Here is a 53980-nt window from a genome sequence, read left to right on the forward strand (position 1 = left end):
CGGAGAACTTCTCGTCGCCGACCTCCTGGCGGATCCGGTGCAGCACCATCGCGCCGCGGTAGTACACCGGGTTCCCGGAGATGTCCTCGGGACCGGGTGGGTCGGCGGGCGGGAAGGCGTCCCAGTCGGAGCCGGCGGCCTCGTCGACCCCGGTGTCGCCGGCCAGGAACGCGTCGAACTGCTGCTGCGCCGTGGTCCCGCCGTGGTCCTCGGCCCACAGCCACTCCGCGTACGTCGCGAAGCCCTCGTTGAGCCACATGTCCTTCCAGGACTTCGGCGACACCGAGTTGCCGAACCACTGGTGGGCGAGCTCGTGCAGCACGAGATCCTCGCTGCCGGGCGCGCCGGGGAACACCGGCTTGGTCTGCGTCTCCAGGGCGTACTCGAGGGTCCCGGCGGGCAGCACGATCGCCCCGGCGGTGGTGAAGGGGTACGGACCGAACCGGCCGACCCCCCACTCGACCATCTCCGGCAGCCGCGCGAGGTACTTGGCGCTCGCCGCCGCCTCGGCGGGCGTCACCGCGTTGTACAGGGCCACACCGGAGGGGGTCCGCCCGGTCTCCACCCGGTACCTGCCGACGACGGCGGTCGCCAGATAGCTCGCCATCGGCTCCGCGCTGCGCCAGGCGAACGCGGTGCTCCCGTCGGCCTGCGGGGTCCGGGCGCGCAACTCGCCGTTCGACACGGCCTCGTAGCCCTTCGGCACCGTGATCGTGATGTCGTACGCGGCCTTGTCGCTGGGGTGGTGGTTGCCCGGGAACCAGGTCATCGACCCCACGGGCTCGCCGACGCCCACCGCGGCGCCCTCGGTGGCGATCCAGCCCTCTTTGGCACCGTCCGCGTCCGTGAGCGCCTTCGGCCGGCCGGAGTAGTCGATCTCCGTACGGAAGACCTCGCCCCGCTCCAGGTCCTCGGCCGGGCGCACGGTCAGCTCGTTGCCGGTCCGGTTGTACCGGGCCCGCTCGCCCTGGACGGTGACGCCCTCGACCTTCAGGCCGCTGAGGTCGAGGTTGAAGGAGCTGAGGCCCTGCCCGGCGCGGGCGGTGATCACCGCGGTGCCGTGCAGCTGCCCGTCCGCGGGGTCGTAGTCGAGGTCCAGCTCGTAGTGGTCGACCTGGTAGCCGCCGTTGCCCGCTTTGGGGAAGTACGGATCGCGCAGCCCCGACGCACCCGGCCGCCCCTGCACCGTGTCGCCCGTACACGCCGTGGTGAGGGCGAGCAGGGCGGCAGCGGCGGGGGCGGCCAGGCGGGTGAGCGCACGGTGTTCCACGCGGTCGATCCTAGGCGGGCCGGGCACGCGGACCGCGGATCGCGGACCGCGGATCGCGTGAGGGGCTCGACTACTTGGCGAGGGCGTCGACTCCGGCCTTGGCGTACTTCTCGTCCAGGTCGCCGCTCGGGGCGCCGGCCACGCCGATGCCGGCGATCGGGGCGCCGTTCGCCTGGACCGGGGTGCCGCCGCCGAGGAAGAGGGTGCCGGGGATGTCCTTCAGGTTCGGGGCCTGGGCGAGGCGGCCCACGAGCACCGAGGTCGGGGCGTTCCAGGACACGGCGGTGAAGGCCTTGCGCTCGGCCGACTCGTAGGACTGCGGGCCCGCGCCGTCGCCGCGCAGGGTGACGATGGTGTTGCCGTTGCGGTCCACGACCGCGACCGTCACCTTCTGGTTCTCGGCCTGCGCGGCCTGCAGCGCGGCCTGGGCGGCGCGGGTGGCGGCGTCGACGGTGAGGTGGGTCGTGGTGGTGAAGTTCTTGTCGCTCACCTCGGCCTTCTTCGCGGCGACCGCGGCCGGGGCGGAGGTGGCGGCGGGGCTGGCGCTGGCGCTGACGGCACCGAAGGCTCCGGCGCCCAGGGCGACGGCGAGGGCGGTACCGGTGAGGACGCGGGTGCGGGTGTTCATCTCTGCTCCTGGGAACGGTGACACGGTGACGGCATCGGGGCGATCGGCCCCTGCAACAAGCCTGAGCCCGAACCCGGCACCACCCCGTCCCCGTACCGGCTCTCCCCGGCCCACCGCACCGGTTGACCCGCGGGTCATCCGATCGGTCGATGCGGTACCGCTCCACGGCGGTATTGGCTGACCAGACCCCGGCCGCCCCGCCTGCACCGCCCACCTCCGAGCCGGGCGCCCTCCGGCGCGGGCGGGCTCCTCCGACCTGGCCGGGGCCCGGTTCAGCCCCGCCGGCGTTTGAGGCGCGGGGTCCGGGGCGGAGCCCCGCGGCGGCGCCGCACCCGCCCGGCACACCGCACCGCACCGCACCGCACCGCACCGCAGGAAACCTACGCCGACAATGGACCTACGTCCCCGACCCAGGAGCGCACTCCGTGAGCCCGACCCCGCGGAACAAAGACACCCGCACCCTGGCCACGGTCGCCCACACCGCGTTCTTCCTCCTGCTCGGCGCCTCCGTGGCCCGCTTCCTCCTCCGCCACCCGGGTGAGCCCCGCACCCCGTGGGTCATCGCCCTCAGCATCACCCTGGCCCTGCTGTACGTACTGGGCCCCGCCCTGGGAGGCGGAACCCCCCAGCCGCCGGGCCCCGGCACCGGCACCGGCCCCGGCACCGGCCCCGGCACCGGCACCGGAACCCCCGCCCAGCCCCCCGGCCGGCTGCTCTGGCTCGGCCTCGTCGTGTCCACCTGGGTGGTCCTCGTCGTCCTCGCGCCGAGCTTCGCCTGGTGCGCCGTACCGCTGTTCTTCACCGCCCTGCGCACCCTGCCCCCGCGCGCCGCGATCGTCCTCGTCGCCCTCCTCACCGTCTTCGTCGTCATCGCCCAGCTCAAGCTGGCCGGGTCCTTCGACCCGAACCTCCTCCTCGCCCCGCCCGCCGTGGCCGCCCTCGCCACGGCCGTCTTCGTCCACATGGAGCGCCAGGCCCAGGCCCAGCGCGCCCTGATCGACGACCTGATCCGCACCCGCCGGGAACTGGCCGCCACCGAACGCCGCGAAGGCACCCTCGCCGAACGCCAGCGCCTGTCCATGGAGATCCACGACACCCTCGCGCAGAACCTCTCCAGCCAGCAGATGCTGCTCCAGGCCGCCGACCGCACCTGGGACACCGATCCCGGCACCGCCCGCGCGCACGTCCGTACCGCCACCGGCATCGCCGCGCACGGCCTCGCCGAGGCCCGCCGCCTCGTCCACGACCTCGCCCCGGCCGAGCTCGCCGACGGCGCCGGCCTCGCCGACGCGCTGCGCGCCCTGGACGCCGGCCCGGACATCGAGGTCCGCTTCCACCTCGAGGGCACCCCGGCCCCGCTCCCCGACCGCGTCCAGTCGGCCCTGCTGCGCATCGCGCAAGGAGCCCTGGCCAACATCCGCGAGCACTCCGGAGCCCGTACGGCCGCCCTCACGCTCAGCTTCCTCGGCGACCAGGTCGTCCTGGACATCGCCGACGACGGCCACGGCTTCACCGAGCCGCGTACCGCCGCCGCGGAACGCGGCCACGGCCTGCCCGCCATGCGGGCCCGCGTCCGCCAGCTCGGCGGCGCCCTGACCATCGAATCCGCGCCGGGCGAGGGCACCGTCCTCTCCGCGGCCATCCCCCTGGAGCCGGCCCCATGACGACGATCCTGCTCTGTGACGACCACGTCGTGGTCCGCGCCGGGCTGCTGGCCCTGCTCGGCAGCGAACCCGACATCGAGGTGCTCGGCGAGGCGGGCAGCGGCGAGGAAGCCGTCGCCCTGGCCGCGAAGCTCCGCCCCGACGTGGTCCTGATGGACCTCCAGCTGGGCGAGGGCATCGACGGCGTGGAGGCGACCCGCCGCATCACTGCGACCCCCGGCCACCCGCACGTCCTCGTCCTCACCACGTACGACACGGACGCGGACATCACCCGCGCCATCGGCGCGGGCGCGACCGGCTACCTCCTCAAGGCCGAACGCCCCGAGGAGCTCTTCGCCGCGATCCACTCGGCCGCGCAGGGCCGCACCACGCTGTCCCCGCCGGTGGCCAGCCGCGTCATGGCCCACATGCGGGGCACCCGCCCCACGCTGACCGACCGCGAGCTGGACATCCTCGGCCAGCTGGCCCGCGGCCTCGGCAACCGCGACATCGCCCGCGCACTGTTCATCAGCGAGGCCACCGTCAAAACCCACCTGGGCCGCATCTACGACAAACTCGGCGTCGACACCCGCGCGGGCGCCGTCTCGGTGGCCAAGGAACAGCGCCTCCTGCCGTCCTGACCCGCCCCGGCCTGCTCCCCGACCCCTCTCCGCGGCCCGCTCCCGGCCCGTCCCCCGCCCGTCCGGCCCCGGACGATGGGTGGGAGGGGCCCCGGACCCGTGACACCATCGGATACGTGCTCGACATCGGCTACTCCCTCTCCCGGCGCTTCCCGGACCCCCCGCAGACCGACTACCGCTCGGCGGACGTCCACACCCTGCGCCACGACCTGTTCTGCGGGGACGTCTACCTCGCGGACACCGACAAGGACCGGGAAGTGTCCACAGCCTGGGGATGGGTGCCGGTACTGGACTTCGCCTGGGCCCTGTGCGACATCGTCGAGCAGCTGGACCAGGACCCGCGCGGCAACCGCTCCGCCCAGCGCCAGTACGCCGAGATCGACTTCACCGAGTCCACGGACCGGATGCTCTTCGAACGCCGCTTCGGCTGGGTCGACATCGAGGCCGACTGGATGCCCGGCGACGAGGACCCGCTGACCTTCAGCCACCGGCTGCTGCGCCGCGAGGCCCGCGACTTCCTCCACGACCTCATCGCCGACCTCGTCGACATGCACGAGGGCCTCGCCGACAACCCGGCCGTCTGGATGCTCCAGTCCCGCTTCCCCCGCGTCCCGGCATAGCCCCGCTCCCCCGGGCGGCCGCCGGCTACGGCAGGACCCGTACCCCCAGCTGCGCGGCCATCGCCGGTGCCAGATCGAACAGCTGGGCCGGGCTGATCACCGCCCCCGCCAAGCCCTCCACTCCGCGGGCCGGCGACAGCTCCACCGCGGCCCGCAGATCCACGTCCGTCATCCGCGTCCCGGAGAAGTCCGCCCCGCGCAGCACGCAGTCCCGGAACTCCACACGCTCCAGCACCGCCCCCGCGAAATCCGGCTCCACCAGGACGCACCCCTCGAAGACCACGTCCCGCAGCCGGGCCCCGCGCAGGTTCAAGTAGTCGATCTTCCCCCCGCGCACCAGCACCCGCTCCAGCACGGCCCCGTGCATCCGCACTCCGCCCAGCCGGGCGTCCACAAGTTCCACGTCCCTCAGTGACACCTCCGACAGGTCGGTGCCCACCCCCCGGACGCCCTCCAGCACCGAGTCCAGGATCCGCGCCTTCGCCAGCCCCGCCTCGTCCAGCGAGCACCGCCGCAGCGCGCAGTCCATGAACCGGGCCCCGGCGCCGTCCTGACCCCCCAGGTCCAGGTCCGCGAACTCCACCCCGTCGTAATCCCCGTCCGGTTCCAGCCCGCCCCCGTCCCACACCACCGGCTCCGGCAGCCGCACCTCCGGCCGCCGCGCCGCCTTCACCGTCTCCCGCTGCCCTCGCCGGCCGTGCTGCCCCTGCTGCCCTTGCTGCCCTTGCTGCCCTGTGCGCGCCATCGCCCCATCGTGGCGCACCCCACCGACAATCCCTTGACCTCAACCATGCTCGAGGTCAGAGGCTTACCCCATGCCTGCTGACTCGACCGCACACATGAACGCCGTCCGCCTGCACGCCTTCGGCCCCGCCGACCACCTCACCTACGAAACCGTCCCCATCCCCGTACCGGCCCCCGGCCAGGTCCGCATCGCCGTGGCCGCCGCCGGCGTCCACCTCCTCGACACCGTCCTGCGCCAAGGCATCCAGGGCCCGGCCCCCGCCCTCCCCCGCCTGCCGACGATCCCCGGCCGCGAGGTCGCCGGCACCGTCGACGCCCTCGGCCCCGGCACCGACCCCACCTGGCTCGGCCGCCAGGTCGTCGTCCACCTCGGCTTCACGCCCGGCGGCTACGCCCAGTACGCCGTCGCCGACGCCGAGCGCCTGCACACCATCCCCGAGGCACTCGACCCCGCCCAGGCCGTAGCCATGATCGGCACCGGACGCACCACACTCGGCATCCTCCAGTTCGCCGATCTCGGCCCCGGCTCCACCGCCCTGATCCCCGCCGCCGCCGGCGGCATCGGCACCCTGCTCGTCCAGTACGCCAGGAACGCCGGCGCCACCGTCGTCGCCCTGGCCGGCGGCCCGGCCAAAACCGCCCTCGCCACCGCCAACGGCGCCCACCTCGCCCTCGACTACACCGCCCCCGGCTGGGCGGACGCCGTACGCGCCCGGTACCCCGGCGGCGCGACCGTCCTCTTCGACTCCGTCGGCGGCACCACCGCCCGCACCGCCCTCGGCCTGCTCGCCCCCGGCGCCCGCCACCTCGTCTTCGGCTGGTCCCAGGGCCCGCTCACCCTCACCGACGCCGAACGCGCCGACCTCACCGCCCGCTCCATCACCACCCGCAACGTCCTCGGCCCCGCCATGCTCGAAGCCGTCGGCGCCCCCGACCCCCTCCGCGTCCTGGAAACCCGCGCCCTCACCGAAGCCGCCACCGGCCGCCTGCGCCCGGCCCTCCACCGCCTCCCCCTCGCCGAGGCCGCAGCCGCCCACCACGCCCTGGAAACCCGAGCCACCACCGGCAAGGTCGTACTAGAACCCCGCACCACCCGGCCCTAGGCCTAGGGGCTCATGTCACGTTTCCGGCGGCTGCCCTGTCCTCCCTCCAGAGACGCCCACCCGCATCCCGGAGGCCCGACATGACCGCCGCCCGCATCTCCCTCACCCCGCCCCGCACCCTGCTCAACCGCATCGGCGCCTGGTACTCCCGGCGGATCTACGGCGACGTACTCGAGCCCGCCCTCGCGATCGGCCACAACCGCAAGGTCCTGCTCACCTACGTCACACTGGAACGCTCCGTCGCCAAGTGGAACGCCCTCGAACCGGCGCTGAAGCACCTCGCCGTGATGGCCTCCGCGGCCCGCATCAACTGCTCGTGGTGCATGGACTTCGGCCACTGGGAAGGCAGCGAACTCGGCCTGCCCCTCGACAAGATCTCCCAGGTGCCGCAGTGGCGGGAACACCCCGAGGCCTTCACCGAACTCGAACAGCAGGTCATGCAGTACGCCGAGGCGATGACCGACACCGAACCCCGCGTCACCGACGAACTCGCCGGAGCGCTGCTCCGGCACCTGGGCGAGCCCGCCTTCGTCGAACTCACCGCGATCGTCGCCCTGGAGAACTGGCGCTCGCGGATGAACAGCGCCTTCGGACTGACCAGCCAGGGCTTCTCCGAAGCCTGCACGGTACCGTCGCGTACGTGATCGACGTCGCCGTCTTCGAACAGCACCGACCGATGCTCTTCGGCATCGCCTACCGGATGCTCGGCAGTGCCGCCGACGCCGAGGACCTGGTCCAGGACACCTGGCTCCGCACCAGCCAGGCGTCCGGCCGGATCACCCACCCGCGCGCCTACCTCGCCCGCACCATCACCAACCTCACCCTCAACCGCCTCAACTCGGCAGCCGTCAAACGCGAGCAGTACGTCGGCCCCTGGCTCCCCGAACCCCTCGTCACCATCCCCGACGCCACCGGAGACACCGAGCAGGCCGAGTCGGTCTCACTCGCCATGCTGGTCGTCCTCGAGAGCCTCTCACCGCTGGAGCGCGCGGTGTTCGTACTCAAAGAGGCCTTCGGCTTCTCCTACCGCGAGATCGCCGAAGCCCTCGACCGCACCGAGACCTCCGTACGCCAGGTCGGCTCCCGCGCCGCGTCCCACGTCCAGGCCCGCCGACCCCGCTACACCACGCCGGCCGACGTCAGGCGCCGGGTCACCGACGAGTTCCTCGCCGCATGCCTCGGCGGCGACCTCAACCGCATGCTGGAGCTGCTCGCCCCCGACGTCACCGCCTGGAACGACGGCGGCGGAAAGGTCAAGGCAGCCCTGCGCCCGCTCCACGGCGCCGACAACGTGGCCCGGTTCTTCGCAGGCGTACTCGCCCGGCCGATGCAGGCCCCCGACCTCCTGGCCGTCGACGTCAACGGCTGCCCCGGCCTCCTGTTCACCACGGCCGGCCGACCGGACACCGTCGCCTGCGCAGAGGTGGAAAACGACCGGATCACCGAAATCCGGGTCATCCGCAACCCCGACAAACTCCGCCACCTCGCCTGACACCGCTCCCCGCGGAGCCGCCGCCCGCTCACCCCGGACCCGGTGAACCCATCCGCCCACCGCATCAGCCCACGCCGCGCGCGCCCAGCAACTCCTCCGCCACCGCGACCTGCTCCGCCTCCAACCGGACCTCCCCGTCCTCCAGGTCCCACAGACAGTTCTGCAGCACCCGCCCCAGCGTCCACGCCCGCGCCCGGTCCCGGTCCAGCCCCATCACCTCGGTCAACAGATCGAACCGCCACCGCACCTCCTCCACCCGGAAGTGGTTGACGATCGCCGGCAACAGCTCGAACCCCGGATCACCGGACAGCGGCTTCGGATCGATCGCCAACCATTCCTCCCGGCCCCCCGCCAGCACGTTGTCGTAGTGCAGGTCCCAGTGCAGCAGCCGGTCCCCCGCCTCCCCCGCGACCTCGCCCACGGCCCCCGCGCAGACCTCCAGCAACCGCCGCTCCCGCGCATCCGCCACCTGCCCCAGCACACCCGGCACCTCCTCCAGCATCCCGGCGGCCAACGCGTCCAGCCCGCGCATCCCGGCCGGCGCCGCGACCGCCGTCAGCCGTGCCAGCAACTCACCGACGACCTGCACGGCACCCCGCGCATCCCGCTCCGCCAACGCCGACAAATGCCGTCCCTCATCGAGCCGTTCCAGCAGCAGCGAGCCGGTTTCCGCGTCGTGCTCCAGCAGCCGTACGGCGCCCTCTCCCGCCCAGGCACGCAGCGCAGCCGGCTCCCCCGCGCTCTCCTCGTCCACCTGCGGCAGCTTCAGCACCGCCGCGCTCCCGTCGGCCCGCACCACCGGCACCACCAGCGCCGTCACCCCGTGCATCACCGGCCCCGTACGCCGCAACTCCCACTGCTCCAGGAAACGCGCCGCACGCCCCGGCAGGGCGGCGATGAACTTCCGCCCCGCATCACCGTTCCAGTCGATCTGCGCCCGGACGAAACCCTCCGGAACCTCCACGATGTCCACCACGCCCCCGACCCTACGACCGGCCCGGCTGCCCGCACCCCCTACGGCCCCGCCACCCCTCCCACACCCACCATCCGGCCTCGAATCCCTCCCCGAACCACGACAACCAGTCCCTGGACGCGCCACCGGAACGGCGTGTACCAACTGCCCCATGACGATCAACGGCGGCATCTCCTTCTGGCACGCGACCGCCCCCACCGCCCCCACCACCCCGCCCCGCACACCCCTCACCGCCGACGCCACGGCCGACGTCGTCATCGTGGGCGGGGGCTACACCGGCCTGTGGACCGCCTACTACCTGAAGACCGCCGCCCCCGACCTCCGCATCACCGTCCTGGAACAGAAGTCCTGCGGCTACGGAGCCTCCGGCCGCAACGGCGGCTGGCTCTACCACGGCATCGCCGGCCGCGACCGCTACGCCGCACTCCACGGCCACCAGGCCGCCCAACGCCTCCAGCACGCCATGAACGACACGGTCACCGAGGTCATCGACGTAGCGGCCAAGGAAGGCATCGACGCCGACATCCACCGCGGCGGAGTCCTCGAAGTGGCCCGCACGCCCGCCCAACTCACCCGCCTGAAGGCCTTCCACGCCGCCGAACTCGCCTTCGGCGAGACCGACCGCCAATTCCACGACGCCACCGCCACCCGCGCCCGCATCGACATCGCCGACGCCGTCGGATCCAGCTGGAGCCCGCACGGCGCCCGGATCCACCCGCTGAAGCTGGCCAGGGGCCTGGCCGCGGCCTGCGAACGACTGGGCGTCGTGATCCACGAATCCACCCCCGTCACCGAGGTCACCCCCCGCACGGCCGCCACCCCCTACGGCACCGTCCGCGCCCCGTACGTACTGCGCTGCACGGAGGGCTTCACCGCCGCCCTCAAGGGCCACAAGCGCGCGTGGCTCCCCATGAACTCCTCGATGATCGTCACCGCCCCGCTCCCGGATGCGACGTGGGACCGGCTGGGCTGGTCCGACTCCGCCGTGCTCGGGGACATGGCCCACGCCTACATGTACGCCCAGCGCACCGCGGACGGCCGCATCGCGATCGGCGGCCGCGGGGTCCCGTACCGCTTCGGCTCGCGTGCGGCCGCCGCCGAGAACACCGGACGCACCGAGCCGGCCACCATCGACTCCCTGCGCGACCTGCTCGTCTCCTTCTTCCCGATCCTCACCGGTACGGAGATCACCCACGCCTGGTCGGGCGTCCTCGGCGTGCCGCGCGACTGGTGCGCCACCGTCACCCTGGACGCGGCCACGGGCCTGGGCTGGGCGGGCGGCTACGTCGGCTCCGGCGTCGCGACCGCCAACCTCGCGGGCCGCACCCTGCGCGACCTGGTCCTCGGTGACACCACGGCGCTGACCGCGCTGCCCTGGGTCAACCACCGCGTGCGCCGCTGGGAGCCGGAACCCTTCCGCTGGCTCGGCGTCCAGGCCCTGTACGCCGCCTACCGCCGGGCCGACCGCCACGAGACGACCAGCCACACCCCGACGACGACCCCCCTGGCCCGCCTGGCCGACCGCATCTCGGGCCGCCACTGACCTACGCCGGAAGGCCCCGGGTGATCACCCGGGGCCTTCCGTTCCTGTCCGCATTCCCTTGACCAGAAGACCTCTGACCTGGGATGGAGCCGCCTGTCGGAATCGAACCGACGACCTTTGTATTACAAGTACAGTGCTCTACCAACTGAGCTAAGGCGGCACGACACCCACCCGCAAACGCACCGCGCGTGGAGCCGCCATCACTCTACACAGCGCCCGATTCCCCGAGCCATCACATGGGCCGGCCCCCGGTCCGGCCGGCTTCGGCAATCGTTGCCCACCGGGTACTGACAGGAGCCGCCGCGGCCGGTAGCGTCGGGCGGAGTCCGTTCCCTGGACTAGACCTTCCACTCGGATCGTCCGGCACGTTCCTGCCGGTAGAAGGGATTCATCACCCATGGCTTCTGTCACTTTCGACAAGGCGACCCGTCTGTACCCCGGCGGCGACAAGCCCGCCGTCGACCAGCTGGAGCTGGAGATCGAGGACGGCGAGTTCCTCGTCCTCGTCGGCCCCTCCGGCTGCGGCAAGTCCACCTCCCTGCGCATGCTCGCGGGACTGGAGGACGTCAACGGCGGTGCCATCCGCATCGGTGACCGCGACGTCACGCACCTGCCGCCCAAGGACCGGGACATCGCGATGGTGTTCCAGAACTACGCGCTCTACCCGCACATGTCCGTCGCCGACAACATGGGCTTCGCGCTCAAGATCGCCGGCGAGGACAAGGCCACCATCCGCAAGAAGGTGGAGGACGCGGCGAAGATGCTGGACCTGACCCAGTACCTCGACCGCAAGCCGAAGGCGCTCTCCGGCGGTCAGCGCCAGCGCGTGGCCATGGGCCGGGCCATCGTGCGCAAGCCGCAGGTGTTCCTCATGGACGAGCCGCTGTCGAACCTCGACGCCAAGCTCCGCGTGTCCACCCGTACGCAGATCGCGGCGCTCCAGCGCGACCTGGGCATCACGACCGTCTACGTCACGCACGACCAGGTCGAGGCGATGACCATGGGCGACCGGGTGGCCGTGCTCAAGGACGGGCTGCTGCAGCAGGTCGACACCCCGCGCAACATGTACGACCGCCCGGCGAACCTGTTCGTCGCGGGCTTCATCGGCTCCCCGGCCATGAACCTGGTCGAGGTCCCGATCGCCGACGGCGGGGTGAAGTTCGGCGACAGCGTGGTGCCGGTTTCGCGCGAGGCGCTGTCGGCCGCGGCCGACGCGGGTGACCGCACCGTCACGGTGGGCGTGCGTCCGGAGCACTTCGACATCGCCGAGAGCGGCGGTCTGACGATCGTCGTGAACGTGGTCGAGGAGCTCGGTGCGGACGGGTACGTGTACGGGTCGGCCTCGTCGGCCGAGGGTTCGCAGGACCTCGTGGTCCGGGTGAACGGCCGCCAGGTGCCGGAGAAGGGCTCGAGCATGCACGTCGTGCCGCGGGCCGGCGAGATCCACGTGTTCTCGACATCCTCCGGTGCGCGGCTCTCCGACTAGTCGGCGGCGGCAGGGTGTTGGAGGGGCGTCCCCGTGGGGGGGCGCCCCTTCGTCGTGCAAGAACCCCGGCAGAGCGGGCCATTCGGCCCCACTCGTCAACCTCTGATTCGAAAAGCCACGTCGAACCATCCCCCGACCGGGTGACTAAATGTCTCCAAATCTTCACCGAGCGCTACTCTCGCCCTCGTGACCCACACTGCCCGCCGTATCGGCCGTTCCCTCGCCCTGGTCCTGCCCGTCGTCCTGGTCCTGTCCGGGACCCTCGCGGTCACCATGGTCCCTTGGGCGGACACGTCCTCCTCCCAGATCCTGACCGCGTCCGCCGAGGACGTCTCCGTCGCCGCCAAGCCGCGGCCCGCGCCGCACGAAGTGCTGCGGGACACGCTCGTCGGCGAGATCCAGCAGGGCAAGGAACCGGGAGACGTGCTCACGCACCTCCAGCAGGAGGTGGACAAGCGGCCCTCGCTGGCGGCCCACTGCGTGGGGATCGCCCGGGCGCTGGGCCGGGCGGCGGTGGACGCGTACGGTCCGACGAAGGCGCAGTCCTTCGCCCGCCCGGTGTGCGACACCTCGTACGCGTCGGGTGTCGCCTCCATGGGTTGAGGCGCGCAGCGTCCCTACCCTGGCCGCATGACCGACACCCCCCGATCCGACTCCGCCGCCCCTCCCGCTCCTTCCGCTTCTCCCGTCCCTCCCGCAGCCGCGTTCCCCGCCGCCCCCACCCAGGCCGTCGTCCTGGCGGGTGGCCAGGGCTCGCGGCTGCGTCCGTATACGGACGACCGTCCGAAGCCGATGGTGGAGATCCCGGGAACGGGTGTGCCGATCATCGGGCACCAGTTGGCCTGGCTGGCGTCGGAGGGGGTGACGGATGCCGTGGTGTCGTGCGGGCATCTGGCAGGGGTGCTCCAGGAGTGGCTGGAGAAGGCGGAGTTGCCGCTGCGGGTGACGACGGTGGTGGAGGAAGTGCCGCTGGGGCGGGGCGGTGGTCTGAAGTACGCGGCGCGTCATCTGCCGAGCCCCGAGGGGTCCTGGTACGCGACGAACGGTGACATCTGGACGCGGTTCTCGCTGCGGGAGATGGCGGCGTTCCACGCGGAGCGGGGTGCGGTGGCGACACTGGCGCTGGCCCGTCCGCGGATTCCGTGGGGGGTGGTGGAGACGAACGAGTTCGGGCAGGTGCTGGACTTCATCGAGGCTCCGCCGTCGCCGTATCCGGTCAATGCGGGTGTCTACGTGTTCGGGCCCGAATTCGTGTCGCTGCTGCCGGATTTGGGGGATCACGAGCGGACGACGTTCCCCCGGCTGGCGCGGGAGCGGCGGCTGGCGGGCTTTCCGCTGCCTCAGGGGGCCTACTGGCGGGCGATCGACACGGCCAAGGACCTGACCGAGGCGGCAAGGGAGTTGGCGGCGCAGACGGCGTCCTGAGCCTTTTCGTACACCTGTTGCGGCCCGGCGCCCCCGGCTGTCGGCGAGCACCCTGCCCGACGCCGCGGTGCAGGGCCTGGCCCTCTGGGGCCGGCCCCCGATCGGACAAACGCTCCTCGAAGGAGACCTCGGCCCCGCCGCCTGACCGGCCGGCGGACGGGCCCACCACCCGCCCGGTCACAGCGGGAGCGCCCGGGGCGCGCGGAGGGCCCGGCACGCGGTGCGTGCCGGGCCCTCCGTTGTCGGCCGGTTCAGCCGAGGAGGCCTCCGACGAGGCCGGGCTGCCTGGTCGGCGCGGTGCTGCCTCCGGTGGTGGTCCCGGAGGAGGTCGGGGACTTCTGCGGGGCGGACTGGCGGGGGGTGCTGCGGGGGGTCTGCTTGCTGGTGGTGCCCTTGGTGGCGGTGGGTGATTCGGAGCCGGTGCCGGCGGTTTCGCGGGCGGGGCCGCCGGAGGCGCCCTTGCCGGACTTCGCGGCGGGCTCGGAGGCGCTCGCCGAGGGCTGGGCGGACGTGGCGGGCTGCTGTGCGGGCTGCTGCTGCCTGGCCGGTTCCTTGGGGAGGGGGCGGCCGGGGAGGTAGTTGCTCGGGGCCTGTCCCGGCCCGGGGACGGTGACGACGGTGGTGGAGCGGACGGCGCCGCCGAGGAGGGAGCCGACGAGCAGGGTGAGGCCGCAGATGACGCCGGCCATGAGGGCTCCGCGGCGCAGGACGCGCCGACGCAGGCGCCAGATCTCGGAGCGGGGTCCGAGGGTGCGCCAGGCTTCGCCGGCGAGGCGTCCGTCGAGGGAGTAGACGGGGGCGCCGGCGATGATCAGCGGGCTCCAGGCGGCGAGGTAGATGATGTCGGGCGCGTCGTAGGCGGGGACCGTCTTCCAGCTGACCGTCATCAGGAGCGCTGCGGAGAGCAGGGCTCCGAAGCAGGCGGCGAACCGCTGCCAGAGGCCGAAGACGGTCAGGACGCCGACGATGACCTGGAGGAAGGCGACGCTGAGGCCCGCGCCGACGGGGTGGGCCAGGGCGAAGTCGCGCAGTGGTTCGGCGAGGGCCCAGGGGTGGAGGGTGTGCAGCCAGGTGACCATGGAGCCGCGTTCGCCGCCGTCGAAGTAGACGGGGTCGCACAGCTTGCCCATGCCGGCGTAGATGGAGATGAAGCCGAGGAAGACGCGGAGCGGGAGGAGGACGACCCCGAGGTTCATCCGGCGGCCGGGGTAGTAGGAGGCCTGTCCGCGGGTGTCGGTGCCGTTGCGCCGGGAGTCGGCGCCGGAGTCGGGCGAACCGCCGCCGTGGGCGGGGCCGTGGGGCAGGTCGCGTACGGCGGCGAGGGGGCGGGTCTCGTCCGGGTCGCCGTAGGTGCGCTGGCCGATGACGGTGGGGGTGGCGAGGGTGTCGTCGGCGAGGTCGTGGGCCAGGTCGATGCGCGGGATGACCTGGGTGGCGCCGCCGTCGTATGCGTCGTTGCCGCGGCCGGCCTCGCGCACGGCCTGGAGGAGTCCGCCCATGGCCGCTCCGTCGCCGGGGGCGGACTTGCCGCTCCAGACGACGGGGGCTCTGCGGCGGGTGGCTCCGGCCGCGGCGACCACGGCGCCGCCGAGGACGGGGGCGCGGCCGGGGGCGTTCGCGGGCTTGGAACGCGCGCTCGGGCTCGGTGCGAGCCGCACGCGGAAGCTGGCGTGGTTGACGATGACCTGTGCGGGGTCGCACGGCACCTTGACCATGCTCAGCGCGGGCTGGTCGTCGAACCCTGACGTTCTGGTGTCCACACTCATCTAACCGAGTGATCAGTGTTTAGGACACTGCCTTGACAGCAGGGATCTGTCCGAGACCCGTCAAGATCAAGCCACCCCGCCCGAAACGGGCGGGGTGACAGCCTCACGTGTCACGTTCCGTGAGCCAAGTGGATCAAGCGGACCGTGCGGACGGTGGGAACCGCGCGGTCCGTGCGGATCCCGTGGGATCAGATGCGGCCGCGGTCCGCGCGGCGGCGCGCGGCCTCGTAGAGCACGACGCCGGCGGCGACACCGGCGTTGAGGGATTCGGCGCCGCCCGGCATGGGGATGCGGACGAGGTAGTCGCAGTTCTCGCCGACGAGGCGGCCGAGGCCCTTGCCCTCGGAGCCGACGACGATGACGACCGGACCGGCGAGCGCGTCGAGGTCGCTGACCGTGTGCTGGCCCTCGGCGGCGAGGCCGACGATGGCGATGCCGGCCTTCTTGTACTCCTGCAGGGCGCGGGTCAGGTTGGTGACGCGGGAGACCGGGGTGCGGGCGGCGGTGCCGGCCGAGGTCTTCCAGGCACCGGCGGTCATGCCGGCGGCGCGGCGCTCGGGAATGACCACGCCGTGGCCGCCGAAGGCGGAGACGGAGCGGACGATCGCGCCGAGGTTGCGCGGGTCGGTGACTCCGTCGAGGGCGACGATCAGCGGGTCGTCGCCGTTGTCGTACGCGGCGGCGGTGAGGTCCTCGGGGTGCGCGTACTCGTACGGCGGGACCTGGAGGACCAGGCCCTGGTGGTTGAGCCCGTTGGTCATGCGGTCGAGCTCGGGGCGCGGGGCTTCCATCAGGTTGATGTTGCCGCGCTCGGACGCGAGCTGGAGGGCCTCGCGGACGCGCTCGTCGTTGTCGATGAACTGCTGGACGTACAGGGTGGTGGCGGGTACGCCGTCACGCAGCGCCTCGAAGACCGGGTTGCGCCCGACGACCATCTCGCTGGTGCCCTTGGGGCCGCCGCGGCGGGGGGCCGGGCGGCGCTTGGCGGCCTGCCGGGCCATGGCGTTGGCGATGCGGTTCGCCTTGTGCTTCTTGCGGTCCTCGGCCTTGGGCGTGGGGCCCTTGCCCTCCAGGCCCTTGCGCCGCTGGCCACCGCTGCCGACCGTCGCGCCCTTCTTGTTGGACGTGCGGCGGTTCCTGCGCTGGCTGTTCCCGGCCATGACTTCTACCTGTTTTCGTTGATGCTGCGGTATGTACGTATGAAGAGTGTGCCGCCCGGGGCGCCGGGCGGCACACCAAGCTCTGCTGCGCGGGCGGCGGGGCTCAGCGGGGGCCGAGCGTCCAGCGCGGGCCCGTCGGGCTGTCCTCGATGACCAGGCCGGACTGCTGGAGCTGGTCGCGGATGGCGTCGGCGGTCGCCCAGTCCTTGCGGGCCCGGGCGGACTCGCGCTGTTCCAGGACGAGCCGGACGAGGGTGTCGACGGCGCCGTGCAGGTCTTCGCCGCGGTCCGTCTCCTGCGCCCAGTGCGGGTCGAGCGGGTCCAGGCCGAGGACGCCGAGCATGGCCCGTACCTCCGACAGGCGCGCGATGGCCGCGTCCTTGTCGTCGGCGGCGAGCGCGCTGTTGCCCTGGCGGACGGTGGTGTGGACGATGGCGAGCGCCTGCGGGACCCCGAGGTCGTCGTCCATGGCCTCGGCGAAGGCGGGCGGGACCTCGGCGGCCGGTTCGACGGGCGAGCCGGCCTTCTCGATGACGCGCTGGTAGAAGCCCTCGATGCGCGCGAAGGCGGACTCCGCCTCGCGCAGCGCCTCCTCGCTGTACTCGATCATCGACCGGTAGTGCGGGGTGCCGAGGTAGTAGCGCAGGACGATCGGGCGCCACTGCTTGACCATCTCGGAGACGAGGACCGAGTTCCCGAGGGACTTGGACATCTTCTCGCCGGACATGGTGACCCAGGCGTTGTGGACCCAGAAGTTCGCGAACTCGTCGCCGAAGGCCTTGGCCTGGGCGATCTCGTTCTCGTGGTGCGGGAAGATCAGGTCCAGGCCGCCGCCGTGGATGTCGAAGGCCTCGCCGAGGTACTTGTGCGCCATGGCGGAGCACTCCAGGTGCCAGCCGGGGCGGCCGCGGCCCCAGGGGGTCTCCCAGGAGGGCTCGCCGGGCTTGGCCGACTTCCACATGGCGAAGTCGCGGGGGTCGCGCTTGCCGGTCTCGCCGGTGGACTCGGGCTGGCGGATGTTGTCGAGTTCCTGGCGGGACAGCGAGAGGTAGCCCGGGTAGGACTTCACGTCGAAGTAGACGTTGCCCTCGGACTCGTAGGCGTGGCCCCGCTCGATGAGGCCGCGCATCATCTCGACCATCTCGGTGACGTGGCCGGTGGCGCGGGGCTCGTAGGTGGGCGGCAGGCAGCCGAGCGCGGTGTAGCCGTCGTTGAAGGCGCGCTCGTTCTCGTAGCCGATGGACCACCAGGGGCGGCGCTGTTCGGCGGACTTCGAGATGATCTTGTCGTCGATGTCCGTGACGTTGCGGATGAAGGTGACCTCGTAGCCCCGGTACGCGAACCAGCGGCGCATCATGTCGAAGTTGAGACCCGACCGGATGTGCCCGATGTGCGGGGCCGCCTGCACCGTGGCGCCACAGAGGTAGATCGAGACGCAGCCCGCGGTGAGCGGGGTGAAGTCACGGATCTGCCGGGCGCTGGTGTCGTACAGGCGAATAGTCACGGCATCCAGGGTAGTGCGCCTGTAGCAGTGCCCCGCGACCCTTTGGGGACGCGGGGGCCTCTTTGTTGCGGAAGAAGTGCCTTCGTACGTCGCACTAGGCGGGATTCGTCCGGTACACGAGGGCCGTCGCGATGGCGGCGAGCCCTTCGGCGCGGCCGGTGAGACCCAGTCCGTCGGTGGTGGTGCCGGAGACGGAGACGGGGGCGCCCGCTGCGGCGGCGAGCGCCTTCTGCGCCTCTTCGCGCCGCTTGCCGATCTTGGGGCGTACGCCGATCACCTGGATGGCGATGTTGCCGATCTCGTAGCCCTCGGCGCGGACGATCCGGGCGGCCTCCGCCAGGAGGGTGACGCCGGCGGCTCCGGACCACTCGGGGCGGGAGGTGCCGAAGTGCGCGCCGAGGTCGCCGGCGCCGGCGGCGGAGAACAGCGCGTCGCAGGCGGCGTGCGCGGCGACGTCGCCGTCGGAGTGTCCGGCGAGGCCGTCCTCGCCCTCCCACAGCAGGCCGGCGCACCACAGCTCGCGTCCGGCCTCGAAGGCGTGCACGTCGGTGCCGATGCCGACGAGCGGGACGAGGGGCGCCGGGCGGGGACTAGTAGGCATCGGTGGCCCTCCTGCGGGCGAGTACGGCCTCGGCCAGGACCAGGTCGAGGGGGCGGGTGACCTTGAAGGCCTCTTCGTGGCCGGGGACCACGACGACGGTGACGCCGAGGCGCTCGACCATGCCGGCGTCGTCGGTGGCTCCCTCGCCGGCCACGGCGATCTCCTCGTGGGCGCGCACGAGGGTGGCGCGGTCGAAGCCCTGGGGGGTCTGCACGGCGCGCAGCCGGGCCCGCTCGGGGGTGGCCACGACGGGCTCGGGCTCGCCGGGCCTGCCGGGCTCGACCTCCTTGACGGTGTCGGCCAGCGGCAGGGCGGGCACGACGGCCGCGGCGCCGTCGCGGACGGCTTCGACGACGGAGTCGACGGTGTCGACGGGGACCAGCGGGCGGGCCGCGTCGTGGATGAGGACGGAGGTGATGTCCTGCGGCAGCGCCTGGAGGCCGGCGCGTACGGATTCCTGGCGGGTCCGGCCGCCGGGCACGACCACGATCTCGGTGCGGTCGGGCAGCGCGTGCTCGTTCAGGAGGAGGCGTACGCCGTCGGCTCCGTCGGGCGGGGCGACGACGACCACGAGGGAGACCGCGCGGGAGCGGGCCATGGCGCGGACGGCGTGGATGAGCATCGGGGTGCCGCCGAGGGCCCGCAGGGCCTTGGGGGCGCCGGGCCCGAGGCGTACGCCGCGGCCGGCTGCCGGGATCACCGCGGCGGTGCGGTGGGGGCGCGTTTCGTCAGACATCAGTAGGTAGCTCCGAGCCAGGTTTGTGACTTCGGCCGACATGGGTATGGCCTGAAGCGTGCCGGGTGCGACGCCCTCGCCCCTTCCGTGACGACCGGTCGAGCAGGCTGCCCGGACCCGGCACGCCAGTGAGGATCACAAGGTATGGGTACAGACATGCCGCAGCGCCCGGCAACAGGCCCCTCGTGGAGGAGAGGCCTTGTCAGCGGGCACCGCGGCACAACTGTGTACACATTGTTCAGATGAACACTGTTTGCTGTACGGGGTCTCGCGTCAGGACGCGAGCACCTCGTCGAGGAGGGCCTCGGCCTTGTCCTCGTTCGTGTTCTCGGCGAGCGCGAGTTCGCTCACCAGAATCTGGCGCGCCTTGGCGAGCATGCGCTTCTCACCCGCGGAAAGCCCGCGCTCACGCTCACGACGCCACAGGTCACGCACCACTTCGGCGACCTTGATGACATCGCCAGAAGCGAGCTTCTCCAGATTTGCCTTGTAGCGCCGGGACCAGTTCGTCGGCTCTTCTGCATACGGTGCGCGGAGCACCTCGAAGACCCGGTCCAGCCCGTCCTGGCCGACTACGTCGCGAACACCGACGAACTCCGCATTGTCCGCAGGCACACGAACCGTCAGGTCGCCCTGGGCGACCTTGAGCACCAAGTAGGTCTTGTCCACGCCTTTGATCTGACGAGTCTCAATGGCCTCGATCAGCGCGGCCCCGTGATGGGGATAGACCACGGTGTCGCCAACCTTGAACGTCATGTGACAGGTACCCCTTCCGTGGCTATCCAGGGTAACACGAGAACTGACTGTTATGAATGGCGTTTTCGCAGGTCAGGGCACATCTCGGGGCTTGACAACAGCGACAGGAACGTGCTGCGGAGGGCTTCCGGAAGGGGGTATTCGCAGGTCGGGGGCGCTGTGCGGACCGGGCGAAAGGGCCACGCTACACCTGTCCGGCACCCCCGTCAGCGTGACGTACGTCCCGTTTTGCCGGTTTCGGTGTCGTGAAACCGAACTACTCCGTTCGACTGGCGGCCGCCCCGCGCGGAGCGGTTCCGGCCCAATCCCGAATTGATCACGCGGTGGTGTTCCCGGGAATCCCGGAATTGATCACGGGACCCCGGCCAGGCGATATGCGGGCGCCGCATGATCGGGACGCGGAATACAAGATCGCGGGAGATGGGGGCGGCGCCCGGCAGGGCGGCCGCCGCCGTGCGGAGGGTCGGGTGCGGGGGCAGGGCGGCGGCTCGGTAACCTAAGGCCCGCTGACACACCCTTAGAGCGGCTTTCCCTCGGCCGTTCCCAAGGGAGCCCACCCTCCCGTTCCGTACGTCCAAGGAGTTGCCGCCGCCGTGAGCCGCAGCCTTCGACGCGGCGCCCTCGCCGCCACTGCCGTCGTGTTCTCGATCGCCTCGCTGGCCGCATGCGGTGCGGGCAACGACGCGCAGACCCTCCAGATCAAGCCGGACAACGCCGCCGTCACCAAGGGCGAGATCAAGATCCAGAACGCACTGGTGATCAGCCAGGGCACGAAGGAGAAGAAGGGCCCCGCCGCCGTGTCGGCGACGGTCTTCAACGCGGGCACCAAGGACCAGACGCTTGACGGCATCACCCTCCCGGGTGGCAAGGGCAAGGTCGTGCTGAAGGCGGCCACCGGGACGGGCAAGGTCATCGTGCCGGCCGGCGGCTCCGTGGTGCTCGGCGGCAAGGGCAACCCGTCCGCCGTGATCGAGAACGGCGCCGAGGCGGGCAAGGACGGCGACGCCCAGAAGGTCGTCTTCCAGCTGAGCAGCACCGGCGACGTCGCGCTGGAGGCCTTCGTGGTCCCGGCCACCGGCATGTACGCGGGCTTCGGCCCGAGCGCGGCCCCGGCCGCCGGCCCCGTCCCGTCGGGCAGCCCGGCCGGTACCCCGTCCGGTACCCCCTCGGGCACGCCGTCGGGCACCGCTTCGGGCGCCCCGGCCGGCACCCCCTCGGGCACGCCGTCCGGCACCGCGTCGGGTTCCGCCTCGCACAGCGCGGGCCACTGAGCGCGTAGCGCACGTACGGGAAGGGCCCCGGTCGCACCTGCGGCCGGGGCCCTTCCCGTACATCCGTTCACATCCGTGTGCGCCCGTTCGGTCTACGGCTCGAACTTGTAGCCGAGGCCGCGCACCGTGACCAGGTAGCGCGGCGCGCCCGGGTCCGGCTCGATCTTGGCGCGCAGGCGCTTGACGTGGACGTCAAGAGTCTTGGTGTCACCGACGTAGTCGGCGCCCCAGACGCGGTCGATCAGCTGCATGCGGGTCAGGACGCGGCCCGCGTTGCGCAGCAGCATCTCGAGCAGGTCGAACTCCTTCAGCGGGAGGTCCACCTTCCCGCCGGCGACGGTGACCACGTGGCGGTCGACGTCCATCCGTACGGGGCCCGCCTCCAGGGCCGCCGGGGTGACCTCTTCCGGCTCGCCGCGGCGGCGCAGGACCGCGCGGATGCGGGCGACCAGCTCCCGCGAGGAGAAGGGCTTCGTGACGTAGTCATCGGCTCCTATCTCCAGCCCGACGACCTTGTCGATCTCGCTGTCCTTGGCCGTCACCATGATCACGGGGACGTTGGAGCGGCCGCGCAGCTGCCTGCAGACCTCCGTGCCGGGCAGGCCGGGGAGCATCAGGTCGAGCAGGACGAGGTCGGCGCCGTTGCGCTCGAACTCGTCCAGCCCGTCGGGTCCGGTCGCCGCGATGGCGACCTCGAAACCCTCCTTGCGCAGCATGTAGGACAGGGCGTCGCTGAATGATTCCTCATCCTCGACGACGAGCACTCGGGTCACGGAAGGACCTCCGGGGCAGGAATGGCTGTTGCTGAGTCAGGCAGGGGTGGGGCGTGTGCGGGGGTCTTCGCGGGGCCCGGCGCGGCTGCTTCGGGGAGTCGCAGGGTGAACGTGGAGCCCTGGCCCTCCGAGCTCCACACCGACACCTCCCCGCCGTGCGAGGCGGCCACGTGCTTCACGATCGCAAGGCCCAGGCCCGTGCCTCCCGTGGCGCGGGAGCGGGCCGGGTCCACGCGGTAGAAGCGCTCGAAAATGCGCTCGCGGTCCTTCTCCGGGATGCCGATGCCCTGGTCGGTCACGGCGATCTCGATCAAGTCTCCCCCGGGTGCCGCGACCCTGCGCCCGGCTATGCCGACGCGGGTGCGGGCGGGGCTGTAGTTGACGGCGTTCTCGACCAGGTTCCCGAGGGCTGCCGCGAGCTGTCCGCGGTGGCCCCAGACGCGCAGGTCGGCGGTGCCGCCCGCGGCCATGGTGATCTGCTTGGAGGAGGCCGTGTGGCGGCAGCGGTCGATCGCCTCGGCGACCAGGGTGTCCACGCGGACGGGCTCGGCGTCCTCGAGCGGGTCGTCGTTCTGCACCCGGGAGAGGTCGATGAGCTCCTGCACGAGGTTGATCAGGCGGGTGGCCTCGATCTGCATGCGGCCGGCGAAGCGGCTGACCGCCTCGGGGTCGTCCGAGGCGTCCATGACGGCCTCCGACAGCAGGGAGATCGCGCCGACGGGGGTCTTCAGCTCGTGGGACACGTTGGCGACGAAGTCGCGGCGTACGGCCTCGATGCGGCGGGCCTCGGTGAGGTCCTCGACCAGGAGGAGCACCAGGCGGGAGCCGAGCGGGGCGACGCGCGCGGAGACGGCGAGGGCCTCGCCGCGGCCGGTGCCGCGCCGGGGCAGGTCCAGCTCGACCTGGCGTATCTCCCCGTCGCGGCGGGTGTCGCGCGCCATGTGGAGCATCGGTTCGACGGCGAGTTTGCCGCCGCGGACCAGTCCGAGGGCGTACGCCGCCGAGCTGGCCTTGACCACCGCGTCGCCCTCGTCGAGTACGACGGCGGAGGAGCGGAGCACGGAGAGGACGGTGTCCACGCCGGGCGGGAGCACCGCATTGATGTCGGGGCGCATGGAGCTCCGGGTGGGGCGGGCCTGGTCGCGCTCGCTCCAGCGGAACGCCAGCATCGCGATCACACCGGTGCAAAGACCGGCGATCGCTGCAGCTGCGGCGACCGCCGCGTTCACGTCCATGCGTCCAGGTTAAGCAGGCACGACGACACTTCCACAGCCGTTCGGGTGCCACCTCGAACAGTCGTCGCCCAGAGTTCACCCTGGGGACGGGGTTGATTCATTTGTGATGCCGGAGTCGGACGCGTTGGCGGCTCACCGTGTCAACGTGGGGCCAGTGGCCGCCCTGGCCGGCCCCCGCAGTAGTGCAGTAGGTCAAGAGAGGGACACCAGACATGCGTGACGCGTACCACGAGGAACTGGACTCGATCGGAGAGGGCCTGGTCGAGATGGCCCGGCTCGTCGGTTCCGCGATCGGGCGGGCCACGACGTCCATGCTCGACGCCGACCTGAAGCTCGCCGAGAGTGTCATCGCCGCCGACCAGAAGGTCGACGACCTCCAGCACGACCTTGAGGCGCGGGCGATCGCGCTGCTGGCCCGGCAGCAGCCGGTCGCCACCGACCTGCGCATCGTCGTCACCTCGCTGCGGATGAGCGCGGACCTGGAGCGCAGCGGCGACCTGGCCCAGCACGTGGCGAAGCTCGCCCGGCTGCGGTTCCCGGACACCGCCGTGCCGCGGGACCTGCACGCCACCATCCTGGAGATGGGGCAGCTGGCGCAGCGCCTGATGGCGAAGGCCGCCGAGGTCATCATCACCAAGGACGTCGACCTGGCCCTGCAGCTGGAGCACGACGACGACGAAATGGACCAGCTGCACCGCACGCTGTTCCAGCACCTGATGGACGACCGCTGGAAGCACGGCATCGAGACGGCCGTGGACGTGACGCTGCTGGGTCGCTACTACGAGCGCTTCGCGGACCACGCGGTGTCGGTGGCCAAGCGCGTGGTGTACCTGGTGACGGGCGAGCACGCGGACGAGCTCCAGCCGCCGACCCCGGTCGAGGGCGTCTGAACCCGGGCGCGAGCCCCCATGCGCCGTTGACGCGCCGGTGTGGCTGGGCATGAATGGGGCGAAGGCGGTCCGTCGTACGGCGGCCCGTACGCCGCCTGCGCGAGGAGGAACCATGCCCGATTCCCCCGTTCCCATCACTCCGGATCAGGAGCAGCCGCCCCGGCCGGAGCCGCTGCGCCTCCCGCTGCTCGCAGCCTGCGGCTGCGGCTCTGGCTGCGGCTGCGGCTGCCAGTCCGGCGCCCCGTGCCAGTGCGGCGGCTGACCCGGCCGACCCGGCACACCGCACGCCAGGAAGAGCCCCGTCCGTTTTCCGGACGGGGCTCTTCTGGCTTCGCGCCTCTGGCTTCGCGCCTCTGGCTTCGCGCCTCTGGCTTCGCACCTCTGGCTTCTCGCCCCGGCCTCTGTACGGGTTGCCCGCCCGGCAAGTCCGTGACGTGCGGGCCGCTGCCGATCAGTTGGAGGTCGCCGGGCCAGGTCAGTCCTCGAGGAAGTAGCCGCTCACATCGGCGATCACGTCCACAGTGCCCGAGTGGTTGTAGATGGTCACCGCGTCGGCCCACTTGTTCAGGCCGCAGTAGTTCAGCGAGGGCAGCCCGCTGGTCACCGCGTTCGGGACAGTCTGCCCGGCGGTGAAGTTGAGGTTCGAATACTCCGGCCACATGCCCTGGTAGCGGTCGCAGCCCGAGGTGGGGTACGCCGACAGGTGGCTGGCGGCCGTGCCACCGGTCGCGGTGACGTTCATGGTCACGCCGGTAACCCCGAACGGCGGGATGCCGAACTTCCACGAGTTGGGCTGGATGTCCAGCTCCTTGTGCTCGCCGAGCCGCGTGCCCGGCGCCGTCCGGGTGTCCAGTACCCGGGTGGGGCCGGTCGGGACGAACTTCGAGCCGGTGGCGGAGTAGTAGCCGCTGATGTCGGCGATCAGGTCGACCGACCCGGCGTTGTTGTAGAGCTCGACCTTGCCGTCTGCCCCGACCGGGACGGTGACCTGGTTGGGGACCGTCTGCCCGGCGGTGAAGTTCAGGTTGGAGACGGTCGGCCGCGCGATGCCGTGCGGGTACGCGATGACGTGGCTGTCAGTCGTCGGTTTGGTGGCCGTCACGTTCAGGGTCACCGCCTTGGCGCCGGGGTGGGTCTTGGCGACGTCCAGGGTGATCGTCCCGCCCGTGCCGACCGGTCCGAACGGCCTGGTCGGGGTGCTCGGGTTGAGCCAGGGGTTACGGGTGTCCATCAGCCGCTTCGGGCTGACGGCCGTGAAGCGCTGCCCGGTGTCCCCGGCCAGGTAGTAGCCGCTGATGTCGGCGATCAGGTCGACCGACCCGGCGTTGTTGTACAGGTCGACCGTGCCGTCTGCCCCGACCGGGACGGTGACCTGGTTGGGGACCGTCTGCCCGGCGGTGAAGTTCAGGTTCGAGGCGGTCGGCCGCGCGATGCCGTGCGGGTACGCGATGACGTGACTGTCAGTCGTCGGATTGGTGGCCGTCACGTTCAAGACGACTGCGGTGACCCCCTGGGCCGGCACGCCGGCCCGTCCCGCGATCCTGACGTTGGCCGACTGGCCGCCACCGACCTTGGCGGCCGGGGCGCCGGTGCCGTTACGGGTGTCCAGCAGCCGCGTGGGCATCACGGGCACGAAGGTGCCGGGGGTGCCGACGGTGACCGGCTGGGTGCCCGAGCGGCCGAAGTAGTCGAAGGACATCGGCAGCGGGGTGGGGTCGTAGCCGGGGCTGGTGGCCTTCAGCTCGGCCTTCAGTACGGTTTCCCGCTCCCGGGGCGCGCCGGACAGCTGCAGGAACACACCGGTGCAGTTGGTGGTGCAGGCCGGGATCGCCAGCGTCAGCGCGCCGTCCGGGGTGACCGTCCAGTGGCGTACGGTCCAGTCCCTGCCCACCTCGGTGGCTTCGTAGTTGGTGCGGACCAACAGCATCCGGGCCAGCTGCTGCGGGGAGTACCCCGAGGCCGCCACCGACTCGGCGGCGAGTGTCAGCTGCAAGTCCGTACCGATCCAGGTCTTGCCGCTGTCGGAGCTCTTGAAGTTGATCCAGCAGGCCGGGCCGGCGTCCTCACCGCCCGGCACCATCACCGGCTTCTCCTTCGGATCGAACAGCGAGCTGCCGAAACCCCAGCCGTTCGTACAGAAGGTCCAGAGCTTGGTCGGACCGTCGTCGGCCAGTGCGCTCTGGAGCGGCAGCAGGCCGGCGAGCAGCAGCGCCCCGGCCGTCGCGGCCAGGGCGTGGCTGGTCTTGCGCATGTGAATTCCCCCCGGAAAAACAGGATCGGCACCATGACTCCGATCCAGAGAACCCTGACCTGCGCCATGCGCACAGGTCAGGGCTTGATCGCTCTTCTTACTTCTTCTTGCCCTGGTTCTTGACGGCCTCGATGGCGGCCGCGGCCGCGTCCGGGTCGAGGTAGGTGCCGCCCGGCTTGACCGGCTTGAAGTCGGCGTCGAGCTCGTAGGCGAGCGGGATGCCGGTCGGGATGTTCAGGCCCGCGATGTCGGCGTCGGAGATGCCGTCCAGGTGCTTGACCAGGGCGCGCAGGGAGTTGCCGTGCGCGGCGACCAGCACCGTGTGCCCGTCCAGCAGGTCCGGGACGATCGAGTCGTACCAGTACGGGAGCATGCGGACGACGACGTCCTTGAGGCACTCCGTGCGCGGCCGCAGCTCCGGCGGGATCGAGGCGTAGCGCGGGTCCTCGGACTGGGAGAACTCCGTACCGTCCTCGAGGGCCGGCGGCGGGGTGTCGTACGAGCGGCGCCACAGCATGAACTGCTCCTCGCCGAACTCGGCGAGGGTCTGGGCCTTGTCCTTGCCCTGGAGGGCGCCGTAGTGGCGCTCGTTCAGGCGCCAGGAGCGGTGCACGGGGATCCAGTGACGGTCGGCGGCCTCGAGCGCCAGCTGCGCGGTGCGGATCGCGCGCTTCTGGAGCGAGGTGTGCACGACGTCGGGGAGCAGGCCGGCGTCCTTGAGCAGCTCACCGCCGCGGACCGCCTCCTTCTCGCCCTTCTCGTTGAGATTGACGTCCACCCAGCCGGTGAACAGGTTCTTCGCGTTCCACTCGCTCTCGCCGTGGCGGAGGAGGATCAGCTTGTACGGTGCGTCGGCCATGCGTACGAGCCTAATGGACGGCCCGGGGCGCTCGCGCGCGGTGTCCACGGCCGCCGATTGACGCCGGACGTCAATTGGGTGGCGCGGGCGGACCCCCCACTCGTAATGTGCGGCGAGCCATAGAGACGCTTACGCTTCCGGGGGGATTCCTCATGTCCGCTGCCAGGTTGAGACGGGCCGCCCGGGAGAGCGTGTCGGGGCTGCCGCCCGCGTTCTGGTGGCTGTGGACGAGCACGCTGGTGAACCGGCTCGGGGCCTTCGTCGCGACGTTCATGACCTTGTACCTGACCCTGGACCGGGGCTACTCGGCCTCCTTCGCGGGACTTGTGGTCGCCCTGCACGGGCTCGGCGGGGTGGTCTCCTCGCTGGCCGCCGGGGTGATGACCGACCGGCTCGGGCGCCGGCCCACGCTGATGGCGGCGAACCTCGCGACCGCGTTCTCGGTCGCGCTCCTCGGCTTCATGGAGCATCCGGCGGCGATCGCGGCCGTCGCGATGCTGGTGGGCGTGGCCTCCAACGCCTCACGGCCCGCCGTGCAGGCGATGATGGCCGACATCGTCCGCCCCGAGGACCGGGTACGGGCCTTCGCGCTGAACTACTGGGCCATCAACCTCGGCTTCGCGATCTCCTCGACGGCCGCCGGTTTCATCGCCGAGCACAGCTACCTGGCCGGATTCCTCGGCGAGGCGGCGCTGACGCTGGTGTGCGCGCTGCTCGTCTTCGTGAAGCTGCCCGAGTCCCGGCCCGAGAAGGGCGACGCGGCCGCGGCGGCGGACGAGGCGGAGGTCGGGCTCGGCACGGTGCTGCGCGACGGGCGCTTCATGGCGGTGGTCGGGCTGTCGTTCCTGATCTCGCTGATCTTCATGCAGGGGTCGTTCGGGCTGCCGCTCGCGATGGGGACCGCGGGCTTCTCCACCGGGGACTACGGACTGGTCGTCGCCGTGAACGGCGTGATGATCGTGGTGCTGCAGATCCCGGTCACGCGGTTCATCGAGCACCGCGACCCGCAGAAGCTGCTCATCGTCTCGGCGCTGCTGGCCGGGTACGGGTTCGGGCTGACGGCGTTCGGCGGCTCGATCGGGGTCCTGGCGCTGACGGTCTGCGTGTGGACCCTCGGCGAGATCGTCAACTCGCCGACCCAGATGAGCCTGGTCGCGCGGCTCTCCCCGCTGCACGCGCGCGGCCGCTACCAGGGCATGTACACGATGTCCTGGGCGGTGGCCTCGCTGATCGCGCCGCTGCTGGCGGGCGGGGTGATCGACCGGTTCGGCGCGGGCTGGCTGTGGGCGGCGACGGCTGCCCTGGGGACCGTCGCCGGCCTCGGGTACTGGCTGCTGATGCGCACCCTTCCGGCGGAGGCCGGGACGGTGGCCGAACCGGTGGCAGGGACGGGGGCCGGGACGGGGGCCGAGCCGGTGGCCGGGACGGGGGCCGTTGCCGCCGAGGTCAGGCCGACGGCTGCGTCAGGTGCTTGAACGCGTCCAGGTTGCGGGTCGGTTCGCCGCGGGAGACGCGCCATTCGTACTCGCGGCGGATCGCCCCGGCGAAACCGAGCTCCAGCAGCGTGTTGAAGGCCCCGTCCGCCGCCTCGAGCACCGTGCCGAGCAGCCGGTCCAGCTCCTCCGGTTCGACCACCGAGAGCGGTAGCCGGCCGGTCAGGTAGATGTCGCCGAGGCGGTCCACCGCGTAGCTCAGCCCGTACAGCTTGAGGTTGCGCTCCAGCAGCCAGCGGTGGACGCCGGCCTCGTTCTCGTCGGGGTGGCGGATCACGAAGGCGTTGACCGACAGCGCATGCCGGCCGAGCCGGAACGAGCAGGTGGTGCTCAGCTTGCGGGTGCCGGGGAGCTGGACGACGTACGAGCCCGGCTCGGGGCTCTCCCAGCTCAGCCCGGCGCCGGTGAGCGCGGCCTCGATGATCTCGGCGGTGTCAGCCATGGTGGGAGCGTACGCGACGGCGGTGATCATGCATGGCCGCGGTGTACACGTCCGCCGTGCCGCTCGCGGCCGTGTCCCATCCGAAGAACTGCGCGTGCCGGGCCGCCTCGGCGCCCATCCGTTCCGCGAGCCAGGGGTCGTCCACGAAACGCCGCAGCTCACGCGCGTAGTCCACCGGATCGTGGCCGGGTACGAGGATGCCGGTGGTCCCGTCGTTGACGGCGACGGGCAGGCCGCCGACTTCGGCGGCGAGCACGGGCGTGCCGGTGGCCTGCGCCTCTATGGCGACGAGCCCGAAGGACTCGCTGTACGAGGGCATGACCAGGACGGACGCGGCGCGGAACCAGTCGGCGAGGCTGTCCTGCCCGACCGGCGGGTGGAAGTGCACGAGATCGGCGATGCCGAGCTTCGCGGCGAGCTTCTGCAGGCCCTCCGGCTTGGCGAGGCCGCTGCCGCTGGGACCGCCGACGACGGGCACGAAGAGGCGGCGGCGCAGCGAAGGGTCCCGGTCGACGAGCTCGGCGACGGCGCGCAGCAGGATGTCGGGGGCCTTCAGCGGCTGGATCCGGCCGGCGAAGAGCGGGATGACGGCGTCCTGCGGCAGGCCGAGGCGGGCGCGGGCGGCGGCCCGGCCGTCGCCGACGGTGAAGCGTTCGAGGTTCACGCCGGGGTGGACGACGGCGACCTTGCCGGCGTCGGCCTCGTAGTGGCGGACGAGTTCGTCGGCTTCCTCGGCGGTGTTCGCGATGAGCCGGTCCGCGGCGGCCACGATCTGGGTCTCGCCGATGACGCGGGCGGCGGGCTCGGGCGTGTCGCCCTCGGCCAGCGCGGCGTTCTTGACCTTGGCCATGGTGTGCATGGCGTGCACGAGCGGGACGCCCCAGCGTTCGGCGGCGAGCCAGCCGACGTGGCCGGAGAGCCAGTAGTGGGAGTGGACGAGGTCGTAGTAGCCGGGGCGGTGGCCCGCCCAGGCCTGCATCACGCCGTGGGTGAAGGCGCACAGCTGGGCCGGGAGCTCTTCCTTGGCGAGGCCTTCGTACGGGCCCGCGTCCACGTGGCGTACGAGGACCCCGGGGGCCAGCTCGACCACGGGCGGCAGGCCGCCGGCGGTGGCCCGGGTGAAGATCTCCACCTCGATGTTGATCGCGGCGAGGCGTTTGGCCAGCTCCACGATGTAGACGTTCATGCCGCCGGCGTCGCCGGTGCCGGGCTGGTGCAGCGGCGACGTGTGCACGCTGAGCATGGCCACGCGGCGGGGCTTGCGGTGGTGGCCGACGGCCGGCAGGCGCAGTCGCGGCGGCTCGTGCCGGGTGGCGCGGGCGGCGGCGAGGCGGCCGCTGAGGCTGCCGCCGAGGCGGGACACGTACTGGCTCAAGGGAGCAGTTCCTCTCGCTCGACGACACTCGGACCGGACGGCACGGGGACACGGGGACGGCGGCACGGCGGCGGCGGGCGGCCGCCGGGCATGCCGACAGGGGCGCGCCGGGCGCCCTGCAAGGAGTGCAACCCGGATGGCCGCCCCCCGCATTCCGGGGTGGCCGGATTTCCGCGACTTTTCTCGGCCGGGGCGCGGCCGGATCCGCGCGGGGACCGGGCGGGGACCCCGGCGGGTCCCGGTGTGGACTCGGGCGGGATCCCGGCGGAGGGACTCGGCGGAGGCCGGTTTTTCATCCGGCGAGGGGGCTCCGCTTACTCTCGGCTCATGGCCTCCCGCACCACTCCGACCCCGAGCCGCGCCCCCGGCCGCCCCGTGGGCTCGGTGACGCGCGGGACGACCAACCCGAACCGGTTGCGCCGGATGGACCGCTGGATCGCCGCCGCGCACGGAGCGGCCCTGCGGCGCGCCGAGGCTCCGGTGGCGGTGGACCTCGGGTACGGGGCCGCGCCCTGGACGGCGGTCGAGCTGCTGGCGCGGCTGCGCGAGGCGGCTCCCCGGGTGCGGGTGGTCGGCATCGAGATCGAGCCCGCGCGGGTGGCGGGGGCGAAGCCGTACGAGCGCGAGGGGCTCGGCTTCCGGCACGGCGGCTTCGAGGTGCCGCTCGACGGCGGGGACCGCCCGGCGCTGATCCGGGCGGCGAACGTCCTGCGCCAGTACGACGAGGAGCAGGTCGCGGCAGTGTGGGAGCGGCTGTGCGCACGGCTGGCCCCGGGCGGGCTGCTGGTGGAGGGGACCTGCGACGAGATCGGGCGGCGGCACGTGTGGGTGGCGCTGGGGCCGGAGGGGCCGCGCACGGTGACCTTCGCGACCCGGCTGGGCTCCCTGGAGCGCCCCTCGGACCTGGCGGAGCGGCTGCCGAAGGCGCTGATCCACCGCAACGTGCCGGGCGAGCCCGTGCACGCGTTCCTGCGCGACTTCGACCGGGCGTGGGCGGCAGCGGCCCCGTACGCCTCGTACGGGGCGCGGCAGCGCTGGATCCGGACGGCGCGGGCGCTGTCGGGCGACTGGCCGCTGGCGGACGGGCCGGTGCGGTGGCGGCAGGGGGAACTCACCGTGCGCTGGGAGGCGTTGCGCCCGACGGGGTGAAAGCGGTGCGCGGGGGAACCGGTGATACGGATCGCCCGTTGAGCCGTCAGGGGTGGGGTCCGTTGGGGCGGACAAGATCGGGGCGGCATCCACAAGGGTGTCGGAATTCACCGGCTCGTGGCACCATCCCGAAAGCAGAGACAAGTTACTGATGAATAGTCAGATCTGATGCAGGATGATGCGGGGTCTGACTCTGGGTGCCTGGGGGGACCATGGGGGCCGAACGGCGACGGCGACGGCGGGGCGTGAGCGGGCTCGGGCTGCTGTGCGCGATGGCGATACTGACGGCGCCGGGGCTGGCGACGGGTATGGCGTACGCGGCGCCCGTCGCCCCTGCGACGCCCGCGGCTCCTGGGGCTCCCGCGACTCCCGCGACTCCTTCTCCTGCGCCGGGTGCGAAGTCCCTGGAGCAGGTCCGCAAGGACATCGAAGAGCTCTACCGGCAGGCGGGCACCGCCACGGACGCGTACAACCAGGCCGAGGCCGAGGCCAAGGCCCAGTCGGACAAGATCGTCGAGATCGCGAACCTGGTCGTCGCGGGCCAGGAGCGGATTTCCGCCCTGAAGAGCCGGGCGGGCGCCGCCGCCCGCGCCCAGTACCGCTCGGGCGGGCTGCCGCCGAGCGCGAAGCTGGCGCTGAGCGAGGATCCGAACCAGTTCCTGGACGGGGCGAACCGGCTGCGCCAGGGCGAGAAGGCCGCCTCGGACATGCTGACCGAACTGGACCGCACCCAGAACGACTTGAAGCGGTACGCGCAGGAGGCGAGCGACCAGTGGGCGTTGCTCGAGGCCAACCGGATCAAGCAGGAGAACGCGAAGAAGCAGATCGAGGAGAAGATCAAGGCGGCGGAGGAGCTGGAAAACAAGCTGGAGGCCGAGGAGAAGGCCCGGCTGATCCAGCTGGAGCAGGAAGCCCAGTACAAGGCGCAGACGGCGTGGCTGTCCACGGGCGCGATGAAGGACGTCAACGGCGTGGCGACGGACGCCGGGAAGCGGGCCGTGCAGTACGCCACGGCCCAGATGGGCAAGCCCTACGTCTGGGGCGCCGAGGGCCCGGGCGCCTTCGACTGCTCCGGCCTGACCTCCCAGGCCTGGCTGTCGGCGGGTCTGCGGATCCCGCGCACCTCGCAGGAGCAGCTGCGGCTGCCGAAGGTCGCGCTCAAGGACATGCGCCCGGGCGACCTGATCATCTACTTCGACGACGCGAGCCACGTCGGCATGTACGTCGGCGACGGCGCGATGGTCCACGCCCCCCGCCCGGGCCGCAACGTCACGATCGCGGGCGCCGGCTCCATGCCGATCAAGGCAGTGGTCCGCCCCGACGCATAGCCCCTGCGGGGGGGGCGGGGCCGGAAACCGGAGGGAGCGGGAAAGGGCGCCGCAGGCAACCCGAAGGGGGCCTCCGACGTCTCGAAGGGCGGGACGGAACGCGGCCCCGCGTGACCTTTGTCATCCAGTGAGGCCGATTTTCCCCCGCGATAACGGCATATGACGGAGGCCCTGGCCCACCTCGGCATTCCGCCCGCCGTGCCGGGCCGCTAGGGTCGGCGCACGAGCGCACCCTCGGGGGGAGGGAAGGAACCGGAGACGATGCCCGTACCCGTACCGCGGCAGAGGGACACCCCGGCCACGGAGAACGGTCAGGCTGTTCTGACCGCCACTGCCCCACCCCTGGCGTCGGCGACGCCGCAGGCGACCACGCAGGCGACCACGCAGGCGACCACGCACACGACCCCGCTGACCCTCCTGGTCATCGAGGACGACCCGGCAGGCGGCCTCACCGTCCCGGAGATCCTCGACACCGACGGCCACCGCATCCGGCTCCGCACCGCCCGCAACCTCACCGAGGCCGAACGGCTGCTCACCCCCGACGTCCACTGCATCCTGCTCGACCTGGCCCTCCCCGACTCGGGCCCCCGCACCGCGGCCGCCGCCACCACCGCCGTGGACCAGCTGGCCAACCTGCGCCAGGTACTGCGCATCGCCCCCCGCCACGCCGTCCTCGTCCTCACCGCCGAGGCGGACGCCGAGCGCGCCGCCGAGGCCGTCCGCGTCGGCGCCCAGGACTTCCTCTTCCGCGACGAGCTGGACGGCCGGCTGCTGAGCCGCGCCATCCGGTACGCGGTGGAGAGAAAACGGGCCGACATCGCCCAGTACAAGCTTGCAGAATCGAAACTGCGCGCCCAGGAGAACGCCCGCCTCGAACGCGGACTGCTCCCCAACCCCCTCCTGGAGGGTTCCGACCTCCGCTTCGCCGCCCGCTACCGCCCCGGCCGCAGCCGGGCCCTGCTCGGCGGCGATTTCTACGACACCGTCCGCACCCCCGACGGCACCGTCCACGCCATGATCGGCGACGTCTGCGGCCACGGCCCCGACGAAGCGGCCCTCGGCGTGGAGCTCCGCATCGCCTGGCGCGCCCTGACCCTGGCCGGCCTGTGTGGCGACGACCTGCTGTCCACGCTCCAGCAGGTCCTGGAGGTGGAACGTCCCTGCGAGGAGATCTTCGCGACGCTCTGCACGGTGGACATCGCCCCGGACGGCCGCCGCGCCGGCCTGTGCCTGGCCGGCCACCCCGCACCGCTGATCTCCAGGCCGGGCCGCGCCGCGCGACTGCTCCCGTACGAGAACAGCGGCCCGGCGCTCGGACTGCTGCCCAAGGCCCGCTGGCCCCGGCGCCAGGTCGAGCTGGGCGGCACCTGGAGCCTGATGCTCTACACCGACGGGCTGATCGAGGGCCGGATCGGCGAGGGCAAGGAGCGCCTGGGGCAGGACGGCATGGTCGAGATGATCAACCGCCACCTGGCCGAAGGCCTGACCGGCGAAAACCTGCTGGAAGCCTCCGTCACCGAAGCCCGCCGCCTCAACGGCGGCGAGCTCACGGACGACGTGGCCGTGGTCCTGCTCTCCCGCGGCGCCCCCTGACGGGCTACCGCCGACCGCCTACCGCCTACCACCTACCACCTGCTGCGCCCGGCTAGCGTCCGCCGTTGTACGGGCCGTACGGCCCGTCGCTGCTGCTGCCGCCCCTGCGCCGCCCGCCGCCCGAGACCTGCTTGAGCGCGGGGCGCACGTCGACGAAGAACACGATGGTGGCGACCAGCCCGGCGATCTGCAGGAACAGCATCCCGAGGAAGAAGTCCACGAGGACGGTAATCCCGAGGATGACCAGCCAGAACGTCTTGGTCTGCTTGTCGGCCGCCCGGTACGCGTCCTCGCGCGCGAGCAGCGCGAACACGAAGGCCACGACGGCGAGCACCAGCATGGCGAGCCCCAGCATCGGGAGCACGCCTTGATTGAACTCGTCCATCAACATCGCTTCGACCGCCTTCTCACGCTCTTGCCCCGCACGGCTGACGAGTTGCCGCCCGCTTCCACGCTACCGGCACCGCCGCTCTCACGAATGACAACGGGCCGGACACCCTCAAGGTGCCCGGCCCGCCCGCGCTCATGCGCTTCAGCCTTCGTCGCCCACCGTGGCGGGGGCCTTCTTGGCCGTGCTCTTGCGCGCGGTGGTCTTCTTCGCCGCGGGCTTCTCCCCGGAGTCGGACGCCTCGGCGGCGGCCGGCTCGGCGGCGGCCGGCTCGGCCTCGGGCTTCGGCTCGACGGCCACGGCGATCTCGACGATCTCCTCGGAGACCTCGCCCCGCCACGCCCGGACGGCCTGCTCGCCGTGCTCGGCGACCTTGTCGTACGTCTCCTTGGCGCGGACCGCGTACTCCGCGGCCACGCCGACGCCGCGCAGCGCCAGGTCCTGCGCGGTCTCCCCGAGCTTCTTCGGGTCGATCGCGCCGAGCACCTCGGCGACCTTGGCGGTGACCGCCTCCTGCGCCTCCTTGGCCGCCGCAGCGGCCTTCTCCTGCACGACCTTGGGGTCGGTGTTCTTCACGGCCTCGATGCGCGCCGGGGCTTCGGCACGCAGCTGCTCGATGATCCCCGGCACCTTCTTGGCCTGCTGAACGGCCAGGTCGGCGGTGCCGGCGGCGAAGTAGAGGGGGGTCGGGTCGGTGAGGGTCTTCTTCAGGTCATCGGCGATGGCCATGTGCTGGTCCTCCCGGATCAAGTTCAGTTCGTTGACGACGGCTTCTCGCCGGCGGGCGCGTCGGGTGCACCGGTTACGTCCGGTCCACCGGCTGCATCGGGCACGTCGGGCGCATCGAGCGCGTTCTCCTTGCGGAACGACTCGTAGATCTGGAGCAGCACCTGCTTCTGCCGCTCGTTGATGGACGGGTCGGCGAGGATGACGGCCCGCGTCTCCACCTCGTCCCGGTCCCGCTCATCCAGGATTCCGGCCTGCACGTACAGCGTCTCCGCGGAGATCCGCAGCGCCTTGGCCAGCTGCTGGAGGATGTCCGCGCTCGGCTTGCGCAGCCCGCGCTCGATCTGGCTCAGGTACGGATTCGACACCCCCGCCGCCTCGGCCAGCTGCCGCAGCGAAAGCTGGGCCTGCCGACGCTGCTCACGGAGGTACTCGCCGAGGTTTCCGACGTTGAGCGATGCCATGCCCCGATCCTGCCCCACTCTGCTAACTATTGCAAGCGCCTGCTTGCAACATCTCCCACCGATGACCTTCGGCTCCCTCGTCGAAGCGGAGCCCGGGGCGGGTCCAGAGGGTGAGGTCGCTGCTGGTGGCGACCGCCAGGGTCAGCCCGGAGGGAGAGAAACCGGCTGCGCGGAGTTCTGAGTACTCGGAGTGGAAGATGTGCCACCACGTTTCTCCCGCCGGGCCTTTGCGGGATCCGCCGTCCGCCGAGAGGATGACCCGGTCGTGGGGCCACTCGGGGCTGACGACATCCAGGGTCCAGCCGTCCGGAGTGGTGCTGTGCAGGCCGCCGCCGAAGAGCCCCGCGATGCGCACCGGCGTGCCCTCGATGGGGCCGAGGCCGGGGCAGGTGAGCTCCGGGGACGCGTCCGGCGTGCTGGTGTCCGGGTCCGGGTCGCGGTTACGGGCGACCCGCTCGCCGGTGACGGCGTCGAAGAGTCCGTGGCCCGCGCCGGACACGACCATGACGAGGTCGTGCCCGCTGCCGGGATGGACGGCGAAGCCCACGCCGAGCAGACCGCCGATGGGGATCCTGTGGTCCGGCACCCGCTGCCACGGCCGCGGGGCCGGCATGACGGGGGCGGCGATGTAGCGCTCGCGCAGCTTCTGCTGGTACTCCGTGATCAACTCGTCTCCTCGGGGGTGTCGGGCACGGGGCGGCTGTCAGAGCACCGTGCCATGCTGGTGTGGTGACCTTGGAGGACCTGGTACGGCTGCGCCGCGCCCGGGACGTGATGGACCGCGACTACGCGCTGCCGCTCGACGTCCCGGCGCTGGCCAAGGTCGCCCTCATGTCGTCCGGGCACTTTTCGCGCAGCTTCCGCGCCGCCTACGGCGAAACCCCGTACTCCTACCTGATGACCCGCCGCGTCGAGCGGGCGAAGGCGCTGCTGCGGCGCGGCGACATGAGCGTGACCGACGTCTGCTTCGCGGTCGGCTGCACCTCGCTCGGGTCGTTCAGCTCGCGCTTCACCGAGCTGGTCGGTGAGACCCCGAGCGCCTACCGGGCCCGCCCCCACGAGGCGGGCGCCCCCATCCCGGCGTGCGTCGCCAAGGTGCTCACCCGACCGGTCAGGAACAGGGCGGGGAAGGACGGGCCGTCGGTCAGCATCGGAGAAGCGGGTTCCGCTGCCGTCTCGTAGCGTCGAGGGCATGGACATCAAGCTTTCGACCTGCTTCCTCGCCGTCGACGACCACGACAAGGCCCTCGCCTTCTACCGCGACGCCCTCGGGCTGGAGGTGCGCAACGACGTCGGCTTCGAGGGGATGCGCTGGGTGACCGTCGGCTCCCCGTCGCAGCCGGACGTGGAGATCGTCCTCGAGCCGCCGCTCGCCGATCCCAACGCCTCCCCCGCCGACCGGCAGGCGATGGCCGAACTGCTGGCCAAGGGCCAGCTGCGCGGCGTGATCTTCTCGACGGACGACGTGGACGCCACCTTCGAACGGATCCGGGCGGCGGGCGGCGAAGTCCTCCAGGAGCCGGTCGACCAGCCCTACGGCGTCCGCGACTGCGCCTTCCGCGACCCCTCCGGCAACATGCTCCGCTTCAACCAGCCCCGCAAGCGGTAAGCCCGGCGGGGCCGAGCTCAGCGCGCGGCGATCACCACCGTCGCGTACAGCTCCTCCGAGGTGGCCACCCGGGTCTCCAGGCCCGCCGCGGCCAGGGCCGACGCGGTCGACGGGCACTGGCGCTCGCTCGTCTCGATCAGCAGGTGCCCGCCCGGGGCGAGCCAGGCCCGGGCCTCCGCCGCCACCCGGCGGTGGACGTCCAGGCCGTCCGTGCCGCCGTCCAGGGACACCAGCGGCTCGTGGTCCCGGGCCTCGGAGGGCATGAAGCCGATCTCCTCCGTCGGCACGTACGGGGCGTTGACCACCAGCACGTCCACCCGCCCCCGCAGCGACGCCGGGAGCGGGGCGTACAGGTCGCCCTCCCACACGGTGCCGCCGTACGGGGCCACGTTGCGCCGCGCGTACGCGAGCGCCGCCGGGTCGACGTCCGCCGCGTGCAGTTCCACCCCGCCCGGCACCCGCGCCGCGACCGCCGCGCCCAGGGCGCCGACCCCGCAGCACAGGTCCAGCACCACCGCGGCGGGCCGGGCCAGCGCCACCGCCTGCGCCACCAGGAACTCGCTGCGCCTGCGCGGTACGAAGGCCCCCGCGCCCACGTCCACGCGCAGCCCGCAGAACTCCGCCCAGCCCACCACGTGTTCCAGCGGTTCGCCGCCGGCCCGGCGGGCCAGCAGCTGCGCCAGGTGGCCCTCGTCCCGCGCGGCGGCGCGCAGCAGGTCCGCCTCCTCCTCCGCGAAGACGCAGCCCGCCGCGCGCAGTTGTTCCACCAGGTTCGTCAAATGGCTCATTCCTCGGTTCTCTTGCACACCGGTGCAAGTGTGCACGTCAGAAGACGTCCGGGCACCACGGCCGGCGCGCCGTACGGAACACCGCGTCGGCCAGCGCCAGCGCGCCCGGCCGCAGCTCGGCCACCCGCCCCAGCGCACCCAGCCGCACCGCGGATTCGTCGCCGAGGTACAGGGAGCCCAGCGCGGACACGTCCAGCCGCAGGTCCGCCGGGTCTCCGGTGCGCTCGCACGCGCCGGTCCCCGCGTCGAGCCGGTAGCGGCCGTCCGCGAGCCCCGCCGCGTCCGCGACCTCGAGTACGAGCACTCCCGGTACGGCGTACGTCCGCGCGCGCAGCGCCCGTACGACGTCCAGCAGCCGCACCCACAGGAAGTCCGCCGAGGTCAGCGGCCGGGCGGACCGCGGGTCGGGCAGGAGCTGCGTGACGAGGTCGTCGGGGGCCCGGCCGCCGGTGCGGACCTTCAGCACCCAGTCGATGGAGCACAGGAAGTGCCACAGCGCCCGCTCCGCGTCCGGCGTGACCGCGATCAGGTCCTTGACCTGAACGGTGTTCAGCGGAACCTTCGCATCCGTCCAGTGGTCGTCGGCGGTGTAGACGGCCAGCCCGGCCACCTCGCCCGCCGCCGTCCGGTACACGGCGTGGAACTTCTCCCGGTACGGGCTGTGCGACATCTCCTCCAGGCCGGTCGCCAGGCTCCACCAGCGCTCGTCCCGGTTCACCGCCCCGGGCGTCATCGCGCGCAGCCGCTCGTGCAGCCGCGGCCCCGCCTCCCGGACCGCGGCCGCGTCCACGAGCTCGATCCGGCCGCCGTCCGCGGGCCCCGACCAGCGCCGGTCGAGTCCGGTGCGCGGTACGTCGATCTCCCATTCCGAGATCGAGGCGGCGGGCCCGTACCCGTACCGCCCGTAGATCGGGTATTCGGCGGAGATCAGGGTGGACAGCACGTCCCCGCGGGCGCGGGCGGCGGCGAGTTCCGCGGCCATCATCCGGGTCAGCAGGCCCTGGCGGCGGTGCGTGGGCAGCACGGTGACGTTCGAGACGGCGCTGGCCGCGACGGCAGCCCCGCCCGGGACGGTCAGCCGCTGGTCGAAGGAGCGGAAGGTCGCCACGCAGCGGCCGGTCCCGGCGTCGAAGGCTCCCTGGGTCCGGGCGAGGTCGGTGCACTTGGCGCGCTGGGCGACGTCGGACTCCGTCACCCGGGCCGGGGTCAGGAACCCCGCCCTCATGGTCTGCATCCACTCGGCGAGTTCGGACGCGGCGATCGGCCGCACATCAGCACTCATGACAGGCCACGCTAATCGCCCGTCCGCCACGCGTCGCCCGGTTTTCCGGCGGCCCCGCGGCCCGGGGTGCGGCTCAGGCCAGCAGGTCGTCCACCTGCGCCTCGCCCTCCCGGTACCGGCGGGTGATCTCCGCGCTGCACTCGTCCACGGTGCGCTGGAGCTGCTGGCGGCGCCGCGAGACCTGCTGCTCGTAGCGGACCAGCTTGCCCATCCCTTCGTAGAGTTCGCCGTCCGTGCGCGCGGCCAGGTCCGAGAGCTCCACGTCGGCCAGCATCTCGGCCGCCAGCAGCCGGTACTCCTCGCTGTGCGGGGTGCCGAGCGTGACGTGCCGGGCGGAGGCGCTGCGGCTGGAGGGCGCGTCGGCGAGGATCTCGGACAGCCGGTCCACCACCGGCGCCTCGGGGTCGGTGCGCCGGGCCAGCTCGGCCCGCAGGATGTCGATGCGGCCCTGCAGCAGGCGGCGTACGTAGCTCAGGTCGGCCTCGTCGCGCTGCGCGTCACGGCGCAGCGTGCGCAGTTCCGGCAGTCCGAGGGCGCTGGTCGGCGCACCGGCCGGGGCCGCGCTGTCGGAGGTGCGCTGCGCGGGCGGTCGTACCGCGGCAGCGACGGCGGGCAGAGACGACGTGGCAGCGGGTGATGCAGGTACGGAGGTACCAGAAGTATTCATACGAACGAGTCCGTCCCCTCGACCGGTGCGGCGCACCCGCACCGCCTGCGTGCATGGTGCCACTCTCCGTGGCCCCGATGCAGTCCCACTCCACCCGATCGGCCCCGGACGGGTGCACGCCTGGTACACAGGTGGTATGCGAGCTGTGGTGCAGAGGGTGGACGGCGCGAGCGTCGTCGTGGACGGCGAGACCGTGGGCGAGATCGTCGGCGAGGGGCTGTGCGTGCTGGTCGGGGTGACCCACGACGACACTCCGGAGAAGGCGGCGGTGCTGGCCCGCAAGCTGTGGTCGGTGCGGATCCTGGAGGCGGAGAAGTCCTGCAGCGACGTGAACGCCCCGCTGCTGGTGATCTCCCAGTTCACGCTCTACGGAGACGCCCGCAAGGGCCGCCGCCCCACCTGGAACGCGGCCGCGCCCGGACCGGTGGCCGAGCCGCTGGTCGACGAGGTCGTGGCGCAGCTGCGGGCGCTGGGTGCGACGGTGGAGACGGGCCGCTTCGGGGCGGACATGCGGGTCTCGCTGACCAACCACGGGCCGTTCACCATCGTCATCGACGTCTAGACCGTCCGGACGGCCTGGACTGTCCGGACCGTCCGGACACCGTGGCCGCGCGTCACGGCGCTACGACGACCTCCTGCGCGGCGGCCGTCTTGCCGACCAGCAGCGGCGCGTCCACCGGGACGTTCCGCTTGACCAGCGCGAGCGCGATCGGGCCCAGCTCGTGGTGGCGGACGGCCGTGGTCACGAAGCCCAGCTGCCGGCCCTCCTCCCCGTCGGCGGCGAGCCGGACGGGCGCGCCGTGCGCCGGGAGGACCACCTCGGAGCCGTCCAGGTGCAGGAAGACCAGCCGGCGCGGCGGCTTCCCCAGGTTGTGGACGCGGGCCACCGTCTCCTGGCCGCGGTAGCAGCCCTTCTGCAGGTGCACGGCGGTGCCGATCCAGCCGAGCTCGTGCGGGATGGTGCGGTGGTCGGTCTCCAGGCCGAGCCGCGGCCGGTGCGCCTCGACGCGCAGGGCCTCGTAGGCCAGCAGGCCGGCGGCGGGGCCGTGGGTGGCGGCGAAGGCCTCCAGTCCGGTGCGCGGCAGGAAGACGTCGCGGCCGTGCGGGGTCTCCCGTACGACGTACTCCTCGGCGACCTCGGCGATGGAGCCGGCCGGCAGGTGCACGACCGCGAACTCCTCGGTGCGGTCGGCGACTTCGACGCGGTAGAAGAACTTCATGGACTCCAGGTAGGCGATCAGCTCGCCCTGGGTGCCCGGCTCCACGTGCGCCCACGTGGTCTCGCCGTCGTCGACGAGGTACAGGGCGTGCTCGATGTGGCCGTTGGCGGAGAGGATCAGCGCCTCGGTGGCCTGCCCGGCCGGCAGCTCGGTGACGTGCTGGGTGAGCAGCAGGTGCAGCCAGCTCAGCCGTTCCGGTCCGGTCACGGTGACGACCCCGCGGTGCGAGAGGTCGACGAAGCCGCGGCCGTCCGCGAGGGCGCGCTGTTCGCCGTACAGCTCGCCGTAGTGGGCGGCGACGCCCTCGTCGGGGCCTTCGGCCTGCACGGCGCCGGGGAGATGGAGCAAGGGGCTGCTGGTCATGGGACCAAGCGTACGACTCGGCTACGCGCGCCCGGCACGGTGTGTGGCGGCGCACTTCTTGCACAGGCCGAAGATCGCGAAGTGCTTCATGTCGGTCTCGAAACCGAAGGTGTCGCGGAGCTTGGCGGTGAACTCGGAGGCGATGTCCACATCGGCCTCGATGACGTCGTTGCAGTCGCGGCAGACCAGGTGGATGTGGTGGTGCCGGTCGGCGAGGTGGTACGTGGGCGCGCCGTGCCCGAGGTGGGCGTGCGAGACGAGCTTCAGCTCCTCCAGCAGCTCCAGCGTGCGGTAGACGGTGGAGATGTTGACGCCGGAGGCGGTCTTGCGGACTTCGGCGAGGATCTCGTCCGGGCTGGCGTGCTCCAGGGCGTCGACTGCCTCCAGCACGAGCTGGCGCTGCGGTGTCAGGCGGTATCCGCGCTGGCGCAGGTCGGTCTTCCAGTCGACGCCTTCGGCGCGCCCGGCGTCGCCCTCGGCCCTCTCGGTGCTCACCACCCGGCCAGTGTAAGCGCGGGAAGGGGACCGCAGGGCTGCCCGCGGTCCCCTTCCCGTCTGCCTGGTGTCAGCGGAAGAAGGCGATGCCGTCGTCCGGCATGTCCGGGAGGTTGCGCGCCATCTCGGCGACCTCTTCGGGGGTGACGACCTTCTTGAGCTGGGCCGACATGTACGGGCGCAGCTCCACCTCCGGAGTGGCCTTCTCACCGACCCACATCAGGTCGCTCTTCACGTAGCCGTAGAGCCGCTTGCCGCCGCTGTACGGGCCGGAGGCCGCGGTGCGCGCGACGGCGTCGGTGGCCAGGTCGATCTGGGGCTTCTGGTCGGCGAGCTCGCCGTACCAGACCTCGACGACGCCCTGGTCGCGGACCATGACGATCTCGACCTTGCGGTCCTTGTCGATGCGCCAGTAACCCGACTCGGACTCCAGCGGCCGCACCTTGTTGCCCTCGGCGTCGAGGACCCAGGTGTGGGAGGTGTAGTGCAGGAAGTCCCGGCCGTCGTGGCTGAACGCGACCTCCTGGCCGAAGTTGCACTTCTCCTCGCCCGGGAAGTCGAAGACTCCCGCCCCCTCCCAGTTGCCGAGGAGGAAGGCGAGAGGGACGAGGCCGGGGTTCAGGTCGGACGGGATCTGGATCATGGATGGCTGCTCAGGCGATCTGTGGGAGGGGTTCCGGGGCGGTCGGCGGGGCGGACGCTCAGCGCTGACCCTGGTACAGCTTCTTGACGGCCAGGACGGTGAAGGCCATGACGCCGACGCAGACCAGGACCAGCAGGGAGGTGAAGACTGCCTCAAGCACGGGGTGCTCCTCGGAGGATTCGTTTGGGTCCCCACGGACGGAGTCCGGGGAGGGTAGGGCCGGACCCCAAGCCTACTGGCCCGGGGACCGGCCCACTCTGTGAGGTCGGCGGAACCGGCCCTCAGCCGAGCAGCTGGCTCTGGAGGATCACCGTCTGGTGGAAGGGGATGATCGGCAGCCCGCCCTTGCGGGACTGGACGATCACTCCCTGGACGTCACCCATCTGCAGGCAGCCGAAGCGGACCTGCTCGTCCCCGAAGGGCTTGGCCTCCTCGTAGAGGCTGAAATCGCTGGAGCTGAGGGTGCCCGACCCGGCGAAGCCGGAGCTGCCGGCGGTGCTGAACTGCTCCGTCTTGACCTTGCTCCACGACAAGTCGACCGAAAGCGAGTCGGCGCCGGTCAGCCGGGTGTTGATGCCGCAGCCGCGGAAGGTGTCGACGAAGCTGGAGGAGTGGAAGCGCAGCAGGTAGACGCGGGTCCGCGTGCCGTCGGGCATGGTCCAGGACCGGCCGGTGATCTGACGCAGCCCCTCGTACTCGAAACCCTCCTTGAGCTTCGGCCGGTCGTCGGGGGCGTACTCCTCCAGGAAGGCGTCCGGCTCCACCTTCCCGTCCTTGTCGGCCTTGACGACGCCGTCGGGCCGGGACCCCTCGGGGGCGGGGAGCAGCAGGCCGCTCAGGGCGGCGTAGTGCGTGCCGTCCGGGTTGTCCGTGGCGCCGGGCAGCGGGGCTCCGGCCGGCAGCTCGGGCTTGGCCAGCTCCGGGTAGGTCCAGCGGCCGTCGGGCAGCGTGGACAGCCCGGGGATCTTGGTCCGCTCCGGCTGGACGACTCCGTACGCGGTGCCGGCGCCGACGGCGGCGAAAACGAGGACGGCGGCGGTCCACCGCAGCGCGGCGAAGAGCTTCCGGCGGTCCTTCGGCGCGGCCGGCACCGGCTCGGGGGCCGGCTCGGCCACGAGTTCCGGCGCGGGGGCGGGCTCGGCCATGAGGTCCCGCCCCGCATCGGGTGCGGCGTCGGTGGTGTTCTGCTCGGTCACACGGACTCCCCGGGGGACTTCAGGTGGTTCAGCTGCTTCGTGAACAGATCGACGGCGGTCTTCACATCGAACCGGGGCCGGGGACCGTACGAACGGAAGCTCACCAGCACGTCGCCCTCGGCGGCCACACAGTCGAGGGATTCGATCGTCTCGGGCTTCGACGCGCCGGACCGTTCCTCGACGATGTCCAGCAGCACGCACTTGGCCTGCGGGAACCCTTCGACGGCGGGCGCCTGGTTCTTCTTCTCGCCCAGCGCCACGAGGACGTCGAGGAGCTTCTTGTTGAGGTCCGCGAACTTGACGAGTGCCTGCGGGTCCGCCTGCATGAGCTCGATCTCGATGACCGGGCCGGCGTAAGAGAGGGTGTAGCTGCGGCCGGCCACGCCCTTGAGCTTCAGCTCGGCCACGGCCTTGTCCCGCTCAGCGCGCTCGGCGGCGGACAGCCCCGTACGGGAGTCCTTCACGGCCTGGACCGCGCGCTCGCCCGACACGTAGAAGTCGTTGCCCTCGTCGTCCAGGTCGGGACCCAGCTCGTAGCTCGCGGGGACCGGCAGCAGCTTGCCCGTGAGCTCGTTGGGCGGCACGGTCGGCACCGGGGTCGCCGAGGCGGTCGGCCGGGGGCCTTCCGGTACCCAGTAGCGCGTCGGGGAGGTCCGGTCGGCCTGGTCGATCCTGCCGGCGGCCCAGAACCCGGCGCCCGCGAGGACGGCCAGGCAGAGCCCGCCCGCGACGAGGGCCACCGTCCTGCGGTTCACCCTGCGCGGCGGGCGCGCGGAGACCGGTGCGTCCTTCTCCAGTGCCGGACCGGTCACGGGGTCGTTCTGCTGCTCGGTCACAGCCGCTCCATCTGTCGCTTGGCCAGATCGGTGATCTCGCCCTGGGTGACGTCACCCCGGTTGTTCGTGAGCTCGACGTCCATGACGATGTCCCCGCGCCGCACGATGGCCCGGGCTTGGCGCAGCGGGTGGTACCCCGCCTTCGTCTGCGGCTTGTAGATCCAGGCGCGGCCGTAGCCGTCCGGTACGCCGGGCAGCGCGAAGCCGTCGTTGCCCGCGCGCTTCTCCTCGGCCTGGTACGAAGACTGCCCCTCCTGGTATTCCTGGGCCGAGTGCTGGTCCTGGAACTGGAGCAGCCGGATCTCGATGAAGTCGTGCTCGCCCTGCTGCCAGCCCGCCGTGGCGATCCGTCGCACGTCCTGGGCGATGGCGTCGAAGCCGCGGTCGGGGGACTCGTAGTAGTCCGCCGCGAACGTGCCCACCGACTCGTAACCGGAGTAGCCGTCCTTCGCGCCGCCCGGGGCCTCCAGCAGCTTCTTGGCGAGGTCCTCCTCCGCCTTGTCCCACCGGTTGGCGTTGATGGAGCGACGGCTGGTCGCCTCGTTCGGCGCGACGGGCATCGGCATGGCCAGCTTCTGCTGGGCCAGCGGCGGCAGCGGGGTCGGTTCGCGGTGGTACTGGACCGCGTAGCCGGTGATCGTGCCGGCGAGGACGCCGAGGACGGCCGCGCCCGCGATCAGGAGGGTGGTGCGGCCGCGGCGGCGGCGCGGGGCGGGAGCAGCCTCGGAGGGCTCGACGGCCAGGTCCGGCGTGTCCGATTCCGGGCTGGTCTCCTCCTCTTTCCGCTGCTCAGGGATGGTCTGTTCGTGTTCCAAAGGGAGTCCCCCCACAGGACTGGAGGCGCGGGCTGATTACCCGCGCGTACCCATGACCCGCACCGGAGGGGAGCAGTTGTATGAATGCTTATTACATTCTTATCTCGCCGGGTTTCAGTCCTCGGGACGCCGTTTTCCGTCCAGTTCGTCCCACCACTCGTCGGACTTCGGGTCTCCCGAGGGGTCGTCCCACCAGCGGTCGTCCGGGCCGCGCCGGTTCGCGATCACCGCGGCGACCGGCGGGATGACCATGGCGACGAGGCACAGCGCCACGGCGGCCTCGACCGACCACAGGCGCACGAAGGACCAGGCGGAGACGAAGAGGAAAAGGCATCCGCCCATGAGGAGGAGGTACACGCGTCGGCGCCTCGCGTACATGCCTCCAGCGTAAGGACGTAACAGCAAACGGGTGAAGTGGCCACGCGCCCCGTGATGACGCCGTGCGCAGTGCGTTGCCGTACTGCCAGGAGTCCCTGGCGAGAAGCCACTCGACCGGAGAAACCGACTATGTTCATGCACACGCTGAGGCGCCGGATGTCAGCCCTGGGGGCCGTCCTCGCACTGAGCATCGCCCTGCCGCTCACCGGGGCCACCCCGGCATACGCCCAGCCGCAGCTCAGTGTCACAAAGACGCATGTGGGGGATTTCGTTCGCGGCGGGCAGGGGACCTACCACTTCAGGTTCGCCAACACCGGGGACGCGACCACCGGCACAGTGCGCGCCACGGACCAGTATCCGCAGGGACTCACCTTCGCATCGATCAACAACGTCGATGTCACCAACGGCGTCACCATTGACTGTCCAGGGATCCTCGACAATCCGACAGTCCTCGTCTGCGACATGACCTTCCCCGCCAATAGCTCCATCCAGTTCGACATCACCTTGGATGTCGCGCCTGACGCTCCCTGCGGCATCGTCACCAACACGGTCACCATCAGCGAGCCCGAGGAAGGAATCCTGACCTCGGCGAGCGACCCCACCCGCATCACCGGCGATACCTGCCCCAACGGCAACGGCAACGGCAACGGCGGAGGCTCTATCCTCCCCGTCAACCTCAACGGGGTCCTCACGCTCTTCAACAACATCAGCACGAACAACAACCTGCACAGCCCCGAGGCGACCAACACCACCCACCAGAACCTCGGGATCAACGCGCCCTGACAGCAGACGGCGCGAAGGGCCGCACCCCGTTCCAGTGGCGTCCAACCCCCGGGGGTGCGGCCCTTCGGCCGGTCTGTCAGGCGATCACATGTGCGGTGATCAGACCGCGATCGCCACGTCCGTCACGCCGCCGGCCTCGGCGACCACGACCTTGCGGTCCGCCGTGCCGCCCGGGACGAGCGCGCGCAGCGTCCAGGAGCCGGTGGCCGCGTAGAAGCGGAACTGGCCGGTCGCCGAGGTCGGGACCTCGGCGGTGAACTCGCCGGTCGAGTCCAGCAGGCGGACGTAGCCGGACACCGGCTCGCCGCCCTTCGTGATCTGACCCTGGATCGCGGTCTCACCGGGCTTGAGCGTCGCGAGGTCGGGCCCGCCGATCTGTGCTCCACACATGTCTCTGTCCTGTCCTAGAGAGAAGTTCTGGTTCCTACGGGCGGCCTACGAGGCCCTGCGTGCCCGGCAGGGTTACTTGTTGGGGCCGAGCTCGATCGGCACGCCGACCAGCGAGCCGTACTCGGTCCACGACCCGTCGTAGTTCTTGACGTTCTCCTGGCCCAGGAGCTCGTGCAGCACGAACCACGTGAGCGCGGAGCGCTCACCGATGCGGCAGTAGGCGATGGTGTCCTTCGCCAGGTCGACCTGCTCCTCCTGGTAGAGGGCGGTCAGCTCCTCGTCGGACTTGAAGGTGCCGTCGTCGTTGGCGTTCTTCGACCACGGGATGTTGCGGGCGCTCGGCACGTGGCCGGGGCGCTGCGACTGCTCCTGCGGGAGGTGCGCCGGGGCGAGCAGCTTGCCGGAGAACTCGTCGGGCGAGCGCACGTCGACCAGGTTCAGGGAGCCGATCGCGGCCACGACGTCGTCGCGGAAGGCGCGGATCGAGGTGTCCTGCGGCTTGGCCTTGTACTGGGTGGCCGGGCGGTTCGGGACGTCCTTGCCGTCGACCAGGTCGCGGGAGTCGAGCTCCCACTTCTTGCGGCCGCCGTCGAGGAGCTTGACGTCCTGGTGGCCGTAGAGCTTGAAGTACCAGTAGGCGTAGGACGCGAACCAGTTGTTGTTGCCGCCGTAGAGGACGACGGTGTCGTCGTTGGAGATGCCCTTGGCGGAGAGGAGCTTCTCGAAGCCCTCCTGGTCCACGAAGTCGCGGCGGACCGGGTCCTGGAGGTCGGACTTCCAGTCGATCCGGATGGCGTTGGTGATGTGGTTCTTGTCGTAGGCGGACGTGTCCTCGTCCACCTCGACGATGACGACGTTGGCGTCGTTCAGGTGGGCCTCGACCCAGTCGGCGTCTACGAGGACGTCGCTGCGGCTCATGGTGTCTCCTCCGGGGCAGTGTGCGGCGGGGCTGTGCTGAGGTGCTGGCGGTGCTGAGGTGCTGAAGGTGCTGGCTGTGCTGCGCACCGGCCGGTTTGCGGCGGTGCGGGCGTGCGTACGTCCGGGTGCGCTCGCGGATCCGGTCCGGCGCGAGGATGGCGTCAGGGGATCAGGAGGCAGGTGCGGTCACGCGGGAAGGGCCGTCGTCCGGCGCTGGTGGAGCGGATGCGCTCACACGTCACATGGATCGACAGAGCATGGCGGCGACGCGACACAGGTCTACTGCCCGCCGCTTCGTGAGGTCCGCCTGCTGATGCTTCATAGCCATGGATCGTAGGGACGAAACGGCCGCCCTGTCACCGGTGTGTCATATTCCGAGACAGGATCGTCCGAATACTGGGATCGATGCTCTCCGGGCGGCCGCCGCGCCGCCCTCCGGAGCCCTCTCGGGGGCCCGTCCTTCTGCGGATCGGACCCTGCCGTCTCACGATCCGGCCAGCACCACGTCCGTGCCGCCCAGCGTCAGGTGCACACCGGCCTCGTCCGAGGTCAGGGCGGAGAGGTGCAGCCCGGCGGGCAGTCCGCCTTCGAGGTTGCGGTCGAAGTCGGTCTTGTTGCGGACCAGCTTCTCGACGCCGGGGATGCCCTCGCCCGGCACCTCGTCGGCGCGCACCCGGACGATCTTGCCGCCCTTGCCGTCCTTCGCGTCCTCGAGGGTGATGGTCGACACGACGCTGCGCTCCAGCGTCTTGCCGAAGACGTTCACCGCCGCGGTCACCCGGACCTTGCCCGGCGCCCCGCCGTAGGAGAGGGTCGCGCCGGTCTGCGATGCCGCGGTGAGGTCCGCGTACGTGATGAGGCCGGTACCCTCGGCCCGCTCCGCGGTGCCGCCGCTGTAATCCCCGTTCAGCTTCACGCCGCGGAAGGTGGCGTCGAGCTCGGAGAGCCGCGTCTTGCGGCCGTCCGCGGCCACTTCGACGCCCCGGAGCCGGAGGTCGACCCGGTCCAGATCATGGCTGAGCGCCTGGGTCAGGAACGGGAACCCGGAGATCTCCACCTCGGAGGTGCCGGCCAGTCCCTGCCGGGCCTGGATCCGGTCGGCCAGCCGGTTCTCGGCGTAGCTCACCGTCCACCGGTCGACCCCCACGAACAGGGCGCCCAGAACCACCCCGATGATCACGACGGCGCGCAGCAAACGCACGTGCCCTCCCCCTCCTAGTCGGTACGTGCGTTCTAGTGGACCATGCCCCGTGTCGGGCAGGGATCAGCTCACCACCCGGCCGATCAGGTACACGGCGGGCGCGGCGGCCGCGAGCGGCAGGGCGACACCGGCCGTCATGTGGACGAACTTCGACGGGTAGTCGTATGCCGCCACGCGCAGCCCGATCAGCGCGCACACCCCGGCCGTGAGGCCGAGCAGCGCCCCGCCGCCCACCCCGGTTCCGGCCAGCGGGCCGATTGCGATGCCCGCACCGGCGGCCGCGGCCAGCGAGACGCCGACCGAGGGCGCGGGCGGCAGCGGCAGCGCGCGGGCGAACACGGCGACCGCGACGGCGGCCGCGCCGACGGTGACGGCAGCGGTGTCCGCGGCCAGGTGGCCGGCGCAGGCGATCGCGAGGGCGGCGGAGGCCACCGAGGCCATCAGGCCGTACATCCGCTCGTCGGGATCGGCGTGACTGCGCAGCTGGAGGACGAGGGTGAGCAGCACCCAGGCTCCGAGGGTGCCGATGATCGCGCCGGGGCCGTACGCCTCGTCCACCGCGAGGACCGCCGCGTCGGCGACGAGGGCTCCGGCGAAGGCCACGGCGATGCCCTGCCGGGCGGGCCACATACCGTTGAGGCGGAACCAGCCGGCCGCGGTGAGCCCCTGGAGGGCGATCAGCGGCAGGAGCAGGGCGTACGGGCCGATGGCAGCGGCGACGGCCAGCAGCACGCCGAGGACGGCGGTCAGTATGGCCGGCTGCGGTCCGGGGTCGATGATCGGCGACAGGCCCTCCGCGCGGGCCTTGGCCGGGTCCACGGCGCGCAGGGTGTTGCCGCCGAGGGTGGGCGGGGAGTACTCCGGCGCCTCGCCGGCGGCTCCCGGCGGCGCGGGCAGTACGGGAGGTGCGGGAGGTACGGGCGCCTCGGCCGCCAGGGGCGCCACTGGCGGCAGGTACGCCGTCTGCTCGGCCGCGGGCTCCGCGGCGACGGGCGGCAGGTACGCCGTCTGCTCGGCCGCGGGCTCCGCGGCCTGGGGCGGCAGGTAGGCGGTGGTCTCGGCCCAGTCCGGGGCGGGCGCGGGGGCGGGGACGGCGGCCGGGGCCTCGTCGCGGAACCAGCCCTCGGGCACGGCCGGCTGCTGCGCGGGGCCCGCACCGGCGCCGGCACCGGGGTACGGCGGCAGGTACGCGGTCTGCTCGGCCGCCGGGGCCGGGGAGTGCGCCTGAGCCTGGGCCTGGGCCTGGGCCGACCAGTCCTGGGCCGGAGCCGGCGCCGGAACCTCGTCCCGGAACCAGCCCTCCGGCGCGACCGGCGCGGCCGGCCCGGCGGCCGGGGCCTCGTCGCGGAACCAGCCCTCCGGCGCGGCCGGCTGCCCCGGCACCCCGCCCAGCGGCGGATGCACCGGCTGGTACCCGGTGTCCCAGGTGTCGGACTGCCAGGTCTGCGTCCCGTACGGGTCCTGCTCCTGGTACTGCTGCTGCCGGTGCTGCTGCTGAAGGTGCTGCTGCTGCAGTTCGTACTGCTGCTGTTCGTACTGCTGCTGCTCGTACCGCTGCTGTTCCTCAGGCGTGCTCATCGGCTCCCGCTCACCCGCCCGCGAACGGCGGGAGCACCTCGACGGTGCCCCCCTCGCTCAGCAGGACGGAATCGTGCGGGCGCTTGCCCACAGGCTCGTCATTCACCAGGAAGGAGCAGCGCAGCAGGACCCGGGTCAGTTCCCCGGGGTGGCGTTCCCGCACGGCGTCGAGCGCCTCGGCCAGGGTGCGCGCCGAGTACGGCTCCTCCGCCGTCTCGGCCGCGGCCTTGGCCGCCGCCCAGTAGCGGATGGTTCCGTTTGCCACTGCAGCTCCTATCGTCGGCTCTCTACCGTCGGCCTCCATGATGACCCCTCCGCGCGCCCGCACCGCCGTGCCTCCGCGCGCCCCCGGGTGCGCCCCGGGGACCGGCGGTGGCGCCCGGCGGGCCGCTATCCGGTGAAACCGGGGCATAATCCCCCAGCTCCCCCCGCTGCCGCCGGAAGAAGCCCTCAGGTCAGGGGCGTGGCAGGAACCACAGAAGAGGACGCCGCGAGACCTCGGCCCGGAAAGCACCGGTGGGCTATTCTGCTGGCGAGAGGATCCGGGCAACGTTGCCCCCGGGTCCTTTTGTGCTTTCAGCACGTTGAACGACCCGAGAACAGTGGTATCCATCCGGGCCTCAGGGCGCGGGGCCCGTATGGAGACCAGCAGAGTCACCCGAGTCACCGTACGAAGCAGTACCGCGCACGTCCTCGACGGGACCGAGGAGGAACCGACGTGATGGACCAGCGATCCGTGCAGAACCGCCCGACCCGGGCAGGTGGTCTGGCATGAGCTCTCTCCTGCTGCTGACCAACGCCCTGCAGCCGTCCACCGAGGTACTGCCCGCCCTCGGTCTGCTGCTGCACAACGTCCGGGTGGCGCCCGCCGAGGGCCCGGCCCTGGTGGACACCCCGGGCGCCGACGTCATCCTGGTGGACGGCCGCCGCGACCTGCCCCAGGTGCGGTCGCTGTGCCAGCTGCTCCGCTCCACCGGTCCGGGCTGCCCGCTGATCCTGGTCGTGACCGAGGGCGGCCTCGCGGCCGTCACCGCCGACTGGGGCATCGACGACGTGCTCCTGGACACCGCCGGCCCCGCCGAGGTCGAGGCACGGCTGCGGCTGGCCACCGGCCGCCAGCAGCTGGGCTCGGACGACTCCCCCATGGAGATCCGCAACGGCGACCTGTCGGTGGACGAGGCGACGTACTCGGCGAAGCTGAAGGGCCGGGTCCTGGACCTCACCTTCAAGGAGTTCGAGCTGCTCAAGTACCTCGCGCAGCACCCGGGCCGGGTCTTCACGCGGGCGCAGCTGCTCCAGGAGGTGTGGGGCTACGACTACTTCGGCGGCACCCGGACGGTCGACGTGCACGTACGGCGGCTGCGCGCGAAGCTCGGCCCCGAGCACGAGTCGCTGATCGGCACGGTCCGCAACGTCGGCTACCGCTTCGTCACCCCCGAGAAGGTCGAGCGGGCGGCCGCCGAGGCCGCGGCCCAGGCGGCGGCGAAGGTGGCGGCCCAGGCCGCGGCACAGACGGGTGCACAGGCCGGAGCACAGGCCACTTCCTGAGGGTTTCGGGCGGGCCGGGGGCCGTCACCCGGTCGGCCGAACACCCTGTGAGCATCCACTCCGCAGGACGCCCTGCCCAGAGGCAGGTCACCCCGCGTAGACTTCCGCGCGTGGCCAAGGTGACGCGGGATGACGTGGCGCGACTTGCGGGTACCTCTACCGCCGTCGTGAGCTACGTCATCAACAACGGACCCCGGCCGGTTGCCCCGGCCACGCGCGAGCGTGTACTCGCCGCGATCAAGGAGCTGGGCTACCGCCCGGACCGGGTCGCGCAGGCGATGGCCTCGCGGCGCACCGACCTCATAGGCATGATCGTCCCCGACGCCCGGCAGCCGTTCTTCGCGGAGATGGCGCACGCGGTCGAACAGGCCGCGGCCGAGCGCGGAAAGATGGTGCTCGTCGGGAACTCCGACTACCGCGACGAGCGCGAGGTCCACTACCTGCGGGCCTTCCTCGGGATGCGGGTCTCTGGCCTGATCCTGGTCAGCCAGGGCATGAGCGAACGCGCGGCGTCCGAGATCGAGGCCTGGGACGCGCGGGTCGTACTGCTGCACGAGCGGCCGGAGGCGATCGACGACGTCGCCGTCATCACGGACGACATCGGCGGCGCCCAGATGGCGACCCGGCACCTGCTGGAACACGGCCACGCGTACGTCGCCTGCATCGGCGGGGTCGAGAACACCCCGTCGGTCGGCGACCCGGTGGCCGACCACGTCGAGGGCTGGCGCCGGGCGATGCTGGAGTCCGGCCGTTCGGTGGAGGGCCGGCTCTTCGAGGCCCCGTACAACCGGTACGACGCGTACCGGGTGGCCCTCGAGGTCCTGTCCGGCCCGGACCGGCCGCCGGCGATCTTCTGCGCCACGGACGACCAGGCCATCGGTGTGCTCCGGGCGGCGCGGGAGCTCCGTATCGACGTGCCCGGAGAACTGGCCGTGGCGGGCT

General features: G+C 71.9%; 58 protein-coding genes and 1 tRNA gene (2 of these 59 cut by a window edge). 22 read left to right on the forward strand and 37 right to left on the reverse strand.

Annotated elements, in window-relative coordinates:
- Positions 1 to 1270, reverse strand: partial view of a M1 family metallopeptidase gene (locus ACZ6I1_RS15960; protein ID WP_469287481.1) — the 5' portion only. 143 nt of this gene lie to the left of the window's left edge; 1270 of the gene's 1413 nt are visible here — the first part of the coding sequence; the start codon lies at positions 1268 to 1270; the stop codon falls past the left edge of the window.
- Between the two features lie 70 nt (positions 1271 to 1340).
- Positions 1341 to 1898 (reverse strand): GlcG/HbpS family heme-binding protein, encoded by a 558-nt coding sequence (locus ACZ6I1_RS15965; protein WP_469287483.1) that lies wholly within the window; start codon positions 1896 to 1898, stop codon positions 1341 to 1343.
- A gap of 425 nt (positions 1899 to 2323) precedes the next feature.
- Here ACZ6I1_RS15965 and ACZ6I1_RS15970 point away from each other — a divergent pair, with 425 nt between their 5' ends.
- The 3 genes from ACZ6I1_RS15970 (at position 2324) to ACZ6I1_RS15980 (ending at position 4802) form a co-directional block, all read left to right on the forward strand.
- A complete protein-coding gene (locus ACZ6I1_RS15970) occupies positions 2324 to 3562 on the forward strand; it encodes a sensor histidine kinase (protein ID WP_469287485.1) in 1239 nt (412 codons plus the stop codon).
- Positions 3559 to 4182 (forward strand): response regulator, encoded by a 624-nt coding sequence (locus tag ACZ6I1_RS15975; RefSeq protein WP_469287487.1) that lies wholly within the window; start codon positions 3559 to 3561, stop codon positions 4180 to 4182. The genes ACZ6I1_RS15970 and ACZ6I1_RS15975 overlap by 4 nt, the downstream gene beginning before the upstream one ends.
- Before the next feature lie 116 nt (positions 4183 to 4298).
- A complete protein-coding gene (locus tag ACZ6I1_RS15980; RefSeq protein WP_469287489.1) occupies positions 4299 to 4802 on the forward strand; it encodes a hypothetical protein in 504 nt (167 codons plus the stop codon).
- A 25-nt stretch (positions 4803 to 4827) separates the two neighbouring features.
- Here ACZ6I1_RS15980 and ACZ6I1_RS15985 read toward each other — a convergent pair whose 3' ends face one another.
- The gene (locus ACZ6I1_RS15985) at positions 4828 to 5547 is read right to left on the reverse strand and encodes a pentapeptide repeat-containing protein (RefSeq protein WP_469287491.1); all 720 of its coding nucleotides are present in this window, start codon (positions 5545 to 5547) and stop codon (positions 4828 to 4830) included.
- 94 nt (positions 5548 to 5641) lie between these two features.
- Between ACZ6I1_RS15985 and ACZ6I1_RS15990 the strand changes: the two genes are divergently transcribed.
- The 3 genes from ACZ6I1_RS15990 to ACZ6I1_RS16000 all read left to right on the forward strand — a co-directional run bounded on the left by ACZ6I1_RS15990 (position 5642) and on the right by ACZ6I1_RS16000 (position 8141).
- Positions 5642 to 6649 carry a zinc-binding dehydrogenase gene (locus ACZ6I1_RS15990; RefSeq protein WP_469287649.1) on the forward strand — a complete coding sequence of 336 codons (1008 nt, stop codon included), beginning with the start codon at positions 5642 to 5644 and terminating at the stop codon, positions 6647 to 6649.
- Between the two features lie 80 nt (positions 6650 to 6729).
- A complete protein-coding gene (locus ACZ6I1_RS15995) occupies positions 6730 to 7293 on the forward strand; it encodes a carboxymuconolactone decarboxylase family protein (RefSeq protein ID WP_469287493.1) in 564 nt (187 codons plus the stop codon).
- Positions 7290 to 8141, forward strand: coding sequence for an RNA polymerase sigma-70 factor (locus tag ACZ6I1_RS16000; RefSeq protein ID WP_469287495.1), 852 nt, complete (start codon positions 7290 to 7292; stop codon positions 8139 to 8141). The genes ACZ6I1_RS15995 and ACZ6I1_RS16000 overlap by 4 nt, the downstream gene beginning before the upstream one ends.
- A gap of 64 nt (positions 8142 to 8205) precedes the next feature.
- Here ACZ6I1_RS16000 and ACZ6I1_RS16005 read toward each other — a convergent pair whose 3' ends face one another.
- Positions 8206 to 9108, reverse strand: coding sequence for an aminoglycoside phosphotransferase family protein (locus ACZ6I1_RS16005; RefSeq protein WP_469287651.1), 903 nt, complete (start codon positions 9106 to 9108; stop codon positions 8206 to 8208).
- A gap of 157 nt (positions 9109 to 9265) precedes the next feature.
- Between ACZ6I1_RS16005 and ACZ6I1_RS16010 the strand changes: the two genes are divergently transcribed.
- Complete coding sequence (locus tag ACZ6I1_RS16010; protein WP_469287497.1) at positions 9266 to 10657, forward strand: NAD(P)/FAD-dependent oxidoreductase; 1392 nt, start codon at positions 9266 to 9268, stop codon at positions 10655 to 10657.
- Between the two features lie 84 nt (positions 10658 to 10741).
- Here the strand turns inward: ACZ6I1_RS16010 and ACZ6I1_RS16015 are convergent.
- Positions 10742 to 10817 (reverse strand) — tRNA-Thr (locus ACZ6I1_RS16015).
- 237 nt (positions 10818 to 11054) lie between these two features.
- Here ACZ6I1_RS16015 and ACZ6I1_RS16020 point away from each other — a divergent pair.
- The 3 genes from ACZ6I1_RS16020 to ACZ6I1_RS16030 all read left to right on the forward strand — a co-directional run bounded on the left by ACZ6I1_RS16020 (position 11055) and on the right by ACZ6I1_RS16030 (position 13568).
- Positions 11055 to 12143, forward strand: coding sequence for an ABC transporter ATP-binding protein (locus ACZ6I1_RS16020; protein ID WP_469287498.1), 1089 nt, complete (start codon positions 11055 to 11057; stop codon positions 12141 to 12143).
- 186 nt (positions 12144 to 12329) lie between these two features.
- On the forward strand, positions 12330 to 12746 hold the full coding sequence (locus ACZ6I1_RS16025) for a hypothetical protein (protein WP_469287500.1): 417 nt from the start codon (positions 12330 to 12332) through the stop codon (positions 12744 to 12746).
- Between the two features lie 27 nt (positions 12747 to 12773).
- Complete coding sequence (locus ACZ6I1_RS16030; protein WP_469287502.1) at positions 12774 to 13568, forward strand: nucleotidyltransferase family protein; 795 nt, start codon at positions 12774 to 12776, stop codon at positions 13566 to 13568.
- Between the two features lie 251 nt (positions 13569 to 13819).
- Here ACZ6I1_RS16030 and ACZ6I1_RS16035 read toward each other — a convergent pair whose 3' ends face one another.
- The 6 genes from ACZ6I1_RS16035 to ACZ6I1_RS16060 all read right to left on the reverse strand — a co-directional run bounded on the left by ACZ6I1_RS16035 (position 13820) and on the right by ACZ6I1_RS16060 (position 20091).
- Complete coding sequence (locus tag ACZ6I1_RS16035; protein WP_469287504.1) at positions 13820 to 15334, reverse strand: DoxX family protein; 1515 nt, start codon at positions 15332 to 15334, stop codon at positions 13820 to 13822.
- Between the two features lie 188 nt (positions 15335 to 15522).
- Positions 15523 to 16494 (reverse strand): 23S rRNA (guanosine(2251)-2'-O)-methyltransferase RlmB, encoded by a 972-nt coding sequence (rlmB, locus tag ACZ6I1_RS16040; RefSeq protein ID WP_469287505.1) that lies wholly within the window; start codon positions 16492 to 16494, stop codon positions 15523 to 15525.
- Between the two features lie 103 nt (positions 16495 to 16597).
- Positions 16598 to 17998 (reverse strand): cysteine--tRNA ligase, encoded by a 1401-nt coding sequence (cysS, locus tag ACZ6I1_RS16045; protein WP_469287507.1) that lies wholly within the window; start codon positions 17996 to 17998, stop codon positions 16598 to 16600.
- A gap of 94 nt (positions 17999 to 18092) precedes the next feature.
- Complete coding sequence (gene ispF, locus ACZ6I1_RS16050; RefSeq protein ID WP_469287509.1) at positions 18093 to 18599, reverse strand: 2-C-methyl-D-erythritol 2,4-cyclodiphosphate synthase; 507 nt, start codon at positions 18597 to 18599, stop codon at positions 18093 to 18095.
- Entirely contained in the window at positions 18589 to 19335 is a 747-nt protein-coding gene (gene ispD / locus ACZ6I1_RS16055) for a 2-C-methyl-D-erythritol 4-phosphate cytidylyltransferase (RefSeq protein ID WP_469287510.1), read from the reverse strand. Before ispD ends, ispF begins: the two co-directional genes overlap by 11 nt.
- A 273-nt stretch (positions 19336 to 19608) precedes the next feature.
- A complete protein-coding gene (locus ACZ6I1_RS16060) occupies positions 19609 to 20091 on the reverse strand; it encodes a CarD family transcriptional regulator (RefSeq protein WP_003953493.1) in 483 nt (160 codons plus the stop codon).
- Positions 20092 to 20684: 593 nt separating this feature from the next.
- On the opposite strand from ACZ6I1_RS16060, the gene ACZ6I1_RS16065 reads away from it, so the two are divergent.
- Positions 20685 to 21362, forward strand: a complete 678-nt coding sequence (locus ACZ6I1_RS16065; protein ID WP_469287512.1) for a DUF461 domain-containing protein — start codon at positions 20685 to 20687, stop codon at positions 21360 to 21362.
- Positions 21363 to 21454: 92 nt separating this feature from the next.
- On the opposite strand, the gene phoP is transcribed toward ACZ6I1_RS16065, so the two are convergent.
- Positions 21455 to 22126: a two-component system response regulator PhoP gene (gene phoP, locus ACZ6I1_RS16070; RefSeq protein ID WP_465270294.1), complete on the reverse strand. Its 672-nt coding sequence runs from the start codon at positions 22124 to 22126 to the stop codon at positions 21455 to 21457.
- 5 nt (positions 22127 to 22131) lie between these two features.
- A complete protein-coding gene (phoR, locus tag ACZ6I1_RS16075) occupies positions 22132 to 23370 on the reverse strand; it encodes a two-component system sensor histidine kinase PhoR (RefSeq protein WP_469287514.1) in 1239 nt (412 codons plus the stop codon).
- Positions 23371 to 23582: 212 nt separating this feature from the next.
- On the opposite strand from phoR, the gene phoU reads away from it, so the two are divergent.
- Complete coding sequence (gene phoU / locus ACZ6I1_RS16080; RefSeq protein WP_469287516.1) at positions 23583 to 24260, forward strand: phosphate signaling complex protein PhoU; 678 nt, start codon at positions 23583 to 23585, stop codon at positions 24258 to 24260.
- A gap of 475 nt (positions 24261 to 24735) precedes the next feature.
- Here phoU and ACZ6I1_RS16085 read toward each other — a convergent pair whose 3' ends face one another.
- Positions 24736 to 26511 carry a hypothetical protein gene (locus ACZ6I1_RS16085; protein WP_469287518.1) on the reverse strand — a complete coding sequence of 592 codons (1776 nt, stop codon included), beginning with the start codon at positions 26509 to 26511 and terminating at the stop codon, positions 24736 to 24738.
- Positions 26512 to 26608: 97 nt separating this feature from the next.
- Positions 26609 to 27370, reverse strand: a complete 762-nt coding sequence (locus ACZ6I1_RS16090; RefSeq protein WP_362589958.1) for a phosphoglyceromutase — start codon at positions 27368 to 27370, stop codon at positions 26609 to 26611.
- Positions 27371 to 27522: 152 nt separating this feature from the next.
- Between ACZ6I1_RS16090 and ACZ6I1_RS16095 the strand changes: the two genes are divergently transcribed.
- Positions 27523 to 28845, forward strand: coding sequence for an MDR family MFS transporter (locus ACZ6I1_RS16095; RefSeq protein ID WP_469287521.1), 1323 nt, complete (start codon positions 27523 to 27525; stop codon positions 28843 to 28845).
- On the opposite strand, the gene ACZ6I1_RS16100 is transcribed toward ACZ6I1_RS16095, so the two are convergent.
- Both ACZ6I1_RS16100 and mshA read right to left on the reverse strand, forming a co-directional pair.
- The gene (locus ACZ6I1_RS16100; protein WP_469287523.1) at positions 28817 to 29305 is read right to left on the reverse strand and encodes a type III secretion system chaperone family protein; all 489 of its coding nucleotides are present in this window, start codon (positions 29303 to 29305) and stop codon (positions 28817 to 28819) included. The genes ACZ6I1_RS16095 and ACZ6I1_RS16100 overlap by 29 nt on opposite strands.
- The gene (gene mshA, locus ACZ6I1_RS16105) at positions 29298 to 30680 is read right to left on the reverse strand and encodes a D-inositol-3-phosphate glycosyltransferase (protein WP_469287525.1); all 1383 of its coding nucleotides are present in this window, start codon (positions 30678 to 30680) and stop codon (positions 29298 to 29300) included. The genes ACZ6I1_RS16100 and mshA overlap by 8 nt, the downstream gene beginning before the upstream one ends.
- Before the next feature lie 327 nt (positions 30681 to 31007).
- On the opposite strand from mshA, the gene ACZ6I1_RS16110 reads away from it, so the two are divergent.
- The 3 genes from ACZ6I1_RS16110 (at position 31008) to ACZ6I1_RS16120 (ending at position 34750) form a co-directional block, all read left to right on the forward strand.
- Positions 31008 to 31829, forward strand: a complete 822-nt coding sequence (locus ACZ6I1_RS16110) for a class I SAM-dependent methyltransferase (RefSeq protein WP_469287527.1) — start codon at positions 31008 to 31010, stop codon at positions 31827 to 31829.
- Positions 31830 to 32041: 212 nt separating this feature from the next.
- Positions 32042 to 33157, forward strand: a complete 1116-nt coding sequence (locus ACZ6I1_RS16115; RefSeq protein ID WP_469287529.1) for a C40 family peptidase — start codon at positions 32042 to 32044, stop codon at positions 33155 to 33157.
- Positions 33158 to 33418: 261 nt separating this feature from the next.
- Complete coding sequence (locus ACZ6I1_RS16120) at positions 33419 to 34750, forward strand: PP2C family protein-serine/threonine phosphatase (protein ID WP_469287531.1); 1332 nt, start codon at positions 33419 to 33421, stop codon at positions 34748 to 34750.
- 52 nt (positions 34751 to 34802) lie between these two features.
- Here the strand turns inward: ACZ6I1_RS16120 and ACZ6I1_RS16125 are convergent, their stop codons facing one another.
- The 4 genes from ACZ6I1_RS16125 to ACZ6I1_RS16140 form a co-directional block, all read right to left on the reverse strand.
- On the reverse strand, positions 34803 to 35141 hold the full coding sequence (locus tag ACZ6I1_RS16125; RefSeq protein WP_469287533.1) for a DUF2516 family protein: 339 nt from the start codon (positions 35139 to 35141) through the stop codon (positions 34803 to 34805).
- Between the two features lie 141 nt (positions 35142 to 35282).
- Positions 35283 to 35867: a hypothetical protein gene (locus tag ACZ6I1_RS16130; protein ID WP_469287535.1), complete on the reverse strand. Its 585-nt coding sequence runs from the start codon at positions 35865 to 35867 to the stop codon at positions 35283 to 35285.
- 23 nt (positions 35868 to 35890) lie between these two features.
- Positions 35891 to 36328 carry a helix-turn-helix domain-containing protein gene (locus ACZ6I1_RS16135; RefSeq protein ID WP_469287537.1) on the reverse strand — a complete coding sequence of 146 codons (438 nt, stop codon included), beginning with the start codon at positions 36326 to 36328 and terminating at the stop codon, positions 35891 to 35893.
- Positions 36329 to 36350: 22 nt separating this feature from the next.
- Entirely contained in the window at positions 36351 to 36995 is a 645-nt protein-coding gene (locus ACZ6I1_RS16140; RefSeq protein ID WP_469287539.1) for a hypothetical protein, read from the reverse strand.
- 62 nt (positions 36996 to 37057) lie between these two features.
- Here ACZ6I1_RS16140 and ACZ6I1_RS16145 point away from each other — a divergent pair, with 62 nt between their 5' ends.
- Together ACZ6I1_RS16145 and ACZ6I1_RS16150 are read left to right on the forward strand one after the other, a co-directional pair.
- A complete protein-coding gene (locus ACZ6I1_RS16145; protein WP_469287541.1) occupies positions 37058 to 37510 on the forward strand; it encodes a helix-turn-helix transcriptional regulator in 453 nt (150 codons plus the stop codon).
- Positions 37511 to 37520: 10 nt separating this feature from the next.
- Positions 37521 to 37937: a VOC family protein gene (locus ACZ6I1_RS16150; protein WP_469287543.1), complete on the forward strand. Its 417-nt coding sequence runs from the start codon at positions 37521 to 37523 to the stop codon at positions 37935 to 37937.
- A gap of 17 nt (positions 37938 to 37954) precedes the next feature.
- Here the strand turns inward: ACZ6I1_RS16150 and ACZ6I1_RS16155 are convergent, their stop codons facing one another.
- The 3 genes from ACZ6I1_RS16155 to ACZ6I1_RS16165 all read right to left on the reverse strand — a co-directional run bounded on the left by ACZ6I1_RS16155 (position 37955) and on the right by ACZ6I1_RS16165 (position 40674).
- Complete coding sequence (locus tag ACZ6I1_RS16155; RefSeq protein ID WP_469287545.1) at positions 37955 to 38725, reverse strand: putative protein N(5)-glutamine methyltransferase; 771 nt, start codon at positions 38723 to 38725, stop codon at positions 37955 to 37957.
- A 37-nt stretch (positions 38726 to 38762) separates the two neighbouring features.
- The gene (locus ACZ6I1_RS16160; RefSeq protein ID WP_469287547.1) at positions 38763 to 40007 is read right to left on the reverse strand and encodes a GNAT family N-acetyltransferase; all 1245 of its coding nucleotides are present in this window, start codon (positions 40005 to 40007) and stop codon (positions 38763 to 38765) included.
- Between the two features lie 73 nt (positions 40008 to 40080).
- Positions 40081 to 40674, reverse strand: coding sequence for an RsiG family protein (locus ACZ6I1_RS16165; RefSeq protein WP_469287549.1), 594 nt, complete (start codon positions 40672 to 40674; stop codon positions 40081 to 40083).
- A 136-nt stretch (positions 40675 to 40810) separates the two neighbouring features.
- Between ACZ6I1_RS16165 and dtd the strand changes: the two genes are divergently transcribed.
- Positions 40811 to 41236 carry a D-aminoacyl-tRNA deacylase gene (dtd, locus tag ACZ6I1_RS16170; RefSeq protein WP_469287551.1) on the forward strand — a complete coding sequence of 142 codons (426 nt, stop codon included), beginning with the start codon at positions 40811 to 40813 and terminating at the stop codon, positions 41234 to 41236.
- Between the two features lie 52 nt (positions 41237 to 41288).
- Here the strand turns inward: dtd and ygfZ are convergent, their stop codons facing one another.
- The 7 genes from ygfZ to ACZ6I1_RS16205 form a co-directional block, all read right to left on the reverse strand.
- Positions 41289 to 42257 (reverse strand): CAF17-like 4Fe-4S cluster assembly/insertion protein YgfZ, encoded by a 969-nt coding sequence (gene ygfZ, locus ACZ6I1_RS16175; protein ID WP_469287553.1) that lies wholly within the window; start codon positions 42255 to 42257, stop codon positions 41289 to 41291.
- Between the two features lie 21 nt (positions 42258 to 42278).
- On the reverse strand, positions 42279 to 42752 hold the full coding sequence (locus tag ACZ6I1_RS16180) for a Fur family transcriptional regulator (RefSeq protein ID WP_469287555.1): 474 nt from the start codon (positions 42750 to 42752) through the stop codon (positions 42279 to 42281).
- Positions 42753 to 42822: 70 nt separating this feature from the next.
- Positions 42823 to 43395, reverse strand: a complete 573-nt coding sequence (locus tag ACZ6I1_RS16185; RefSeq protein WP_469287557.1) for a heme-binding beta-barrel domain-containing protein — start codon at positions 43393 to 43395, stop codon at positions 42823 to 42825.
- 281 nt (positions 43396 to 43676) lie between these two features.
- The gene (locus ACZ6I1_RS16190) at positions 43677 to 44591 is read right to left on the reverse strand and encodes a hypothetical protein (RefSeq protein ID WP_469287559.1); all 915 of its coding nucleotides are present in this window, start codon (positions 44589 to 44591) and stop codon (positions 43677 to 43679) included.
- Positions 44588 to 45427, reverse strand: coding sequence for a hypothetical protein (locus ACZ6I1_RS16195; protein WP_469287561.1), 840 nt, complete (start codon positions 45425 to 45427; stop codon positions 44588 to 44590). Before ACZ6I1_RS16195 ends, ACZ6I1_RS16190 begins: the two co-directional genes overlap by 4 nt.
- On the reverse strand, positions 45424 to 46242 hold the full coding sequence (locus ACZ6I1_RS16200; RefSeq protein ID WP_469287563.1) for a hypothetical protein: 819 nt from the start codon (positions 46240 to 46242) through the stop codon (positions 45424 to 45426). Before ACZ6I1_RS16200 ends, ACZ6I1_RS16195 begins: the two co-directional genes overlap by 4 nt.
- A 114-nt stretch (positions 46243 to 46356) precedes the next feature.
- On the reverse strand, positions 46357 to 46620 hold the full coding sequence (locus ACZ6I1_RS16205) for a DUF3099 domain-containing protein (RefSeq protein WP_469287565.1): 264 nt from the start codon (positions 46618 to 46620) through the stop codon (positions 46357 to 46359).
- A gap of 129 nt (positions 46621 to 46749) precedes the next feature.
- Here ACZ6I1_RS16205 and ACZ6I1_RS16210 point away from each other — a divergent pair, with 129 nt between their 5' ends.
- Positions 46750 to 47403, forward strand: a complete 654-nt coding sequence (locus ACZ6I1_RS16210; RefSeq protein WP_469287567.1) for a hypothetical protein — start codon at positions 46750 to 46752, stop codon at positions 47401 to 47403.
- A 99-nt stretch (positions 47404 to 47502) separates the two neighbouring features.
- Here the strand turns inward: ACZ6I1_RS16210 and ACZ6I1_RS16215 are convergent, their stop codons facing one another.
- The 6 genes from ACZ6I1_RS16215 to ACZ6I1_RS16240 form a co-directional block, all read right to left on the reverse strand.
- Complete coding sequence (locus ACZ6I1_RS16215; RefSeq protein WP_446592335.1) at positions 47503 to 47793, reverse strand: DUF1416 domain-containing protein; 291 nt, start codon at positions 47791 to 47793, stop codon at positions 47503 to 47505.
- A gap of 72 nt (positions 47794 to 47865) precedes the next feature.
- A complete protein-coding gene (locus ACZ6I1_RS16220; protein ID WP_469287569.1) occupies positions 47866 to 48711 on the reverse strand; it encodes a sulfurtransferase in 846 nt (281 codons plus the stop codon).
- Between the two features lie 238 nt (positions 48712 to 48949).
- Positions 48950 to 49039 carry an Ms5788A family Cys-rich leader peptide gene (locus tag ACZ6I1_RS16225; protein ID WP_350875872.1) on the reverse strand — a complete coding sequence of 30 codons (90 nt, stop codon included), beginning with the start codon at positions 49037 to 49039 and terminating at the stop codon, positions 48950 to 48952.
- Positions 49040 to 49195: 156 nt separating this feature from the next.
- Positions 49196 to 49912 carry an LmeA family phospholipid-binding protein gene (locus ACZ6I1_RS16230; RefSeq protein WP_469287571.1) on the reverse strand — a complete coding sequence of 239 codons (717 nt, stop codon included), beginning with the start codon at positions 49910 to 49912 and terminating at the stop codon, positions 49196 to 49198.
- 63 nt (positions 49913 to 49975) lie between these two features.
- On the reverse strand, positions 49976 to 51490 hold the full coding sequence (locus ACZ6I1_RS16235) for a hypothetical protein (protein ID WP_469287573.1): 1515 nt from the start codon (positions 51488 to 51490) through the stop codon (positions 49976 to 49978).
- A gap of 10 nt (positions 51491 to 51500) precedes the next feature.
- A complete protein-coding gene (locus ACZ6I1_RS16240; protein WP_446592331.1) occupies positions 51501 to 51755 on the reverse strand; it encodes a MoaD/ThiS family protein in 255 nt (84 codons plus the stop codon).
- Positions 51756 to 52261: 506 nt separating this feature from the next.
- Between ACZ6I1_RS16240 and ACZ6I1_RS16245 the strand changes: the two genes are divergently transcribed.
- Both ACZ6I1_RS16245 and ACZ6I1_RS16250 read left to right on the forward strand, forming a co-directional pair.
- Entirely contained in the window at positions 52262 to 53038 is a 777-nt protein-coding gene (locus ACZ6I1_RS16245; RefSeq protein ID WP_469287575.1) for a response regulator transcription factor, read from the forward strand.
- A 110-nt stretch (positions 53039 to 53148) separates the two neighbouring features.
- Positions 53149 to 53980: the 5' portion of a LacI family DNA-binding transcriptional regulator gene (locus ACZ6I1_RS16250; RefSeq protein WP_443300235.1), read on the forward strand. 191 nt of this gene lie beyond the right edge of the window; 832 of the gene's 1023 nt are visible here — the first part of the coding sequence; the start codon lies at positions 53149 to 53151; its stop codon lies beyond the right edge, outside the window.

It is taken from the genome of Streptomyces sp. NPDC046303 (genome assembly GCF_055588085.1).

What these genes read in the sequence shown, in the direction of transcription:
- ACZ6I1_RS15965 (WP_469287483.1), bottom strand. Translation starts at nt 1,898, where the DNA reads ATGAACACCCGCACCCGCGTCCTCACCGGTACCGCCCTCGCCGTCGCC.
- ACZ6I1_RS15975 (WP_469287487.1), top strand. Translation starts at nt 3,559, where the DNA reads ATGACGACGATCCTGCTCTGTGACGACCACGTCGTGGTCCGCGCCGGG.
- ACZ6I1_RS15985 (WP_469287491.1), bottom strand. Translation starts at nt 5,547, where the DNA reads ATGGCGCGCACAGGGCAGCAAGGGCAGCAAGGGCAGCAGGGGCAGCAC.
- ACZ6I1_RS15990 (WP_469287649.1), top strand. Translation starts at nt 5,642, where the DNA reads ATGAACGCCGTCCGCCTGCACGCCTTCGGCCCCGCCGACCACCTCACC.
- ACZ6I1_RS15995 (WP_469287493.1), top strand. Translation starts at nt 6,730, where the DNA reads ATGACCGCCGCCCGCATCTCCCTCACCCCGCCCCGCACCCTGCTCAAC.
- ACZ6I1_RS16010 (WP_469287497.1), top strand. Translation starts at nt 9,266, where the DNA reads ATGACGATCAACGGCGGCATCTCCTTCTGGCACGCGACCGCCCCCACC.
- ACZ6I1_RS16020 (WP_469287498.1), top strand. Translation starts at nt 11,055, where the DNA reads ATGGCTTCTGTCACTTTCGACAAGGCGACCCGTCTGTACCCCGGCGGC.
- ACZ6I1_RS16030 (WP_469287502.1), top strand. Translation starts at nt 12,774, where the DNA reads ATGACCGACACCCCCCGATCCGACTCCGCCGCCCCTCCCGCTCCTTCC.
- ACZ6I1_RS16035 (WP_469287504.1), bottom strand. Translation starts at nt 15,334, where the DNA reads ATGAGTGTGGACACCAGAACGTCAGGGTTCGACGACCAGCCCGCGCTG.
- rlmB (WP_469287505.1), bottom strand. Translation starts at nt 16,494, where the DNA reads ATGGCCGGGAACAGCCAGCGCAGGAACCGCCGCACGTCCAACAAGAAG.
- ispF (WP_469287509.1), bottom strand. Translation starts at nt 18,599, where the DNA reads ATGCCTACTAGTCCCCGCCCGGCGCCCCTCGTCCCGCTCGTCGGCATC.
- ispD (WP_469287510.1), bottom strand. Translation starts at nt 19,335, where the DNA reads ATGTCTGACGAAACGCGCCCCCACCGCACCGCCGCGGTGATCCCGGCA.
- ACZ6I1_RS16060 (WP_003953493.1), bottom strand. Translation starts at nt 20,091, where the DNA reads ATGACGTTCAAGGTTGGCGACACCGTGGTCTATCCCCATCACGGGGCC.
- phoR (WP_469287514.1), bottom strand. Translation starts at nt 23,370, where the DNA reads ATGGACGTGAACGCGGCGGTCGCCGCAGCTGCAGCGATCGCCGGTCTT.
- phoU (WP_469287516.1), top strand. Translation starts at nt 23,583, where the DNA reads ATGCGTGACGCGTACCACGAGGAACTGGACTCGATCGGAGAGGGCCTG.
- ACZ6I1_RS16085 (WP_469287518.1), bottom strand. Translation starts at nt 26,511, where the DNA reads ATGCGCAAGACCAGCCACGCCCTGGCCGCGACGGCCGGGGCGCTGCTG.
- ACZ6I1_RS16090 (WP_362589958.1), bottom strand. Translation starts at nt 27,370, where the DNA reads ATGGCCGACGCACCGTACAAGCTGATCCTCCTCCGCCACGGCGAGAGC.
- ACZ6I1_RS16095 (WP_469287521.1), top strand. Translation starts at nt 27,523, where the DNA reads ATGTCCGCTGCCAGGTTGAGACGGGCCGCCCGGGAGAGCGTGTCGGGG.
- ACZ6I1_RS16100 (WP_469287523.1), bottom strand. Translation starts at nt 29,305, where the DNA reads ATGGCTGACACCGCCGAGATCATCGAGGCCGCGCTCACCGGCGCCGGG.
- ACZ6I1_RS16110 (WP_469287527.1), top strand. Translation starts at nt 31,008, where the DNA reads ATGGCCTCCCGCACCACTCCGACCCCGAGCCGCGCCCCCGGCCGCCCC.
- ACZ6I1_RS16115 (WP_469287529.1), top strand. Translation starts at nt 32,042, where the DNA reads ATGGGGGCCGAACGGCGACGGCGACGGCGGGGCGTGAGCGGGCTCGGG.
- ACZ6I1_RS16120 (WP_469287531.1), top strand. Translation starts at nt 33,419, where the DNA reads ATGCCCGTACCCGTACCGCGGCAGAGGGACACCCCGGCCACGGAGAAC.
- ACZ6I1_RS16125 (WP_469287533.1), bottom strand. Translation starts at nt 35,141, where the DNA reads ATGTTGATGGACGAGTTCAATCAAGGCGTGCTCCCGATGCTGGGGCTC.
- ACZ6I1_RS16130 (WP_469287535.1), bottom strand. Translation starts at nt 35,867, where the DNA reads ATGGCCATCGCCGATGACCTGAAGAAGACCCTCACCGACCCGACCCCC.
- ACZ6I1_RS16135 (WP_469287537.1), bottom strand. Translation starts at nt 36,328, where the DNA reads ATGGCATCGCTCAACGTCGGAAACCTCGGCGAGTACCTCCGTGAGCAG.
- ACZ6I1_RS16150 (WP_469287543.1), top strand. Translation starts at nt 37,521, where the DNA reads ATGGACATCAAGCTTTCGACCTGCTTCCTCGCCGTCGACGACCACGAC.
- ACZ6I1_RS16155 (WP_469287545.1), bottom strand. Translation starts at nt 38,725, where the DNA reads ATGAGCCATTTGACGAACCTGGTGGAACAACTGCGCGCGGCGGGCTGC.
- ACZ6I1_RS16160 (WP_469287547.1), bottom strand. Translation starts at nt 40,007, where the DNA reads ATGAGTGCTGATGTGCGGCCGATCGCCGCGTCCGAACTCGCCGAGTGG.
- ACZ6I1_RS16165 (WP_469287549.1), bottom strand. Translation starts at nt 40,674, where the DNA reads ATGAATACTTCTGGTACCTCCGTACCTGCATCACCCGCTGCCACGTCG.
- dtd (WP_469287551.1), top strand. Translation starts at nt 40,811, where the DNA reads ATGCGAGCTGTGGTGCAGAGGGTGGACGGCGCGAGCGTCGTCGTGGAC.
- ygfZ (WP_469287553.1), bottom strand. Translation starts at nt 42,257, where the DNA reads ATGACCAGCAGCCCCTTGCTCCATCTCCCCGGCGCCGTGCAGGCCGAA.
- ACZ6I1_RS16185 (WP_469287557.1), bottom strand. Translation starts at nt 43,395, where the DNA reads ATGATCCAGATCCCGTCCGACCTGAACCCCGGCCTCGTCCCTCTCGCC.
- ACZ6I1_RS16205 (WP_469287565.1), bottom strand. Translation starts at nt 46,620, where the DNA reads ATGTACGCGAGGCGCCGACGCGTGTACCTCCTCCTCATGGGCGGATGC.
- ACZ6I1_RS16210 (WP_469287567.1), top strand. Translation starts at nt 46,750, where the DNA reads ATGTTCATGCACACGCTGAGGCGCCGGATGTCAGCCCTGGGGGCCGTC.
- ACZ6I1_RS16215 (WP_446592335.1), bottom strand. Translation starts at nt 47,793, where the DNA reads ATGTGTGGAGCACAGATCGGCGGGCCCGACCTCGCGACGCTCAAGCCC.
- ACZ6I1_RS16220 (WP_469287569.1), bottom strand. Translation starts at nt 48,711, where the DNA reads ATGAGCCGCAGCGACGTCCTCGTAGACGCCGACTGGGTCGAGGCCCAC.
- ACZ6I1_RS16225 (WP_350875872.1), bottom strand. Translation starts at nt 49,039, where the DNA reads ATGGCTATGAAGCATCAGCAGGCGGACCTCACGAAGCGGCGGGCAGTA.
- ACZ6I1_RS16235 (WP_469287573.1), bottom strand. Translation starts at nt 51,490, where the DNA reads ATGAGCACGCCTGAGGAACAGCAGCGGTACGAGCAGCAGCAGTACGAA.
- ACZ6I1_RS16245 (WP_469287575.1), top strand. Translation starts at nt 52,262, where the DNA reads ATGAGCTCTCTCCTGCTGCTGACCAACGCCCTGCAGCCGTCCACCGAG.